Annotated in this window: 48 protein-coding genes and 2 riboswitches (2 of these 50 running past the window's edge); of the genes, 14 read left to right on the top strand and 34 right to left on the bottom strand. The window is 66.4% G+C overall.

The annotated features are described in order from the left end of the window. On the bottom strand, positions 1–177 hold the beginning of the coding sequence (locus IB278_RS21655) for a hypothetical protein (RefSeq protein ID WP_145742307.1). The gene continues 288 nt to the left of window position 1, outside the view; only the first 177 of its 465 coding nucleotides appear in the window; its start codon is at positions 175–177; its stop codon lies off the left edge, out of view. Next, on the bottom strand, positions 174–2,279 hold the full coding sequence (locus IB278_RS21650) for an ATP-dependent helicase (protein WP_145742305.1): 2,106 nt from the start codon (positions 2,277–2,279) through the stop codon (positions 174–176). The genes IB278_RS21655 and IB278_RS21650 overlap by 4 nt, the downstream gene beginning before the upstream one ends. 120 nt (positions 2,280–2,399) lie before the next feature. Between IB278_RS21650 and IB278_RS21645 the strand changes: the two genes are divergently transcribed. Next, entirely contained in the window at positions 2,400–3,413 is a 1,014-nt protein-coding gene (locus tag IB278_RS21645) for an AEC family transporter (RefSeq protein ID WP_145742304.1), read from the top strand. Positions 3,414–3,419: 6 nt separating this feature from the next. On the opposite strand, the gene IB278_RS21640 is transcribed toward IB278_RS21645, so the two are convergent. Further along, positions 3,420–4,076 (bottom strand): hypothetical protein, encoded by a 657-nt coding sequence (locus tag IB278_RS21640; protein WP_145742302.1) that lies wholly within the window; start codon positions 4,074–4,076, stop codon positions 3,420–3,422. A gap of 255 nt (positions 4,077–4,331) precedes the next feature. Here IB278_RS21640 and IB278_RS21635 point away from each other — a divergent pair, with 255 nt between their 5' ends. Further along, the gene (locus IB278_RS21635; RefSeq protein ID WP_012745878.1) at positions 4,332–4,541 is read left to right on the top strand and encodes a hypothetical protein; all 210 of its coding nucleotides are present in this window, start codon (positions 4,332–4,334) and stop codon (positions 4,539–4,541) included. A gap of 30 nt (positions 4,542–4,571) precedes the next feature. Here the strand turns inward: IB278_RS21635 and priA are convergent, their stop codons facing one another. The 3 genes from priA to IB278_RS21620 all read right to left on the bottom strand — a co-directional run bounded on the left by priA (position 4,572) and on the right by IB278_RS21620 (position 9,243). Continuing rightward, a complete protein-coding gene (priA, locus tag IB278_RS21630) occupies positions 4,572–6,686 on the bottom strand; it encodes a primosomal protein N' (RefSeq protein WP_192325365.1) in 2,115 nt (704 codons plus the stop codon). Between the two features lie 475 nt (positions 6,687–7,161). Further along, complete coding sequence (gene hemE / locus IB278_RS21625) at positions 7,162–8,274, bottom strand: uroporphyrinogen decarboxylase (protein ID WP_192325363.1); 1,113 nt, start codon at positions 8,272–8,274, stop codon at positions 7,162–7,164. A gap of 33 nt (positions 8,275–8,307) precedes the next feature. Beyond that, positions 8,308–9,243, bottom strand: a complete 936-nt coding sequence (locus IB278_RS21620; protein WP_192325361.1) for a LysR family transcriptional regulator — start codon at positions 9,241–9,243, stop codon at positions 8,308–8,310. A gap of 77 nt (positions 9,244–9,320) precedes the next feature. Between IB278_RS21620 and IB278_RS21615 the strand changes: the two genes are divergently transcribed. Continuing rightward, on the top strand, positions 9,321–10,040 hold the full coding sequence (locus IB278_RS21615) for an SDR family oxidoreductase (protein ID WP_192325359.1): 720 nt from the start codon (positions 9,321–9,323) through the stop codon (positions 10,038–10,040). A gap of 7 nt (positions 10,041–10,047) precedes the next feature. Here the strand turns inward: IB278_RS21615 and IB278_RS21610 are convergent, their stop codons facing one another. The 4 genes from IB278_RS21610 to IB278_RS21595 all read right to left on the bottom strand — a co-directional run bounded on the left by IB278_RS21610 (position 10,048) and on the right by IB278_RS21595 (position 15,328). Continuing rightward, positions 10,048–11,421 (bottom strand): MFS transporter, encoded by a 1,374-nt coding sequence (locus IB278_RS21610; protein ID WP_192325357.1) that lies wholly within the window; start codon positions 11,419–11,421, stop codon positions 10,048–10,050. Positions 11,422–11,526: 105 nt separating this feature from the next. Next, positions 11,527–12,219: a thioredoxin family protein gene (locus tag IB278_RS21605; RefSeq protein WP_186454149.1), complete on the bottom strand. Its 693-nt coding sequence runs from the start codon at positions 12,217–12,219 to the stop codon at positions 11,527–11,529. 93 nt (positions 12,220–12,312) lie between these two features. Further along, positions 12,313–14,526, bottom strand: coding sequence for a protein-disulfide reductase DsbD family protein (locus IB278_RS21600; RefSeq protein WP_192325355.1), 2,214 nt, complete (start codon positions 14,524–14,526; stop codon positions 12,313–12,315). 52 nt (positions 14,527–14,578) lie between these two features. Beyond that, on the bottom strand, positions 14,579–15,328 hold the full coding sequence (locus IB278_RS21595) for an alanyl-tRNA editing protein (protein ID WP_145742290.1): 750 nt from the start codon (positions 15,326–15,328) through the stop codon (positions 14,579–14,581). Between the two features lie 162 nt (positions 15,329–15,490). Here IB278_RS21595 and IB278_RS21590 point away from each other — a divergent pair, with 162 nt between their 5' ends. Next, on the top strand, positions 15,491–16,846 hold the full coding sequence (locus IB278_RS21590) for a PQQ-dependent sugar dehydrogenase (RefSeq protein WP_192325353.1): 1,356 nt from the start codon (positions 15,491–15,493) through the stop codon (positions 16,844–16,846). Positions 16,847–16,856: 10 nt separating this feature from the next. On the opposite strand, the gene IB278_RS21585 is transcribed toward IB278_RS21590, so the two are convergent. Further along, a complete protein-coding gene (locus IB278_RS21585) occupies positions 16,857–17,426 on the bottom strand; it encodes a GNAT family N-acetyltransferase (RefSeq protein ID WP_192325351.1) in 570 nt (189 codons plus the stop codon). A gap of 14 nt (positions 17,427–17,440) precedes the next feature. Further along, on the bottom strand, positions 17,441–18,451 hold the full coding sequence (locus tag IB278_RS21580; protein WP_192325349.1) for a zinc-binding alcohol dehydrogenase family protein: 1,011 nt from the start codon (positions 18,449–18,451) through the stop codon (positions 17,441–17,443). 97 nt (positions 18,452–18,548) lie between these two features. Between IB278_RS21580 and IB278_RS21575 the strand changes: the two genes are divergently transcribed. After that, positions 18,549–19,466: a LysR family transcriptional regulator gene (locus IB278_RS21575; protein ID WP_145742283.1), complete on the top strand. Its 918-nt coding sequence runs from the start codon at positions 18,549–18,551 to the stop codon at positions 19,464–19,466. Here IB278_RS21575 and IB278_RS21570 read toward each other — a convergent pair. The 5 genes from IB278_RS21570 to pgaA form a co-directional block, all read right to left on the bottom strand. Next, complete coding sequence (locus IB278_RS21570; RefSeq protein ID WP_145742281.1) at positions 19,450–20,247, bottom strand: SDR family oxidoreductase; 798 nt, start codon at positions 20,245–20,247, stop codon at positions 19,450–19,452. The two genes, IB278_RS21575 and IB278_RS21570, sit on opposite strands and share 17 nt — an antisense overlap. Before the next feature lie 82 nt (positions 20,248–20,329). Beyond that, a complete protein-coding gene (locus IB278_RS21565; RefSeq protein ID WP_145742279.1) occupies positions 20,330–20,881 on the bottom strand; it encodes a PgaD family protein in 552 nt (183 codons plus the stop codon). Continuing rightward, the gene (pgaC, locus tag IB278_RS21560; RefSeq protein ID WP_192325347.1) at positions 20,865–22,148 is read right to left on the bottom strand and encodes a poly-beta-1,6-N-acetyl-D-glucosamine synthase; all 1,284 of its coding nucleotides are present in this window, start codon (positions 22,146–22,148) and stop codon (positions 20,865–20,867) included. Before pgaC ends, IB278_RS21565 begins: the two co-directional genes overlap by 17 nt. Continuing rightward, positions 22,145–24,184, bottom strand: a complete 2,040-nt coding sequence (gene pgaB / locus IB278_RS21555; protein WP_192325345.1) for a poly-beta-1,6-N-acetyl-D-glucosamine N-deacetylase PgaB — start codon at positions 24,182–24,184, stop codon at positions 22,145–22,147. Before pgaB ends, pgaC begins: the two co-directional genes overlap by 4 nt. Next, a complete protein-coding gene (gene pgaA / locus IB278_RS21550; protein WP_192325343.1) occupies positions 24,184–26,508 on the bottom strand; it encodes a poly-beta-1,6 N-acetyl-D-glucosamine export porin PgaA in 2,325 nt (774 codons plus the stop codon). The genes pgaB and pgaA overlap by 1 nt, the downstream gene beginning before the upstream one ends. A gap of 340 nt (positions 26,509–26,848) precedes the next feature. Here pgaA and IB278_RS21545 point away from each other — a divergent pair, with 340 nt between their 5' ends. Further along, positions 26,849–27,676, top strand: coding sequence for a creatininase family protein (locus IB278_RS21545; protein ID WP_145742271.1), 828 nt, complete (start codon positions 26,849–26,851; stop codon positions 27,674–27,676). A 3-nt stretch (positions 27,677–27,679) separates the two neighbouring features. Here the strand turns inward: IB278_RS21545 and IB278_RS21540 are convergent, their stop codons facing one another. From IB278_RS21540 to IB278_RS21495, 10 genes are all read right to left on the bottom strand, one after another. Further along, positions 27,680–28,657, bottom strand: a complete 978-nt coding sequence (locus IB278_RS21540; protein WP_192325341.1) for a threonine dehydratase — start codon at positions 28,655–28,657, stop codon at positions 27,680–27,682. A gap of 13 nt (positions 28,658–28,670) precedes the next feature. Further along, a complete protein-coding gene (locus IB278_RS21535) occupies positions 28,671–29,303 on the bottom strand; it encodes a LysE family translocator (RefSeq protein ID WP_192325339.1) in 633 nt (210 codons plus the stop codon). A 1-nt stretch (position 29,304) separates the two neighbouring features. Then, positions 29,305–29,997: a VOC family protein gene (locus IB278_RS21530; RefSeq protein ID WP_192325337.1), complete on the bottom strand. Its 693-nt coding sequence runs from the start codon at positions 29,995–29,997 to the stop codon at positions 29,305–29,307. Between the two features lie 11 nt (positions 29,998–30,008). Continuing rightward, positions 30,009–30,935 (bottom strand): PhzF family phenazine biosynthesis protein, encoded by a 927-nt coding sequence (locus tag IB278_RS21525; RefSeq protein ID WP_186454146.1) that lies wholly within the window; start codon positions 30,933–30,935, stop codon positions 30,009–30,011. Positions 30,936–30,940: 5 nt separating this feature from the next. Continuing rightward, positions 30,941–31,582 carry a glutathione S-transferase family protein gene (locus IB278_RS21520; protein ID WP_145742261.1) on the bottom strand — a complete coding sequence of 214 codons (642 nt, stop codon included), beginning with the start codon at positions 31,580–31,582 and terminating at the stop codon, positions 30,941–30,943. Between the two features lie 7 nt (positions 31,583–31,589). Next, entirely contained in the window at positions 31,590–32,261 is a 672-nt protein-coding gene (locus tag IB278_RS21515; RefSeq protein ID WP_192325335.1) for a LysE family translocator, read from the bottom strand. 24 nt (positions 32,262–32,285) lie between these two features. After that, the gene (locus IB278_RS21510; RefSeq protein ID WP_192325333.1) at positions 32,286–32,918 is read right to left on the bottom strand and encodes a DJ-1/PfpI family protein; all 633 of its coding nucleotides are present in this window, start codon (positions 32,916–32,918) and stop codon (positions 32,286–32,288) included. A 23-nt stretch (positions 32,919–32,941) separates the two neighbouring features. Beyond that, the gene (locus IB278_RS21505) at positions 32,942–34,144 is read right to left on the bottom strand and encodes a PLP-dependent aminotransferase family protein (protein WP_145742255.1); all 1,203 of its coding nucleotides are present in this window, start codon (positions 34,142–34,144) and stop codon (positions 32,942–32,944) included. Between the two features lie 31 nt (positions 34,145–34,175). After that, positions 34,176–35,132: a DMT family transporter gene (locus tag IB278_RS21500; RefSeq protein ID WP_192325331.1), complete on the bottom strand. Its 957-nt coding sequence runs from the start codon at positions 35,130–35,132 to the stop codon at positions 34,176–34,178. 61 nt (positions 35,133–35,193) lie between these two features. Further along, positions 35,194–35,793 (bottom strand): LysE family translocator, encoded by a 600-nt coding sequence (locus IB278_RS21495; RefSeq protein WP_145742251.1) that lies wholly within the window; start codon positions 35,791–35,793, stop codon positions 35,194–35,196. A gap of 103 nt (positions 35,794–35,896) precedes the next feature. On the opposite strand from IB278_RS21495, the gene IB278_RS21490 reads away from it, so the two are divergent. The 3 genes from IB278_RS21490 to IB278_RS21480 all read left to right on the top strand — a co-directional run bounded on the left by IB278_RS21490 (position 35,897) and on the right by IB278_RS21480 (position 39,472). Beyond that, entirely contained in the window at positions 35,897–37,312 is a 1,416-nt protein-coding gene (locus IB278_RS21490) for a PLP-dependent aminotransferase family protein (RefSeq protein WP_145742249.1), read from the top strand. Positions 37,313–37,402: 90 nt separating this feature from the next. Continuing rightward, positions 37,403–38,146: a PhaM family polyhydroxyalkanoate granule multifunctional regulatory protein gene (locus IB278_RS21485; protein ID WP_192325329.1), complete on the top strand. Its 744-nt coding sequence runs from the start codon at positions 37,403–37,405 to the stop codon at positions 38,144–38,146. A gap of 45 nt (positions 38,147–38,191) precedes the next feature. Next, positions 38,192–39,472, top strand: coding sequence for an FIST N-terminal domain-containing protein (locus tag IB278_RS21480; protein WP_145742245.1), 1,281 nt, complete (start codon positions 38,192–38,194; stop codon positions 39,470–39,472). Between the two features lie 18 nt (positions 39,473–39,490). Here the strand turns inward: IB278_RS21480 and IB278_RS21475 are convergent, their stop codons facing one another. Then, positions 39,491–40,792: a D-amino acid dehydrogenase gene (locus IB278_RS21475; protein WP_192325327.1), complete on the bottom strand. Its 1,302-nt coding sequence runs from the start codon at positions 40,790–40,792 to the stop codon at positions 39,491–39,493. Between the two features lie 91 nt (positions 40,793–40,883). Next, positions 40,884–40,990, bottom strand: a riboswitch (glycine riboswitch). Between the two features lie 46 nt (positions 40,991–41,036). Further along, a riboswitch (glycine riboswitch) is annotated at positions 41,037–41,123 on the bottom strand. A 93-nt stretch (positions 41,124–41,216) separates the two neighbouring features. On the opposite strand from IB278_RS21475, the gene rfbB reads away from it, so the two are divergent. From rfbB to IB278_RS21450, 5 genes are all read left to right on the top strand, one after another. After that, complete coding sequence (gene rfbB / locus IB278_RS21470) at positions 41,217–42,299, top strand: dTDP-glucose 4,6-dehydratase (protein WP_192325325.1); 1,083 nt, start codon at positions 41,217–41,219, stop codon at positions 42,297–42,299. Further along, a complete protein-coding gene (rfbD, locus tag IB278_RS21465; protein ID WP_192325323.1) occupies positions 42,296–43,186 on the top strand; it encodes a dTDP-4-dehydrorhamnose reductase in 891 nt (296 codons plus the stop codon). Before rfbB ends, rfbD begins: the two co-directional genes overlap by 4 nt. A gap of 44 nt (positions 43,187–43,230) precedes the next feature. Further along, complete coding sequence (gene rfbA / locus IB278_RS21460) at positions 43,231–44,133, top strand: glucose-1-phosphate thymidylyltransferase RfbA (protein WP_192325321.1); 903 nt, start codon at positions 43,231–43,233, stop codon at positions 44,131–44,133. Next, positions 44,130–44,678: a dTDP-4-dehydrorhamnose 3,5-epimerase gene (gene rfbC, locus IB278_RS21455; RefSeq protein ID WP_192325319.1), complete on the top strand. Its 549-nt coding sequence runs from the start codon at positions 44,130–44,132 to the stop codon at positions 44,676–44,678. Before rfbA ends, rfbC begins: the two co-directional genes overlap by 4 nt. A 362-nt stretch (positions 44,679–45,040) precedes the next feature. Then, entirely contained in the window at positions 45,041–49,111 is a 4,071-nt protein-coding gene (locus IB278_RS21450) for a glycosyltransferase (RefSeq protein ID WP_192325317.1), read from the top strand. 290 nt (positions 49,112–49,401) lie between these two features. Here the strand turns inward: IB278_RS21450 and IB278_RS21445 are convergent, their stop codons facing one another. The 6 genes from IB278_RS21445 to IB278_RS21410 form a co-directional block, all read right to left on the bottom strand. Next, positions 49,402–50,283, bottom strand: a complete 882-nt coding sequence (locus IB278_RS21445) for a glycosyltransferase (RefSeq protein WP_192325315.1) — start codon at positions 50,281–50,283, stop codon at positions 49,402–49,404. A 3-nt stretch (positions 50,284–50,286) separates the two neighbouring features. Beyond that, a complete protein-coding gene (locus tag IB278_RS21435; protein WP_318646693.1) occupies positions 50,287–53,535 on the bottom strand; it encodes a rhamnan synthesis F family protein in 3,249 nt (1,082 codons plus the stop codon). A gap of 267 nt (positions 53,536–53,802) precedes the next feature. After that, complete coding sequence (locus IB278_RS21425; protein ID WP_192325313.1) at positions 53,803–54,669, bottom strand: GDP-mannose 4,6-dehydratase; 867 nt, start codon at positions 54,667–54,669, stop codon at positions 53,803–53,805. Beyond that, complete coding sequence (gmd, locus tag IB278_RS21420) at positions 54,666–55,703, bottom strand: GDP-mannose 4,6-dehydratase (RefSeq protein ID WP_192325311.1); 1,038 nt, start codon at positions 55,701–55,703, stop codon at positions 54,666–54,668. Before gmd ends, IB278_RS21425 begins: the two co-directional genes overlap by 4 nt. 148 nt (positions 55,704–55,851) lie before the next feature. Next, complete coding sequence (locus tag IB278_RS21415) at positions 55,852–56,598, bottom strand: ABC transporter ATP-binding protein (protein ID WP_018903750.1); 747 nt, start codon at positions 56,596–56,598, stop codon at positions 55,852–55,854. Between the two features lie 3 nt (positions 56,599–56,601). Then, on the bottom strand, positions 56,602–56,714 hold the final stretch of the coding sequence (locus IB278_RS21410) for an ABC transporter permease (RefSeq protein ID WP_192325309.1). The gene runs 691 nt beyond the window's last position; 113 of the gene's 804 nt are visible here — the last part of the coding sequence; its start codon lies off the right edge, out of view; its stop codon occupies positions 56,602–56,604.

Genomic DNA, 56,714 nt, shown 5'->3' with positions numbered 1-56,714 from the left:
CTGCACCGTGGCCGCGGCGGGAGCGCCGTCGAAGCGCGCCTCCCAGCGGCCGTAGAGCGACTGCAGCGGCAGCTCGCGCGCATCGGCGGGGCAGCCGGCGCCGCCGCCCTGCGTTGCCGTGGCACAGCCCGTGGCGGCAAGAAGAACGGCGAGGAAGGCGGGCAGCAGCCTCTTCATGGTGCCGCCGCGGCCGCGGCCTTGGCGGCCGCGCTGTCCTGTGCCTTGCGCGCGAACTCGGCGCGCAGCGCCTTGAGCTTCTCGCGCGGGTCTTCGCGGGTGGTGGTCTTGTCCAGGCCCATCTCGGCGATGAAGCGGCTCGGGACGCAGGGCACCATCTCGCGGCCCTGCTTGCGCTTCTTGGTCCAGCTCACGGCCAGGCTGCGCTGCGCGCGCGTGATGCCTACGTACATCAGGCGGCGCTCTTCCTGCAGCCGCTGCAGCGTGTCGTCGCTCACCTGGAGCTGGCGGCCGTTGTCGTCCTCGAGCTTGAAGGGCAGCAGGCCCTCGGTCACGCCGATCAGCATCACGTGCGGCCATTCGAGGCCCTTGGAGGCATGCAGCGTGGACAGCGTGACCACGTTCTGGTCCTGCTCGCGCTCGCTGATGGTCGACAGCAGCGAGATGGTCTGCGCCACCTCGAGCAGGCTCTTGCGCTCAGTCTCGATGTTGCTGTCGGCGCCCGAGGCATCGTCGAGGGTGCCGCCGGCGCGCTGCGACATCCAGTCGACGAACTCCATCACGTTGGTCCAGCGCGCGGCCGCGGCCTGTTCGCTGTCCTCGCCGTCGTAGAGATGCTTCTCGTAGTCGATCTCCTTGAGCCAGTCGAGCATGAAGGTGCGCGAGTCTTCCGCGCCCATGGTGCGGCGCGCGCGGTATTCGAGGTCGTTGATGTAGCGGCCGAACTCGTGGATGCCCTCGAGCGTGCGCTTGGGCATCACGCTCGGCAGCGACGGGCTGAACAGCGCCTCGAACAGGCTCAGCTTGTACTGGCTGGCAAAGGTGCCCAGGCTCGCGAGCGTGGTGTGGCCGATGCCGCGCTTGGGCGTGGTGATGGCGCGCAGGAACGCCGGGTCGTCGTCGTTGTTGACCCAGAGGCGGAACCAGCCGCACAGGTCCTTGATCTCGGCGCGGTCGAAGAAGCTCTGGCCGCCCGACACCTTGTAGGGAATCTGCGCCTTGCGCAGCGCCTGCTCGAACACGCGTGCCTGGTGGTTGGCGCGGTAGAGGATGGCGAAGTCGCGGAACTCCTTGTACTGCTTGCCCTGCACGGCGGTGTCGCCCGCGCGCAGGCTGATGATGCGCGCCACCGCGCGCTCGGCCTCGTGCGCCTCGGAGTCGGCATCGACCACGCGCACCGGCTCGCCTTCGCCGAGCTCGGAGAACAGCGTCTTCGGAAACAGCTTGGGATTGGGGCCGATCACGTTGTTGGCCGCGCGCAGGATCGCGCTGGTCGAGCGGTAGTTCTGCTCGAGCTTGATGACCTTCAGGTTGGGATAATCGACCGGCAGCTTGCGCAGGTTGTCCAGCGTGGCGCCGCGCCAGCCGTAGATCGACTGGTCGTCGTCGCCCACCGCGGTGAAGCGCCCGCGCTCGCCGGCCAGCGCCTTCAGCACCTCGTATTGCGTGGCGTTGGTGTCCTGGTATTCGTCCACCAGGATGTGGCCCAGCGCGGCCTGCCACTTGGCGCGCACTTCGTCGAAGTCGCGCAGCAGCTTGAGCGGCATGCCGATCAGGTCATCGAAGTCGACGCTCTGGTAGGCCGTGAGCCGCTCTTCGTAGCGCGCCATGATGCGCGCGGTGATGCGCTCGTTGTCGTCCACCGCGGCCGCCTCGGCCTGCGCGGCGTTCAGGCCCATGTTCTTCCACTTGCTGATGGTCCACTGCCAGATGCGCGCGGTGGCGGTGTCGGTGGTGCCGCCCGCGTCCTTGAGGATCTTGGTGACGTCGTCGCTGTCCAGGATGCTGAAGGCCGGCTTCAGGCCGAGCACGGCGCCGTCCTCGCGCATCATGCGCACGCCCAGCGCGTGGAAGGTGCAGATCACCACATGCTTCGCCTCGCGCCCGATCAGTCCCTTGGCGCGCTCGCGCATTTCGCTCGCGGCCTTGTTGGTGAAGGTGATGGCCGCAATGCGCTTGGGCTCGAGCCCGGCCTGGATCAGCCGGCCGATCTTGTGCGTGATGACGCGCGTCTTGCCCGAGCCCGCGCCCGCCAGCACCAGGCAGGGGCCGTGCAGGTAGTTGACAGCTTCTTGTTGCGCGAGATTGAGACCGGAGGACATGGGGAGTGGGGACGGAAGGCCGCGAAGGAACGGCTGGCGCAAAGCGCGCAATGATACGGGGCGCATGTTTCCGGGAAGGCCGCCAGAGTTCACGATGCGGGACGCGGCGACAATCAGCGCGTGCTGCCTGTATTTCTCGTAACTTTTCCTTTCTTCGCGCTGATCGCGGCCGGCTACGGCGCCGCGCGCGCCCGGATCCTGCCGCTGGACGCGATTCCGGGCCTCAACACCTTCGTGCTGTACTTCGCGCTGCCGTGCATGCTGCTGCGCTTTGGCGCGGGCACGCCGATCGGGCAGCTGCTCGATGGCAGCGTGGCGCTGGTCTGGGGCCTGAGCGCGCTGGCCGTGGTGGCGGGCGTGGTCGTTTTCACCCGCAACGCACGCATCGGCTGGAACGACGGCGCCTTCGGCGCACTTGTCGCGGCCTTTCCGAACACCGGCTTCATGGGCGTGCCGCTGCTGGTGGCACTGCTGGGCGCGCAGGCTGCGGGGCCGATGATCATCACCATCGCGTTCGACCTGGTCGTGACTTCTTCGCTGTGCATTGCGCTGTCGCGCCTGGACGGCGCCGGCGGGCCGCATGGGCCGCGGCTGGCCGCGCGCCAGGCGCTGCGCGGCGTGCTGGTCAATCCGATGCCGTGGTCGATCCTGCTGGGCGTGCTGCTCTCGGCGGCGCACTGGCGCCTGCCGGGGCCGGTGGAGCGCACCATCGCCATGCTGGCCGACGCGGCTTCGCCGGTGGCGCTGTTCACCATCGGCGCGGTGCTGGCGCGCTCGGCGCTGCTCGCGCGCGAGCATGGCGCCAGCGCGGCGGTGGCAGCCGCCATGGGCACGAAGTCGGCGGTGCCTTCCAGGGCGCCGCTGGCCGACGTGCTGCCGGTGGTGGCGGTCAAGCTGCTCGTGCATCCGGTGCTGGTCTGGGTGCTGGGGCAGGGGGCCATGGCCCTGGGCCTGCCGCTGTCTTCTTCGGCGCTGATGGTGATCGTGCTGGTGGCGGCGCTGCCGAGCGCGAGCAACGTCTCGATGCTGGCCGAGCGCTTCGGGGCCGACAACGGCCGCATCGCGCGCATCATCCTGTGGACGACGGTGGCGACCTTCTTCAGCTTTCCGTTCGCGGTCGGCGTGCTGCGCTGAGCGGCCTCAGGGCGTCAGCACGCCCAGCTTGAAAGGATCGGCATCGGACAGGCGCTCGCACTTGGAGAAGTCGCGGCCCTGGGTGCCGTCGCAATAGAACGCGTTGTAGATGCGGCCGAACAGCGTCGGGCTGGCTGTGAAGAGCACGCCGTGCTCGGGCTGCCAGTTGTCCCTGGAGTTCTCCCTGGGTGTCCCGGCGGCGCGGGTTTCCGTGGGCTGGACGGGCGCGGCCGCCGCAATGGGCGTGAATTCCGCCAGCGTCTTGTGGGCTTCCTCGCCGCGCCAGCGCACCGCCAGCTCGGCGGCCGTGGGCCTTGCCGCCACCGGCAGCAGCACGCCGTTCACCTGCAGGCCGTAGCCGAAGCGATGCGCCTTGCCGGCCAGGAAGGCATAGGCGCAGGCGGCCATGCACTGGCCGCGGATCTCGGTATCCACGCCGCTCGCGCGGATGGCGTCGGCAAAGGCGCCGGCCGCCTCGGCGGTGCCGCCGAACGAATCCTCGAACACCACGGTGCGCACGGTGCCCCTGCCCAGGTGCTCGGTGAAGGTCTTGATGGCGCTGCCGTCGAGCATGCCCGACACCACGAGACGGCTGCCCTGCAGGTCGAGTTCGGCCGCCGGGCATGCACATGCAAGGCATGCAAACAGGAAAACCGCAACCACAGCAGATGAAGGCAGTTTCACGACAGACGACCCCGAGGACCAGCGCGCTTTGCTTGAGGTGCGCCGCCGGAACGGGCGTCGCACAGCGACAGCTTGTGCAGCGCGCGGGGGCGCAGTCAACGGTTTTTTCAGAATATTTCCGCTGCCGAGTAACGGCCGTAAGGCATAGCTACTGCTACTACTTCAGATGAATACTTGAGTTTGCATAATGCCTGCTAGAGTGTTAACAAACCAATGTTTGAATGGGGCAGCACGATGGCAATACTTATTCGTATCCTGCTGTGGCTGGCCTGGGTTGCCGGCGTGAGCTGGTCCTGGCATGCCGACATGCTCGGCGCCGGCACTTCGCTTGCGCTGGGTGCCCTGAGCCTGGTGGTGTTTGCATGGCCCGCCAGCAGCGCGCGGCGCCGCAGCACCGAATTGCGCTACGTCGACGTCGGCAAGGAGCCTGCAGGCCTGTACTGAGTGTCGCGGCCGGGGCCTGCGAGGCAGGCCCTAGATGCTGTGCGGGTCGACATCGACCAGCCAGCGGATCACGCCCTTGCCTTCGGGCGTGCGCCTGAGGGCGTGCAGCAGCGGCTGCCACTGCGCCAGCAGGCGCTGCAAGGCGGCACGCGAGGGGCTTTCGATCAGCATCTGCGCCCTTTCCACGTTGGCCACGCGCTGGATCGCCAGCGGCACCGCGGGGTAGCGCACCACCCGGTCGGCGCCTTCCAGCGCCTCGGCGGCGGCGCTGGCTGCGTTCAGGAACGCCTGCGCGGCTTCCTGGGTGCGCGCATCGGCCCGCAACAGCGCCTGGAAGGCAAAGGGCGGCATGCCGGCGGCAGCGCGCTCCTCGAGCTGCTGCCGCGCGAAGGCCGTGTAGTCGTGCTTGCGGAGCGCGGAAAAAAGCGGATGCTGCGCGTGGTGGGTCTGGATCCACATCTCGGCCGTGGCGCCCTGCGCCGCCAGGTAGGCGGCGTCGCGGCCCGCGCGGCCGGCCGACTGCATCAGCAGGCTGAACAGGCGCTCGGGCGCACGGAAGTCGCTTGAGAACAGCGCGCCGTCGGGGTTCACCGCCGCCACCAGCGTGATGCGCCGGAAGTCGTGCCCCTTGGCGATCATCTGCGTGCCCACCAGCACGTCGACCTCGCCCGAATGCACGGCCGCGAGCTGCGACTCGAGCGCGCCCTGCTTCCTGGTGCTGTCGGCATCGATGCGCGCAATCCTGACGGGCCCGGGCACCGCGCTGCCGTCGGGCCGCCTCACCGCGGCGAACAGTTCCGCGAGGTGTTCTTCGAGCCGCTCGGTGCCGCGGCCCACGGGCGCGATGTCGGGGTTGCCGCAGGACGGGCAGGCGCGCGGCACGCGCTCGGTGAAGCCGCAGTGGTGGCAGCGCAGCGTGCGGTCGATCTTGTGGAACACGCGGTAGGCGCTGCAGTGCGGGCATTCGCTTTTCCAGCCGCAGTCGGCGCAGGCCAGCACCGGCGCATAGCCGCGGCGGTTCAGGAACACCATGCTCTGCTCGCCGCGCCCGATGCGCTGGCCGATGGCGTCGAGCAGCGCGCTCGAGATCACGGTCCTGGGCGGCTGCAGGTTCATGTCGACCAGCCGCACCGTGGGCAGCTCCCCGGCGCCGATGCGCGACGGCATGGCCAGCCGCACATAGCGCCCGCCCGGGTCCTCGCCCTCGGCGGGGCGGCTTTGGTGCCAGCTTTCGAGCGAGGGCGTGGCCGAGCCGAGGATGACTTTCGCGCCCTCGCGCTGGCCGCGCCAGACGGCGAGGTCGCGCGCCGAATACCGCGCGCCTTCCTGCTGCTTGTAGCTCGGGTCGTGTTCTTCGTCGACCACCACGAGCTTCAGGCCCGGCATCGACGCGAACACCGCCATGCGCGTGCCCAGCACGATGCGCGCCGCGCCGCTGTGCGCCGCGAGCCAGCTTGCGAGCCGCTGCGGGTTGGTCATGCCGCTGTGCAGCGACACCACCGCGTCGTCGCCGAAGCGCGCCTTGAAGCGAGCTTCGAGCTGCGGCGTCAGGTTGATCTCGGGCACCATCACCAGCGCCTGCGCGCCGGGGTCGGCCGCGAGCAGGTCGGCCACGCAGCGCAGGTAGACCTCGGTCTTGCCGCTGCCGGTGCTGCCGACCAGCAGGAAGGTGCCGGCCTCGCCCGCCTCGATGCGGGCCAGCGCGGCGGTCTGCTCCGCGCTCAGCGCGACCGGGTGCGCGGCCTCGGCCGTCTCGGCCACGGGGCCGGCCACCGTCTTGCGCTTGAGCCGGCGCGCCAGCTGCGTTCCGCTCAGGTCGCGCAGCTGCGGCGGCAGCGCGGCCAGGGCGATCTCGCCGATCGAACGCTGGTAGTAGCGCGCGGCAAAGGCCACGAGGTCGCGCCAGGCCTCGCCGAGCGGGGCCAGCGCGTCCAGCGCGGCGCCCACGGGCTTCAGCGCCATGTCGGGCTCGGCATTGTCGAGCGGGACCGGCGGATTCCAGACCACGCCCAGCACCTCGCGCCGGCCCAGCGGCACCCGCACCAGCGTGCCGGGCACGAGGGGGATCGGGCTGGCATAGCTCAGCAGGTCGCCGAGCGCCGCATGGGCGGGCGTCTGCACCGCGATGTCGAGCCGCCAGGCCATTGCGGCCGGCCCGCTTGCCGCCGCCGGCGCGGAGCCGGCCGCCGGCGCTGCGGCTGTTTCGGAGGCAGGGTCGACGGTGGGAATGGGCGTCCTTGTTGGCAAGGTTTGTTAATGCGACTTTGAGCAAGATCGCTTAAGTCGTTGATTTTCCAGCGCTTTGGGAGCCATCCAGAGTTTCTGTGGATAACTTTGTTGACAACCGGGCTCGACACGCCGGCGAGCCTTGAAAATCAAGCCTCCGGCTGGATTGCCCTCAAAAAAAGCAAAGTTCAATTTCTATATAAATCAACAACTTAGCGTCGCTACTGGTTTAGGAGCAAAGAGGGGAGACCTACAGATAATCTTGCGCAGTGCAACACGTGTTTTGTGCATAAGTCGGTGTTCCTACACCGTTTTTATGCTTGACAAACGCCAGGAAATCGATTTTTGGGGCCGCGGCCGCGTCCCTGCGCGGCGGGCGGCTCGTTTACCGTTTTTAACCTTTGCGCAGGGCGCGCGATTGTGCATGCACCGCTTGCACCAGCGCCGCCACATGGTCCGGCGGCGTGAACTGGCTGATGCCGTGGCCCAGGTTGAAGATGTGGGTCGGGCCCTTGGAAGCGGCATCGGCATGCGGCTTGCCGAAGGCCCGCAGCACCTTCGCCACCTCGGCCTCGACCTGCGCGGGCGGCGCGAACAGCACGTTGGGGTCGATGTTGCCCTGCAGGGCCTTGGCCTTGGCATCCGAGCCTTCGCCGACCAGCCGGCGCGCGGCCGAGAGGTTCACGGTCCAGTCGACGCCGAGCACTTCGCAATCGAGTTCGCGCATGGCCTCGAGCCAGAGGCCGCCGCCCTTGGTGAAGACGATGCGCGGCACCGGCTGGCCGTCGGCGCCGTTGCGCTTGAGGCCGGCCAGCACGCGCGCCGTGTAGGCGAGGCTGAATTCCTGGAACGCGCCGTCGGCCAGCACGCCGCCCCAGCTGTCGAACACCATCACGGCCTGCGCGCCCGCGTCGATCTGCGCATTGAGGTAGGCGGCCACCGAATCGGCATTGACCGCGAGCAGGCGGTGCAGCAGGTCGGGACGCGCGTAGAGCATGCTTTTCACGAGGCGGTAGTCGCTCGAGCCCGCGCCTTCGACCATGTAGCAGGCCAGCGTCCAGGGGCTGCCCGAAAAGCCGATCAGCGGCACGCGGCCGGCCAGCGCCTTGCGGATCGACGCGACGGCGTCGAACACGTAGCGCAGCCTGGCCATGTCGGGCACCTCGAGCGCCGCAACGGCCGCTTCATCCTGCACCGGGCGCGCGAAACGCGGGCCTTCGCCGGCCTCGAACGACAGGCCCAGCCCCATCGCGTCGGGCACGGTGAGGATGTCGGAGAACAAAATGGCCGCGTCGAGCGGATAGCGCGCGAGCGGCTGCAGCGTGACTTCGGTGGCGTAGTCGACGTTGGTCGCCAGCCCCATGAAGCTGCCGGCCCTGGCGCGCGTGGCCACGTACTCGGGCAGGTAGCGTCCGGCCTGGCGCATGAGCCAGACGGGCGTGTGGTCGGTGGCCTGGCGCCAGCAGGCCCGCAGGAAAGTGTCGTTTTGCAAGGGGGCGAAAGGCATCCCCCGATTGTCGCAGGCGCCCGCGCCCGCGCCTCAGGCAAAAGCCTTGCCGCCGAAGGTCCCGGTCAGCAGGCCGATCAGCCATTGCAGGCCGGGATCGGCGTCGCGCACCGAAGGCCACATCGCCGACACCGCGTAGCCGGGGCTGTCGAAAGGCAGCGGACTCACCGCGAGCCCGAGCGCGTCGCGCCAGCTGCCGGCTGCGAAGGTCGGCACTGTGGTGATCGCGGCCATCTGCCGCACGATGAAGGGGCTGGTCGCGAAATTGCGGCTCGAGAACACGACCCTGCGCGTGAGCCCCTTCCGCTGCAACAGTTCGTCGACCAGTCCGCTCAGGTCGGCGCCGAAGGACGTGAGCAGATGCGGGTGGCTGAGGTATTCCTTCAGCGTCAGGTGCTTGCCGCGCGCCTTGACGAGCGCGGGGTTGTACACGCACACGAAATTCCAGTCGAACAGCGCGCGCTGCCGGTGCCAGGCCGCGCATTCGGTGAACACGCCCAGCGCAAGTTCGATCTCGGCCGCATCGAGCAGGTCGCGCGCCGTGGTGCGGTCCGCCGCCCGTGCGATCAGCCGGATGCCCGGCGCCTCGGCCGACAGCCGTTGCATGAGCGGTGGCATCAGCGCGATCTCGAGCGCATCGCTCAGGCCGATGCGGAACACCCGCTCGGCCGTTGCGGGATCGAAGGCGGGTTTCGAATGCAGCGCCTGCTGCAGCGACAGCAGCAGCGGCTCGATCGCACGCGACAGTTCGATCGCGCGCGGCGTGGGCGTCATGCCGTGCGAGGTGCGCACGAACAGTTCATCGCCAAAGGCCGCACGAAGGCGCTTGAGTGCACCGCTCAGGGCCGGCTGCCCGAGGAACAGGCGGTTGGCTGCGCGGGTGACGCTGCGCTCCTGAAGCAGTGCATGGAACACCAGCAGCAGGTTCAGGTCGAGCCGCCTGAAATCACTTTGATTGATGTTGTTCATGATTCCAAACGATTGGAATGATAAGCCTGCGATCCCTACGCTGAAGTCCTTGCAAAACATCTTGTGAAGGATCTGACATGGCTTTGGAACACCAGACAGTGGCGGTGATCGGCGGCTCCTCGGGCGTGGGGCTGGAAACCGTGCGGCGGCTCGCGGCGGCCGGCGCGCGCGTCTTCGCGGCGGGGCGCGACAGGGAGAAGGTGCGGCAAGCCACCAGCGGCCTGGGCGGCAGCGTGAGCGCGCATGCGTTCGATGCCTGCGATCGGGGGGCACTCGATGCGTTCTTCGAGACCACGGGGCCCATCGACCATCTGGTGCTCACGCTCAGCGGCGGCGAGGGCGCGGGCGAGTTCGCGCAGCTCGACCTGTCATCGCTGCGGCGCGGCTTCGAGGCCAAATTCTGGCCGCAGCTCGAAGCCGCGCAGGCCGGCCTCAAGGTGCTGCGAAAGGGCGGCAGCATCACTTTCGTGACGGCGATCTCGGCGCGCAACGCATTGCCCGGCACGTCGGGGCTCGCCGCCATCAACGGGGCGCTGGAGGCCATGGTCGGCAGCCTCGCGCGCGAGCTCGGGCCGAGCCGCGTGAATGCGGTGTCGCCGGGGCTGGTCGATACGCCCTGGTGGAACCGCATGCCTGCTGCAGCCAAGGACGAGCTGTTCCGCCAGCAGGTCGAGCTGCTGCCCGTCGGCCGCGTCGGCCAGCCGCAGGACGTTGCGCATGCGATCGAGTTCCTGATCGGAAACGGCTACACCACGGGCACGGTCATCGAGTGCGATGGCGGCCTGCGGCTGGTCTGAAAAGAACTCAGACCAACGGTACGCGCTGCGCATCCTCCGGGTTCACGTTGCGCCGGTAAAGCATCAACGTCGCCACCAGCCCGCAGGCGGCGGCGGCCGTCATCCACAGGCCCGGCGCGCCCTTGTCGCCGGTCATCTCGATCAGCCCGGTGGCGATGGCCGGCGTGAAACCGCCGAACAGCGCCGTCGCGAGGCTGTACGCGAGCGAGAAGCCTGCAGTGCGCACATTGACCGGCATCACCTCGGTGAGCGCCACCACCATCGCGCCGTTGTAGCTCGCGTAGAGGAACGACAGCCAGAGCTCCACCTCCAGCATGCGAGCGAAGCTCGGCGCGCCGACCAGCCACTTGAGCGATGGGTACGCGGTGAGGATGGTCAGCACCGTGAACAGGATCAGCAGCGGCCTGCGGCCCACGCGGTCGGACAGTGCGCCCATGACCGGCAGCCAGATGAAGTTGGAGATGGCCACGCACAGCGTGACGACCAGCGCGTCGGTCGTGCTCAGGTGCAGCACCGACTTGCCGAAGGTGGGCGTGTAGACCGTGATCAGGTAGAACGACACGGTGGTCATCGACACCAGCATCATCCCGGCCACGACGAGGCCCCAGTTGGCCACCATCGACTGGAAGATCTCGCGCGCATCGGGCCGGTGCTTGCGCGCCATGAACTCCTCGGTCTCCTGCAGCGATCGGCGGATGATGAACAGCACCGGCACGATCAGGCAGCCGACGAAGAACGGAATGCGCCAGTAGAAGTCGCCGATCTCCTGCGAGGTGAAGGTCACGTTGAGCCAGTAGCCGAGCGCGGCCGCCACGATGATCGCCACCTGCTGGCTGGCCGACTGCCAGCTCACGTAGAAGCCCTTGCGCCCCGGCGTGGCCATCTCCGACAGATAGACCGAAACGCCGCCCAGCTCCACGCCGGCCGAGAAGCCCTGCAGCAGCCGCCCGACCAGCACCAGCAGCGGCGCCGCGAAGCCGATGGTGGCGTAGGCCGGCACGCAGGCGATGAGCAGCGTGCCCACTGCCATCAGCGCGAGCGTGGCGATCAGGCCCTTGCGGCGGCCCACGCGGTCGACGTACGCGCCGAGGAAGATCGCGCCCAGCGGCCGCATCAGGAAGCCCGCGCCGAAGGTCATGAAGGTCAGCATCAGCGAGGCGAATTCGTTGCCCGCCGGGAAGAAGGCCTTCGAGATCTGCGTGGCGTAGAAGCCGAACAGGAAGAAGTCGAACATCTCCATGAAATTGCCGCCCGTCACGCGCAGCACGGTGGCGAATTTCGAGGAGGAGGAGGAAGAAGAGGCGCTGAAAGAAGCGGTGCCTGAAGCGGCGCGGTCGGCGGCCGCGGCCGATGGTTGCGCGGCGGATTGCGCAGGATTCATCTCGTTGTCCCCTTGGGCGGTGTCGTTCACCCGAGGGTAGGCCGGGGTTCCCGACCACCGCCTGACCGCGCGAGTCAGGTACCTGTCACTGCCCGTGGGGCGTCGTCAGCTCTTGTACTTCACCGAGCAGCCGTAGGGCCGCGTCGAGGCCGTCGAGATCGGCTTGCCGCCGAAGGCTTCGCCGAGCGCCTGGTTCACGTAGTTGGTCGCGCTCTTGATGTCGTCCGGCCGCGCCGAGGCGATGCTGTCGATGCCGCCGGCATACACCAGCATGCCCTTGGGATCGATGATGAAGATGTGCGGCGTGGTGCGCGCGCCGTAGGCTTGGCCGATCACGCCGTCCTCGTCCATCAGCACCGCGGTGGGCGCGGCCTTCTGCGACTTCATCCAGGCGTCGAGCGCGGCGGGCTGCAGGTAGTCGCTGGCCGCGCGCTCGGTGGAATTGACCGACAGCCAGACCACGCCCTGGGCGGTGGCGGCCTTCTGCGTGGCGGGCATGTTGCCGCTGTTGTAGTGCTTGCGCACGAAGGGGCAGCCCGGGTTGGTCCACTCGAGCACCACGAACTTGCCGGCAAAGTCGGACAGCTTGTGCTTGGCGCCGCTGGTGTCCACCGCAACGAAGTCGGGCGCCTGCTGGCCCACGGCGGGCGCGGCAAAGGCATGGTTGCCCATCAGGAAGGTGGCGCCCAGCGCCACGGCGGCCGCCACCACGGCGCGGCGCGAGGCGCGGCTGAGGGCCGCGCGGGCGTGGCGCGCGGCACGAATGGAACGCGAGTCGGACGATGGCGAAAGTGTCATGGCCAGCTGGAACTCCAAAAGAAAAAACGAACAACGGCGACAGCTTAGGCCGCTTTGCTCATGTGGATGTGACAACCCATGTCACGCCGGGGGTCAAAGCGCGGCGAGCGCGGCGCGCACCTCGTCCTTGCCCAGGATCTCGGTCAGCACGACCGGCGCCTTGCCGGGCGCCTGCAGCACATACAGCGGCACGCCGCTGCGTCCGAGCGCGGTCAAGGCGGCGGTGATGGCGGGGTCACGGCGCGTCCAGTCGGCGCGCAGCATCGCGACCTTCCTGCGGTCGAAATCGGCCAGCACCTCGGCATCCGCCAGGGTGGCCTTCTTGTTGTACTGGCAGGTCACGCACCAGGCGGCCGTGAAGTCGATGAACACCGGCTGCCCGGCGCCCGTGAGCTCGGCCACGCGCTCGGCCGACCAGGGCTGCCAGCGCTGCCCCGCGGTGGCCGCCATCTTGGCCGGCTCCACCGTCTGCAGCACGTTGCGTCCGATGGCCGCGGCCAGCACCGCTGTGAAAGCGACCATCAGCGTGGCGATCACCAGCCGCGTGCGGCCGCGCAGCGTCAGTGCCCAGACGATGGCGGCCATGCACACCAGCAGCGCGAGCAGCGTGCCCGCGCCGTCGATGCCGCTTTGCTGGCCCAGCACCCAGACCAGCCAGGCCACGGTGGCGAACATCGGGAACGCCAGCAGCCGGCGCAGCGTGTTCATCCAGGGGCCGGGCCTGGGCAGCAGCAGCGCCACGGCCGGGATGAAGCCCGCGACCAGGTACGGCAGCGCCAGGCCCAGGCCCAGCGCGGCGAACAGCAGCAGCGCCTGGGTGGCCGGAAGCCCGATGGCAAAGCCGAGCGAAACGCCCATGAACGGCGCCGTGCAGGGCGAGGCGATCACCACCGCCAGCACGCCCGAGAGAAAGTCGTTGGCAATGGGATGCCGGGCCTGCGCCGAGCACAGCGACAGGGGCGCCGCGCGGCCGAACTCGAACATGCCCGCCAGGTTGAGCCCGATCAGCGTGAACAGCGCCGCCAGCGCCGCCACCACGGCCGGCGATTGCAGCTGGAAGCCCCAACCCAGCTGAGCGCCGGCCGCGCGCAGCGCCAGCATGGCCCCGCCCAGCGCGAGCACCGAGAGCATCACGCCGGCGGTGTAGGCCAGGCCTGCGGTGCGGTGCGCGCGGTGGTTGCCGGCCTGCCGCGCGAAGCCCAGCACCTTGATCGCGAGGATCGGGAAGACGCAGGGCATGAGGTTCAGCAGCAGTCCACCGAGCAGGGCGCCGAGCAGCGCGGCCATCAGCGTGACCGTGGGTTGCGGCGGCAGTTCCGCAGAGGTCGATGAAGGAGCGGCGGCCGCATTGGCGGCAAGGGCCGCCTGCAGCGCGGGCGACACCTCCGCGCGCGGCGCAGCAGCGGCCGGCCAGCTGCCGCTGACGGGTGCCTCGACGCGCCAGGCCATGGGCTGGCCCGGCTGCCGGTCGGATTCGGCCAGCGCCACCACCAGCGGCAGGGTCGTCGGGCTGGCGCTGCGCTGGTCGGCCAGCGGCAGCGTGGCGGTCCAGGTGCCGCCTTGCCAGCTTTGCGTCCAGTCCTTGCCGGATTCGGCGGCAGTACGGATCAGCTCGGGCGTTTCGGGGAAGAAGCCCAGGGTCTTGCCGTGGATCGAGGCGGGCAGGCCTTCCAGCCGCACCTGCAGCGTGTTGCCGCTGACCTCGACGGCGCCCGGCTTGCCCAGCGGCTGCGGCTGCGCGGCCTGCGCCGCGTCGAACTCGGCCTTGTGCAGCGCGGTGGAGCCCTGCAGCGGCAGCGCCAGGGTGAATTCGCCTTCCTCGGGAATGCATTCCTTGCGGCACACCAGCCAGCTGGCCTTGAGCCGGACGTCGAGCGCCGATGCGCCGGCGCCCAGCGCCAGCGGCGGCTTGAAGTTGCTCGACACCTCGAGCGGCACCGGCAGCAGCACCGTGCCTTCGTAGCCGTAGTTGGCGAGGTTGCCGACCGGGATCTTGCGCGGCACCGGCCAGGCGATCTCGCCGGCCGCCACGCCGCTCGGCAGCGTCCAGTTCAGCTCGGTGGGCAGGCCCGAATCGCCGGCGTTCTTCCAGTAGGTGTGCCACTCGGGCTGGTGGGTGATCTGCAGCCCGACCCAGACCGGTGCGCCCGGCGCAACGCCCTCGGGCGCATGCGCCACCAGTTCGGCGCGCACGTGGGGGGTGGTGACCACCGCGCCCGGTTTTGATGCCAATTGGGCCGCAGCCGGCATGCAGGCTGCGGCGGCTGCTACCAGAAACGTAGCGATGTGAAAACGGGAAAAGATCATGCCGTCAGTCGGAGCAGGGGAGCGGTGCGAAGTTCCGGTCGATTGCGCGGGCTCAGGCGGCCCAGCCCAGCACCACGCGGCGGCTGTTGGCGCTCTTTTTCTCGATCTTGGTGACCATCACCGCGCCGATCTCGGCGGTGTTCGCAACATGCGTGCCGCCGCAGGGCTGGAAGTCGATCTGCGCCTCGCCTTCGCCGCCGATGCGGATGGTGCGCACCGTGCCCGTACCGCGCGGCGGCTGCACGCTCATGCTCTTGACCAGCGCGGGATTCGCGTCGAGCTCCTCGTCGGTGATGGCGCCCACGATCAGCGGATGCGCGGCTTCCACCAGCCGCGCGAGGCCGGCCGTCAGCGCTTCCTTGTCGAGCGGATCGGTCATGTGGAAGTCGATGCGCGCGTAGTCGGGCGTGATCGAGCAGCCGTTCACCGGCACCGGCACCAGGTGGCACAGCAGGTGGCTCGCGGTGTGGAAGCGCATCAGCCGGTGGCGGCGCTCCCAGTCGAGGCGCGCGGTCACTGCGGCGCCGGGTTCGAGCGCGGCCAGCAGTTCGGCCTGGCCCGGCGCGGGCACATGGACGACTTCCTGCGTGGGCTGGCCTTCCTCGTTCTTCGCCTTGCGGGTGTCGGCAATGACGATTTCGCGGCCGTCGGCCAGTGCCAGCACGCCGGTGTCGCCGGCCTGCCCGCCCCCCAGCGGATAGAACACCGTGCGGTCCAGCACGATGCCGGTATCGTCGATGCGCAGGATGCGGGCTTCGCAGGTGCGCAGGTAGGCGTCGGCGCGGAACAGGTCGTCGGTCATGCGGCCGATGGTAGCGGCGATGCGTGAATGGGGTGCGCCCACGCCCAAAAGCGCCCATGGCCGACAGCCCATGCGGGCACCGTCCTCATGATTTGCCGAAGAAACGGCGATGAAACGCCGAAAGAAAGGCGGCCCCTGCGCCGCAGCAACCAAGGAGCGCGAATGAAGATACCGAGCATCGCCATTTCCCCGCTGGCGGCGATGGCCGCCGTGGCTGCAGCGCTGGCGCTGGCCGGCTGCGGCGAAACCGCCAAGCTGGCGCCTGAGGCCACCATCGGGCCGCGCCCGCAACTGGCCGAACCCCACAAGACGCTGATTCCCACCGTCAACGTGGCTGCGGCGGTCGGCTGGACCGACACGGCCGCCCCCAAGCCCGCCCCGGGCCTGCGCGTGAACGCGCTGGCACGCGGGCTGGACCATCCGCGCTGGGTCTACACGCTGCCCAACGGCGACGTGCTGGTGGCCGAAAGCAACAAGCCGCCCAAGCCCGAAGGCAGCGACGGCGCCGGCGGCCTGATGGGCAAGATCCGCAACTGGGTCATGGGCAAGGTCATGGGCCGCGCCGGGGCCAACGTGCCCAGCGCCAACCGGATCACGCTGCTGCGCGATGCCGACGGAGACGGCGCGGCCGAGGTGCGGCAGGTGTTCCTGTCGAACCTGAGCTCGCCGTTCGGCATGGCGCTGGTGGGCAACGAACTGTTCATCGCCAACGCGGACGCGCTCGTCAAGCTGCCCTACACCGAGGGCCAGACCACGATCGGCGCAACGCCCACCGTCGTCACGCCGCTACCCGCGGGCATCAACCACCACTGGACCAAGAACGTGATCGCCAATCCCGAGGGCACCAAGCTCTACGTCACGGTCGGCTCCAACAGCAACATCGGCGAAAACGGGATGGCCGCCGAAGAAGGCCGCGCCGCCATCTGGGAAGTGGACGTGAAGAGCGGCCAGAAACGCCTGTTCGCGGGCGGCCTGCGCAACCCCAACGGCATGGCCTGGCACCCGGAGACCAAGGCGCTGTGGACCGTGGTCAATGAGCGCGACGAGATCGGCAGCGACCTGGTGCCCGACTACCTGACCTCGGTGAAGGACGGCGCCTTCTATGGCTGGCCCTGGAGCTACTACGGCAGCAAGGTGGATGCGCGCGTCACGCCGCAGAACCCCGAAATGGTGGCCAAGGCCATCGCGCCGGACTATGCGCTCGGCGCCCACGTCGCGGCGCTGGGCCTGGTGTTTTCGGACGGCCGCGGCATGCCGCCCCAGTTCGCGAGCGGCGCCTTCATCGGCGAGCATGGCTCCTGGAACCGCAAGCCGAAGTCGGGCTACAAGGTGGTGTTCGTGCCGTTCGCCGGCGGCAAGCCGAGCGGGCCGCCGGTCGACGTGCTGACCGGCTTCCTCTCGGCCGACGAAAAGGCGCACGGCCGCCCGGTGGGCGTGGCGCTCGACAAGAGCGGCGCGCTGCTGGTGGCCGACGACGTGGGCAACGTGGTCTGGCGCGTCTCGGCGCAGGCGAAGTAGCGCGCGGCCTTCATCGTTGTTGCGGCCGCGCGATGCGATAGAGCCGGTGCCGCCGCAACGCATGCCCCTCGGGCACGGCCGGGTGATCGAAGGCGCCCTCCAGGTCCTCGCGCATGCCCAGGCGCTCCATCACCGCCGCCGAGCGAAGATTGCCGAGCGCCGTGAACGCCACGATCTCTTCGAATCCCAGCCGCTCGAAACCCACCTGCAAGGCGGCGCGCGCGGCCTCGGTCGCCAGCCCCTGGCCCCACCATTGGCGGGCGAAGCGCCAACCGATCTCGACGCAGGGCGAAAAGGGCAGCGCGGCCAGCGGCACGTTGAGGCCCGTGAAGCCGGCGAACTCGCCCGATGCCTTGTGCTCCACGGCCCAGAGGCCCCAGCCCTGCTCAGCGATGCGGGCGCTGATGCGCGCGGCCAGCGCATCGCTGTCGGCCCGCGTGGGCACCGGCAGCAGGAATTCCATCACCTGCGGATCGGCCGCGAGCGCGGCAAATGGCGCGAGATCGCTCTCGCGCCATTGCCGCAGCCGAAGGCGCGGGGTTTCGAATTCGATCGGGGGCTGGATGATGCTTTCGGCCATGCGGCCGATTGTGCTCAGAACCCCGCGAGCACCACCTTGCCCTGCGCCTTGCCGCTCTCGATCAGCGCATGCGCCTTCCTGAGGTTGGCGGCGTTGATGGTTCCGAAGCTGGCGTTCGCGGTGGTGCGGATGCGCCCCGCATCGACCAGCGCCGCCACCTCGGCCAGCAGCGCGCCCTGCTCGGCGATGTCCGGCGTTTCGAAGCGCGAGCGCGCGAACATCATTTCCCAGTGCAGCGAGATGCACTTGGTCTTGAGCGGCATGGCGTCGAGCGCCGGCAGGTCGTCGATCACCGCGAGCTGGCCCTGGGGCTTCAGGCTTTCGATGATCTGCGCATAGTGCTGGCCGGTCTGCGTGAGGCTCGCGACCATGTCGACCTCGCCGATGCCCGCGGCCTGGAGTTCGGCCGCGAGCGGCTTCGAGTGGTCGATGACCGCGTGGGCGCCGAGCGCGAGGCACCAGGCCCGCGTCTCGGCGCGCGAGGCCGTGGCCACCACGCGCAATTGCGTGAGCTGGCGCGCGAGCTGGATCAGGATCGAGCCCACGCCGCCGGCCCCGCCGGTGACCAGCAGCGTCTGGCCCGCGCCGCCGTTCTTCGGCACCTGGAGGCGGTCGAACAGCAACTCGTAGGCGGTGATGGTGGTCAGCGGCAGCGCCGCGGCCTGCGCATCGTCGAGGCTCGTGGGCGCGAGCGCCGCGATGCGCTCGTCCACCGCATGCAGTTCCGAATTGGCACCGGGCCGCACGATCGAGCCGGCGTAGTACACGCGGTCACCCACCTTGAAGTTCTTCACGCCGGCGCCGACGGCCTCGACCGTGCCCGCGGCATCCCAGCCCAGCACCTTGGCCTGGCCGGCTTCGGGCGCCATGTTCCTGCGCACCTTGGTGTCGACCGGGTTGACCGAAATGGCCTTCACGCGCACCAGCAGGTCGCGCGGGCCGGCCACGGGGGCGGGCAATTCGATGTCCTGCAGCGACTCGGGGTTGTCGATGGGCAGGGGCTGGTAGTAGCCGATGGCTTTCATGGGGAGGACCTTTCCTTGTGTGTTTCCCGGACGATGGCTCGACTGTAGGATGGCAACCAAGAATTGATAAGACCGACTCGATGAGCAACACTTTCAAATGAAGATTGAAAATCTCTCGGACCTCCAGGTGCTGGTGCAGACCGCGCGCGGCGGCACGCTCACGGCCGCGGCCCATGCGTTGGGCATGACGCCGGCGGCGGCCAGCGCCACGCTCAAGCGGCTGGAAACGCAGCTCGGCGCCCGGCTCTTCGAGCGCTCGACCCGCGCCATGCGCCTGACCTCGCAGGGCCAGACGCTGCTCGACTACGCCGTACGCGCCTTCGAGCTGCTCGCCGAAGGCGAGTCGCTGGTCACGGCCGAGCGCGGCGAGCTGGTCGGCACCTTGCGCGTGGCCGCCCCCTCGGACCTCACGCGCAGCACGCTGCTGCCCTGGTTCGACGAGTTCCTGGCGCTGCATCCGGGCGTGCAGCTGTCGCTGTCCGTCGGCGACCGGCTGCTTGACGTGACGCGCGACGAGGTCGACGTGGCGCTGCGCTACGGCGCGCTGGCCGATTCGCGGCTGGTGGCGCGGCCGTTCGCGCTGACCCATCCGCTGCTCACCGCATCGCCAGACTATCTGCGCCGCCACCCCGCGCCGAAGACGCCGCAGGACCTCGTGCATCACAACTGCCTCACCTTCGACCGCGGCGGGCGCCGCCATCGCACCTGGCGCTTCGCGCAGAACGGGCAGTGGACCGAAGTGCGCGTGAAGGGCGACCGCAGCGTGGACGACGCCTCGCTTGCGCGCGAGTGGGCGGTGGCCGGCCGCGGCATCACGTTGAAGTCCGCGCTCGACGTGCGCAACGACATCAGCACCGGCCGGCTGGTGCACCTGCTGCCCGAATGGGACACCGAGCCGTACCCGCTGCACGCGCTGCTGCCGAGCGGGCGCTTCGTGCCCGCGCGCGTGCGGGCGCTGGTGGATTTCCTGGCGCTGAAGTTCGAGGCGCTGACGGCCGTCAGATCATCGGCGTGACCGCGCCGTCCATCGCGACGATCGCGCCCGTCACATAGCTTGCCCTCGGCGAGGCCAGGAACACGACCGTGTTGGCAATTTCCTGCGGCGTGGCGATGCGCCCGAGCGGCAGGCGCGCCGTGGCGCGCTGCAGTGCCTCGTCGCTGCCGATGCCCTGCAGCTTCGCGTCCGCCTTCAGGCCTTCCTGCAGCCGCTCGGTCAGCGTGAGGCCGGGGTTCACCGCGTTCACGCGCACGCCCTTGGCCGCATAGGCCGCGGCCATGCCGGCGCTCACCAGCATCAGCGCCGCATTGGCCGCGCCGCCGGCCATGTGCACCGGGCTCGCCACCTTGCCGCCCTGGCCGATCACGTTGACGATCGCGCCGCGGCCGCGCCGGCCCATGCGCTTGACCACCGGATCGATCATGTGGATGTAGGTGAAGTACTTGGCATCCATCGCGTCGTGCCAGGCGGCGGCATCCAGCTCGTCGGGCGGCGTGCGGCGCGCGGCGCCGGCCGAATTGACCAGCACGTCGACCGGGCCGAAGGCCTGCTCGGCCGCATCGAGCGCGGCCACGGCGCTGGCCGGATCCTTGAGGTCGGCCGCATGCACCGAGACCCGGCCCCCGGCCTGCGCGAACGCTTCGGCCAGCGTCTTGCGGCCCCGCTCCAGGTTCTGCAGGTCGCGCGACACGAGGCTCACGCGCGCGCCCTCCTGCAGGAAACCCAGCGCGCAGGCCAGGCCGATGCCCTTGCTGCCGCCGGTGATGAGAACGTGCTGGTCCTGGAGCTGGAGATCCATTGAAAAGTCCTTGAAGGGTTGCTGCGAACCCGGGCGATTGAATCACCGACGCGAAACCCCTGCAGCGATGCGGCCGTACCGGTCAGCGCGCGGCGGCGGCCGTTTGCAGCGCGGACTCCGGCAGGCCGCGGGCCGCGTCCTCGGCATGGCGCAGCTGACCGTCGCGGTCGTGGTGCACCAGCAATTGGCGGGCGCGCTGCCAGGTGGACAGGCGCGCCGGCGGCACCGCGATGTAGGAGGCCAGCGCGAACAGCGACGACTGCTCCTGGTCCGGCGGCGTCTCGCGCAACTGCTGCAGCCGGCGGAACGGCGCCATCAGCAGCATCGAGACCAGGATCACGCCGATCACGGTGGCATAGAGGCCCAGCAGGTGCAGCACCTCGGGCTGCGAGCGAGCGCCGAGCACGTAGGGCCATGCGTACCAGACCGCGCAGAACCAGATCGCCACCGTGACGGCCGGGCGCAGCACGCGCAGCCACAGGTACATGGCCAGCGTGCGCCGCGGCGAGCGGCCACTGCCGAAGGCGCGCAGCGAAATGCGCGCGGCATCGATGATCGGCTCTTCTCCTTTGGGCTGGCCCCAGGAGCGGCGCCGTACCGGCGGCGGGGTGTGGGATTCAGGGTGGTGGTGCATCGGAAACTCCTCGGTCAGGGCTCGTCCACACCGCACGCTTGCCGCGGCGGCGCATCAGGGCTTTGGGAAGGGCGATGACGGTGGCCGCCATCGTGATGGTCCAGAAAGCGATCGGGTACCAGATCGTTCCGGCGAAATAGCGCAACAGGTCGCGGTCGTAGCGGCGATCGATCCACAGGCTCAGCAGCATCTGCAGGATGCAGGTCATGGCCAGCAGCGTGCCCTGCCAGTGCGGCAGCAGCGCCGAATGCCAAGCCGACGCCGCGGGCAGCCACGGCCGCAGGAAGCCGATGACAAGCACCAGCGCCATCGCATAAGCCCACACCACGCTGACCATGTACTCCGCATAGATCAGCCACATGCGCCATTGCCGCGGCCGCAGGATGCGCGTGGTGTAGCGCAGCATGGTCTGGATGCCGCCGACGGCCCAGCGCAGGCGCTGCTTCCAGAGGCCGCGCAAGGTCTCGGGCATGAGGATCCAGCACAGCGCGCGCGGCTCGAAGCGCAGCTGCCAGCCGCCGAGCTGGAGCTTCCAGCTCATGTCGATGTCCTCGGTGAGCACGTCGGGGCTCCAGAAGCCCACGTCGATCACGGCGCGGCGGCGGAACATCGCGATCACGCCCGACACCGTGAACAGCGTGCCCACCAGCTGCTGCGAGCGCTTGATGAGCCCGATGATCGAGGAGAACTCGCCCACCTGCATGCGCCCGAGCAGCGTGGTGCGGGTGCGGATGCGCGGATTGCCGGTCACGGCGCCGATGCGCTCGGACTCCAGCATCGGGTTCAGCATCCAGGCAATGGCGTTGGCGTCCACCAGCGCATCGCCGTCGATGCCCAGGATGTACTCGCCGCGCGCGAGCTGGCAGGCGGTGTTCAGGCCCACGGCCTTGCCCTGGTTGCTGGCGTTGTGGATCACGCGCAGGCGGCTGTATTCCTGCGTCATCGCGTCGAGCAGCTCGCCCGTGCCGTCGGTGCTGCCGTCGTTGACCGCGATCACCTCGAAGTTCGGATAGCGCGTGCGCATCAGCTGCTCGATCACTTCGCGCAGGTGGGGCGCCTCGTTGAAGCAGGGCACCACCACCGTCACCAGGGGGCGCGACGCAAGCAGGTCCAGCGGATCGATTTCGACGTCGCGTCGGCGTTCGAACACCCAGGCATGCGACAGCCCGCCCGCCATCCAGACATAGGCCATGAAGAAGGGGTAGTAGAAGACGAAGCCGAACAGCAGCGGTGGCAGCGCCTCGGACAGGGCGTGGAAGGTGGTCATGGCGAGCGGCCCTCTTCGGGTGGCGGCGCCAGGGCGGGCAGCGCGCGCGGCAGCAGCGCGCGCACCGAGATCGCGCGGCGCACCACCTCGAGCGAGGGCTGGTTGGCGAGGAAGTCGTCGGGGTAGTAGCCCAGGTGCCGCACGCCCATGCGGTGCAGCAGCGTCCACTGGCGCGCGAGTTCCTCGTCCGGCACGGGGCGGCCGGTGCGCCAGTCGCGCGCCTGCAGTTCGAAGACGGTGCCGTCCAGGCCGCGCGGCGTGCCGGCCGCGCGGCGCGCAAGGCGTGCGAGCCAGGCCTGCGCATCGGCCTTGTGCTCCATGCGCGGCATGGCCATCAGCGCCACGTAGTCGTAGGCCGCGAGCGCAGCTTCGTAGTCCTGCGCGAACCATTGTTCCGCCGCGGGTTCGAGCACCGGCCGCGCATAGAGATTGCGCGCGGTTTCCAGCCCGGGCCGCCAGGCGCCCGCGCGCGCGGCGAGCTCCTGGGTGAATGCCGTCAGGTACCGCGTCTTGGCACGGGTCCAGCGCGCCATCAGGGCCGGGTCGGCGCGGATGGCCGCCACGTCGGCCGGCAATCCCCAGCGGCCGTATTCGGCGAGCGCGGGCGGGCTGGCGTCTTCGTCGTCCGACAGCATCGCGTCGTCGTGGAACAGCAGCCCCTCGAAGAAGGCATGGCGCCCGAGGTCTTCGTAGATGCCGCCGACCAGCGCGCGCACTTCGGGGTCGAAGGGCGACAGCCGGTGGTAGCGGTCCGCGGGTGTGCCACCGTCCGCGGTGCGTACCGTATGCGCCGCGAGCGGGTTCGACGCCGGCAGGCGAAACGCCATCACCGGCATCCAGGCATAGACCTTCACGCCGGTGCGGCTACGCAGCTGCCAGGCCGCGCGGCCGAAGAGGTCGGCGCGCATCGGCAGCTGGCGGTTCGGAAAATAGAGCGCATCGGCCACACCGTCGCCATCGGGATCGGCATAGGCCTGCAGGAACACGGCGCGCGGACGTATGGCCGCGACGCGGTCGAGCAGGGCCGAGAGATTGCGCTCCTGCTGTGCCGGATCGGGGTCGTAGACGTAGTCCAGGTCGACGTGCATCACGCGGTTGACCGGCCGCAGCTCGCCGCCCACGGGGCTGCTCAGCAGCCGGGCGTATTCGGGTGCCTCGTTGTCGTAGGCCACCAATGCGCGGCGAACCTGCGAGAGCGGCACCGAGGCCGTGTTCGGCCCGTCGTCGAGCGTGAAGGTGACAGGCATCCCCGCGCGCTCGGCGGCCTTCAATGCCGCGCTGTTGTAGGCGCCGTAGGGCCACACCATCGCGCGCACCCTGGCGCCGGTGCGGGCCTCGATGATGCCGCGGCTGCGGCGCAGGTCGGATTCGATGCGCTGCACGTAGGCGTCGTCGTCCTCGTAGCGGCCCGTGGCCGGGTCGTAGTGGTGCGTGGCGGCGGACGGCAGCATGTTGCCTTGCGGATTGGCCTGCACGCCGTTGTGCATGGCATGGCTGTGGCTCGCCAGCTCGACCAGGCCGGAGCGCGCCATTTCGGCGGCCTCGCTCCAGCGCAGGAAGTCGCCGCGCGGCGCGGGCTTGTCGCCGTAGGGAACGCTTGCGCCCTCCGGCACGTCGAGCCAGCTGGTCACCAGCGCCAGCAGCGCGGGATAGCCGAAGCGCTTGAGCAGCGGGAAGACCTTGGTGTAGGCGCTGCGGTAGCCATCGTCGAAGGTCAGCAGCACGGGCTTGGGGGGCAGCGGCCGGCCGCCGGCGCGCGCATCGATCGCCTGCTGCAGGCTGATGGGGTGGTAGCCGTTGTGCCGCAGCCAGGCGAACACCTCGGCCAGCGTGCGCTCGTCGATGGCGGTGCCATCGGGCGAACTCTCGAAGCTCGCGCGCACGTTGCTGCGCACGTCGTGGAAGGAGAGCACGCGAAAGCTCAGGCCGTCGTCGGTATCGGCGGGCGGCAGCGGCTGGGCCGCGCCGGGCAGCGCGAGCGCCAGCAGCAGCCAGGCCATGGCCGCGCGCAGCAGGGTGGTCAGGTTGGTTCGCATCAGGGCAGGGGCATCGAAAGATTCAGGAAGACGCTGCGCTGCCGTTCGCGCACGCCGTCATAGGGATGGCTGGAGATACCCAGCCCGTAGCGCAGGGTCAGCTTCGGCCCCAGGTTCCACCTGTGCTCGTAGCGCACGCTCCACAGCGGGCCAGTGCCGAAGCCGGCCTGGCGATAGCTGCCGCCGCCGATCTCCACGGCCTGGAAGAACTGCCTGTCGTCGCTTTTCCAGTGGAGCCATTGCGCGCGCACGGTGAGCAGGGCGCTGGCATCGCGGGGCGGGTTGAAGTACGCGGCCTCCTGCTGCCGGCCGCGGCTGGCGCCGGCGCCGAGCCGGGTCTCGAGCTGGAAGCGCGGCGTGCTGACCCAGCGTTCGCGCCAGGTGAAGTCGAGGCCGTTGCGCAGGTTGCCATCGCTGAAGTCGAGCCGCTGCCATTGCAGCTCGAAGCGGCGCGACTCGTCGACCACGTAGTTCACGCCCAGGCCGGTGTCGCGCGCGCCGATGCGTGCAATGCGTGCCTTCCAGGGCAGTTCCTTGCTGTCGCCGTCGAAGGTGGCCGAGAGCCGCCATGCGTCCCCGGCGCGGTAGTCGACGCGTGCGGCTGCGCTGGTGCGATAGGGCCCGGTGTTCGAATGCTGCACGGCGCCCTCGGCCAGCCAGCGGCCGCGCTGCCAGGCGAGTCCGATGCCGCCGCGCGCCCAGTTTCCGTTGCCGTCCGAAGTGTCTGCGCGGCCCAGCACCTGGTCGTAGAAGATGCGCCATTCGTCGTCGATCAGCCCCGAGCTGAGCCGGCTCGCAACGCGCCATTCGCGGTTCGCGATGGCGGCGCCGCCGGAGGCTGCCTCGGCATCGAGATCGAGCCGCGGGCCGGTGGCTGCGCGCCGCTTGCGGGCCAGGTCGCGCACCTGGGCGGTGTCGGGTGCGTCGGCCTCGAGCGATTCGGCGCGGCGGCGGGCCTCGCGGAATTCGCCGGCATCGAGCAGCGCCTCGACATGGCCGGCGCGTGCGCCGATGTCGTGCGGGTGGTCGGCGGCCAGTGCTTCATAGCGCGCGAGCGACGCTTCGGGGTGGTCGCGCAGCCGTTCGGCCAGGCCTGCGCCGGCCGCGAACTCGGCGTTGAGAGGCGCTTCGCCGGTCAGCAGCGCGAAGCGCCGCTGCGCGAGTGCATGCCGGTCGCCGTAGAGCAGCAGCATGGCGCGCATGCTGTTCGCTTCGGTGTACTCGCCATTCGGCAGGCCCGCTTCCGGCGCGAGGCGCAGCGTGGCGGGCGTGGCGCCTTCGATGCGCGCGAGCAATGCATCGGCGTCCTCGAAGCGGCCGGTATCGAGGTAGGCGTAGGCCAGTCCCTGGTAGATCGGATCAGCCGCCGGCAGTGCCGGGCCGCTGCCGGCCACAGCCGCCTCGAACAGCGGCACCGCATCGACCGAGCGGCGTTCCTGCGCGAAGGCGCGGGCCGCGGCGCCGAGCGCATAGGGCGGCAGGGTCGATCCGTCGGCGCGCAGTGCCTCGAACAGCGCAATGGCGTCGGCCGGGCGGCCGCGCTCGACCAGCGCCAGCAGCCGATCGGACTGCAGCTGCAGGCGAACGGAGCGCCACGCATCGGCATCGGCAGGGTCGGCGTGCAGTGCCGATGCATCGAGCCGGGCCAGCGCGATCTGCTGCTGCGCCAGCACCTTGTCGAGCGCGGCCACGCGCGCCGTGCCGATGCGCTCGTCGCGCTCCAGCACGGCCCAGCGCAGTTGCTGTGCGAGCGCCTGCTGTTGCAGCGTGGACAAGACCAGCGCCGTGAAGGTGCCGGGATTCGCGCGCTCCGCTGCTTCGGCCTCCTCGAAGGCCGCAGATGCGGCGCCGCTCGACGCCAGCAGCAGTTCGGCTTCGCGCTGCGCATCGCGCGAAGCCGGCAGGCGGGCGCGCCAGACGGCGATGGCCTCGCCCTGCAGCGCGAGGTCCTGCGTACGGCGCGCTGCCAGGGCCAGCGGGCCGAGCGCGTAGTCGTGCAAGCTGGCAGGCGGCCCCTGCCGGCCCAGGGCCGCGGCATCGGCGAACCGGCCGTCTGCAGCAGCGATCGCCACGGCGTCGGAAATGATGCGTTGCCGCTCGGCATGGCCCGGTGCTGCCGCCAGCCATGTTCTCAACTGCTGCAGCGCCTGCAGCGGCGCGATGCGATTCGCGCGATAGGCGTCAATCAATGCATCGTGTTGCTGCGGCGTATAGGAGGCCGCAGCGTGATCGGCCGCCGCGGGCGAGGCGATGGCAACCGGGGCCGCCGGTGCGGCGGAGGCGCCGAACGCCAGCAGGCAGACGACCGGAGGCAGCTTCCGCAAAGCCTGTGTGAGGTATCGAGGCCATGGGTCGGCCGGCGCCGCATTGCGTCCAGCCACGACCGTGCCTCCATCGTTCTTGTGGATTGACACTCTGCTCCCTTTGATAGCACTCCTGCACGGCGAATCGCCGTTCAGGGCAGAACTTCTCGAAGCCACGAAAGCTGTATTGAAAAGTTCCTAGAAAGTGACTCTATGGGAGTTTGTTAACAAACTACTCACAAGCGATGAAAGATGTGACCAGAGCGTGAACTGATTCGCAGATCAAGGGGCATCGAGGCTTCCACGTGCGCTTCGCACGGGCCATCTGGGCGCCGGCAGCGCCTCAGCCTAAGATCGCGAGATGCACGCACAACCGGCCTCCCTGCCCCGCTTCTGGTCCCAGCTCACCACGCGCGATTTCGCGGCGCTCGACGCGGCTGCCACGGTCGCGGTGCTGCCCCTCGGCGCCACCGAGCAGCACGGGCCCCATCTGCCGCTGGGCGTGGACACGGTGCTGGCCGACGGCATCGTGGCTGCGGCGCTGCCGCTGCTGCCGGCCGCGCTGCCGGTGCTGTTCCTGCCGACGCAGCAGATCGGCCTGAGCCCCGAGCACGCGCGCTTCGCGGGCACGCTCACGCTGTCGGCCGAGACCTTGATCCGCATGTGGAAGGAGATCGGCGCCGGCGTGGCGCATGCCGGCGTGAAGAAGCTGGTGCTGTTCAATGCGCACGGCGGCCACGTGGGCGCGATGGACATCGTGGCGCGCGAGCTGCGCGCGGCGCACGGCCTCATCGTCTACAGCGTGAGCTGGTTCAACCTGCCGCTGGGCGATGCGGGCGCGCAGTTCGGCGCCCACGAACACCGCTTCGGCGTGCATGCGGGCGAGATCGAGACCTCGATGATGCTGGCCCTGGCGCCGCAGCAGGTGCGCATGGGCGAGGCGAAGAATTTCCGCTCGACCTCCGAGCAGCGTGCGGCCGGCTACGCGATTCTCGGCAACGGCAAGAGCGCCAAGCTCGGCTGGGCCATGGAGGATTACAACGCGCAGGGCGCAGCGGGCAACGCCGCCGCCGCGACGGCGCCGCGCGGGCAGGCTGTTGTCGATGCGGCTGCGGAGCAGCTCGCACTGTTGCTGGCGGAGGTGTCTCGGCTGCCGCTGGATACGGCCCGTACGGGGCCGCTGCCGTAGCGTTCAGGCCGCCGCGTCAACGCCCCCCAGCACCTCGGCAAACATGCCGGAATCGACATTGCCGCCGCTCAGGCAGATGCCCACCGTCTTCCCGCGCCAGCGCTCCTGCTGCTGGAGCGCGCCCGCCAGTGCCGCGGCGCCTGCGCCTTCGGCCACGTTGTGCGTGTCGCTGAAGAGAATGCGCATGGCTTCGGCCACTTCGTCGTCGGTGACGGTGATCACGTCGTCGGCCTCGCGCAGGATCACCTCCAGCGATTCGGGCACCGGCGTGCGGCAGGCCATGCCGTCGGCCAGCCGCGTGCCGGCCGGCGACTCGACGGGCCGGCCCGCGCGGAACGAATCGCGGTACGCCGTGGCATGCGCCGACACCACGCCGATGAGCCGGGTCGGTGCGCCGCAGTGCGCCCGCGCGGCGGCCGCGGCTGCGAAGCCGGAGCCCAGCCCGATCGGGATGAACAGCACGTCGGGCGGCGCATCTTTCAGTGCGCTGAAGAATTCGACATACGCCGTCGACACGCCGCGCACCAGCTCGCGGTGGAACGAGGGCACGCGGTGCATGCCGTCGCGCTCCGCAAGCAGGGCCGCATGCTCCGCGGCCGCCTGGAAGTCGTCGCCATGCTCGACCAACTGCACGCCCAGCGCGCGCATCGCGGCGTTCTTCTCGAGCGAGTTGCCATGCGGCACCACGATGGTGGCCGCGAGCCCGTGGCGCCGCGCCGCAAAGCCGACCGACTGCCCGTGGTTGCCGCGCGTGGCGCTGATCGCATGGCGCACGCCGGGTTGCTCGCGCGCCAGCGTCTCGAAATAGGTCAGCCCGCCGCGGATCTTGAAGGCGCCCGCGGGCGTGTGGTTCTCGTGCTTGGCCCACACCGTGCAGCCGAGGCGCTGCGCGAGCAGCGGCCATGCGTACTGCGGCGTGGGCGGCATGGCGGCACCCACGGTGCGCTGCGCGGCTTCGATTTCTTCGCGGCTGAATCTCACGCGCTTTCCTTTTTCACTTGCGTTCCGTCAGCGCCACGCGCACCGCCAGTGCGGCCAGCACGCTGCCCATGACGTAGCGCTGCGCGCGCAGCCAGCCGGCGCTTTGCGAGAGCACGGCCGTGATGCTCGCGGCGCCGAGGATCATCACGGTGTTGACCGCGGCGCTGCTGGCCATCTGCGCGACGCCCAGCTGCATGCTCTGCAGCAGCACCGAGCCGCGCTCCGGATGGATGAACTGCGGAAAGAACGAGAGGTAGAACATCGCGACCTTTGGGTTCAGCAGGTTGGTGAGAAAGCCCATGCGAAACAGCTTGCCCGGCGGATCGGCCGGCAGCGCGCGCGGCTCGAAGGGCGCATTGCCGCCGGGCCTGACCGCCTGCCATGCGAGCCACAGCAGGTAGGCCGCGCCGGCCAATCGGATGGCGTCGAACGCGAGCGGCACGGCCAGCAGCAGCGCGGTGAGGCCGAGCGCGGCCGCGAACAGGTGCGCAAGAAAAGCCATCATCACGCCGCCGAGCGAAACCAGTCCGGCGCGCCGGCCCTGGATCAGCGTGCGCGACACGCAATAGATCATGTTCGGCCCCGGCGTGAGCGCCAGCAGCAGCGAGGCGAGTGCGAACCAGGCGATTTCGGTCAAGCTCAGCATGTCAGAGTCCTTCGGATTGAAGCGTGACGGGGCCGCGGGGCGTGTCGAGCACGGCCACCAGGTTGGGCGCGCCGGCCTGCACCGCCAGGCCGGCCATGCCGATGGCCGACAGCGCCGCAGAGAGGTCGGCCGCGCGCGGATGCGTGGCCTGCAGCGAGCGCATCGCCAGCCCCGAGGCCGGCATGGCATCGGTGGGATGCACCGGGCCCCACTGGATCAGCGTGGGCAGCGCGCCGTAGAAGAGGCGCTGGCCATCGTCGCGCACCGTGATCTGCCATTCGAGCCGGCCGGCGGGCGTGTCACGCGAGGCTTCGAGCAATTGGCCGCGGTCGATGTGCGCGTGCTCCTCGCGCGCCAGCGCCTGCAGCGCGGCGTGGGCGTCGGGCACGCGCGCGACGAAGTGGACCAGCCGCGGTCCGCGCCGCACAAGCCCGGCCTGCAGCACGGGGTCGTCGAGGTCGAACCAGCGGCGCGTGCCGGGGCGCGAGGGCCGCTTGCCGGGCTCGATCGCGATGATTTCGAGGTAGGCCTGCGGGAACGCCTCGGCCGCGATGTTCAGCAGCCGGTTGTGCGTGCCCATCAGCGGATGTGAGCCACCAGGGCCGGGCGTGACGCCCAGCGTGGCCTCGCACCACGCCACGCCCTCAGCCAGCGAGGCAGCGGCGATCACCAGATGGTCGAGTTGCGCGCGCATGGTGCTTTGCCTTACAGCGTGACCTGGCCGTCGATGCAGGTCACGGCATCGCCGCCGACCCACACCTTGCCGTCGGCGTCGCGCTCGATGTACACGCGCCCGGAACGGCCGAGGCACTGGCCCTGCGCGGCCGTGTAGCGCGCGGGCATGTGGCCGTCGGCAATCAGCCATTCGGCGAGGCTGGCGTTGAGGCTGCCGGTGACCGGGTCTTCCTCCACGCCGATGGGCGCGGCAAAGGCGCGCACTTCGAGGTCGATCTTCGGGCCGTCTTCGTCTCCGGTGGCAACGGCCTTGCCGCCGAAGGCGCGTGCCTCGCGGTTCGAGCGGCCGATCAGCATCGACGAGCCCTGCTCGGCGGGCATGCCCGCCACGCCGGCCTTCACGCCCAGCTCCTTGAGCATGCGGTGGTCGGGCACGAGCCGCAGCACCGTGTCCGCATCGCTCAGCAGCAGGCCGAACCACACCGGGCCGTTGTCGAGCACCTGGGCCGCGACCACCTGCTGCGCCTTCAGGCCCAGCGCGCCCGCCACCTTGGCCAGCAGCGTGGGGCTGGGCGCGCTGCGCTTGAGCGGCGGGGCCGAGAAGGCCAGGCGTTCGCCTTCATGGCGCAGCGGCACCAGGCCGGCCGCGCACTGCTGCACGATCCGGCCCGCCGCCTTGGGCTTGCCGCCGGCCTGCAGCCAGGCGTGACAGCTGCCGATGGTGGGATGGCCGGCAAAGGGCAGCTCGCCGCCGGGCGTGAAGATGCGCACGCGGTAGTCGGCCGTGGGCTGCGTCGGCGGCAGCAGGAAGGTGGTTTCCGACAGGTTGGTCCACTGCGCAAAGCGCTGCATCTCGGCGTCGTCGAGGCCACCGCCGTCGAGCACCACGGCGAGCGGATTGCCGAGGTAGGGCGTGGCGGTGAAGACGTCGACTTGTTTGAACGGGCGGGGTTTCATGTTTTTCATTCGAGCGGGAGATCGAGCACGCCGCGCGTGCCCGGCCGGGAGATCAGTTCGCCATACCAGCGTTCCAGGTTCGGCCAGCTGGGCCGCTGGTACTCGGCCGGCGGCAGGCCGAACCAGCGGTGCGCCTCGCAGCCGATGGGAATGTCGGCCATGGTGAAGCGGTCGCCGGCCATGAAGGGCTGGCGTGCAAGATGCGCATCGAGCATGGCGAACAGCGCCTCGCTCGCATGGACCGAGGCAGCGATCAGCGCCGGGTTGCGCTCGGCCGGCAGCGTGCGCACCCATTGCACGAAGGCGTCGCGGCTCGCGCGGTTGAGGGTGGTCTGCTGCCAGTCCATCCAGCGCTCGGCATCGAAGCGCGCGGGCAGCTCGCTCGGGTAGAACTTGCCATGCGAATGCCTGGCGCAGAGATAGCGCACGATCACGTTCGATTCCCAGAGCGTGACGCGATCGCTGCCTTCGCCGTCGTCGATGGTGGGCACCATCGCGTTCGGGTTGAGCGCCAGGTATTCAGGCGTCTGCACCACGCCGAAGCGGCCGCCGGCCTCGGTGCGTTGGAAGTCGAGCCCGAGTTCCTGCGCGCACCAGACGACCTTGCGCACGTTGATCGAACTGATGCGGCCCCAGATGTTGAGCATGGTGTTTTCAGCTTCCTTGGACAGGTGTGGCGGACAGGGCGGATGGCACGGCGGGACGGTCGAGCAGCAGCAGGCGGATCGCCAGGCCGACCATCACCAGGGCCAGCAGGCCGCGCTGGAACTTTTCAGTCCCCGGGCGCCGCTGCAGCCATCGGCCGACCTGCCCGCTGCAGGCGCCGAGCAGCGTGTTGAACGCGAGCGCGGCTGCCGACAGCATGACGCCGAGCTGCACCAGTTGCAAGGGCACGCTGCCGCGCGCCGGGTCGACGAACTGCGGCAGAAACACCATGAAGAACAGCAGCGCCTTCGGATTGACGAGGTTGTTCAGGAACGCCATGCGCACGATGCGTGCGAAGGCGGACGGCTGCGCACGCGCACCCGTGGGGAGGCCGCCGCCGCTGCGAACGGCCTGCACCGCAAGCCACAGCAGGTACAGCGCGCCCGCGTAGCGCAGCAGGTCGAACGAGGGCGGCCAGGCCGCCACCAGCGCGGTCACGCCGGTGGCGGCGAACAGCGTGTGCACCAGGTCGGCCGACGAAATGCCGAGCGCCGCCGCGAAGCCGCCGCGCGGGCCATGGGCCACGCCGTGCGAGAGCACGAAGGCCATGTTCGGCCCCGGCGACAGGAACAGCGCGAGAACGGCCAGCAGGAAGAGCGCGAGCGTGGCGAGGCTGATCATGATGAGTGTCCTGCAGCGCTTCCCTCAGGCCGCGTCGGCCGTGGCTGCCGCAACCGTGGGGAGATAGGGCGCGATGTTGCGCAGGGCGCGCGCCACGTAGTCTTCCTTCTCGCCCACCGGCGCAACATAGTGCAGCGCGCTCCGTGCGGCCTCGATGCCTTCGCTGCGAGCGATGAGCCAGGCCGCAAGGTAGGGCGCCGACAGGCAGCCACCCGCGGTCGCCACGTTGCCCTTGGCGAAGAAGGGCTGGTTGAGCACCTCGACGCCGGCTTCCTGCACCCAGGGCTTGGTCGTGAGGTCGGTGCAGGCCGGCACCGCGCCCAGCAGGCCCAGCTTGGCCAGCAGCAGCGTGCCGGAGCACTGCGCGCCGATCAGCTGCCGCTTCGCATCGAGGCGGCGCAGCGCGCCCATGATGGCCGGATCGGCCGCGATCTCGCGCGTGCGGATGCCGCTGCCGACGAGCACCGCGCCGGCTTCGGCGGCCGCTTCGAGCGTGGAGCTCGCATGCACGGTGACGCCGTTCATCGAGGTGACCGTGGCGCTGGGCGCAGCCAGCGTCACGCGCCAGCCCGGCCTCTTGATGCGGTTGAGCACGCCGAGCGCGATCAGCGAGTCGAGTTCGTTGAAGCCGTCGAAAGTCAGGATGGCGATGTGCATGGTGGTCTGCCTTGTGCTGCGCCTCAGACGGGCTCGGGCGCGAGCCTGCGTTCGCCCAGCAGCGCCAGTTCTTCGCGCAGCGTCAAGGCCAGCGCGGCGATGGCGGTATCGATTTCCTCGACGCTGGCCGTCACGAACGACAGCCGCAGCGTGCGCGGATCGCCCTGGTCCGCATAGAAGGGCGCACCCGGCACGAAGGCCACGTTGCGCTCCACCGCCTTGGGCAGGAGCGCCACCGTGTCGATGCCCTCGGGCAGGCGCGCCCACAGGAACATGCCGCCCTTGGGCGCGTTGAACTTCACGTCCAGCCCGGCCATCTCGCGCGTGAGCGCGGCCATCATCGCGTCGCGCTGGCGCTTGTAGAGCGCGCGGATGGTCGGCACGTGGCGCTCGAGGAAGTTGTCCTTCATCACGGCCGAGACCATGCGCTGCGTGAAGATCGGCGTGTGCAGGTCGACCGCCTGCTTGGCCTGCAGCAGTTTCGGGAAGATGGCCTTCGGCGCCACCAGGAAGCCCAGGCGCAGGCCCGGTGCGAGCACCTTCGAGAACGAGCCCAGGTAGATGCAGCCTTCGGGGTTGCGCGCGGTCAGCGGTAGCGGCGGGGCTTCGTCGAACCACAGTTCGCCGTAGGGGTTGTCCTCGACGATCGGCAGGCCGGCGGCGGCCGCGGCGGCCGACACGGCGGCGCGGCGCGCCTCGGTCATGGTGCGGCCGGTGGGGTTCTGGAAATTGGGCAGCAGGTAGATGAAGCGCCCATCCTTCGCCTTGGCCACCAGGTCTTCGACGATCACGCCCTCGTCGTCGCTCGCCACGCTCACCGGGTTCGGCTCCATCGGGCCGAAGGCCTGCAGCGCGCCCAGGTAGGTGGGCGTTTCGACCAGCACCTTGCTGCCCGGATCGATGAGCACCTTGGCCACCAGGTCCAGGCCCTGCTGCGAGCCGGTGGTGATGAGCACCTGCGCGGGATCGACGTTCCACGGCAGCATGTCGGCCACGGCCTGGCGCAGCGGCGCATAGCCTTCGCTCGCGGCGTATTGCAGCGCCGCCTGGCCGTCGTTGTGCAGCACCTCGGCGCAGGCGTCGGCAAAGGCCTGGATCGGGAAGGTCTTGGGCGAGGGCAGGCCGCCGGCCAGGCTGATGATGCCGGGGCGCTCGGTGACCTTGAGGATTTCACGCAGCACCGACGGATTCATCTTGGCGGCGCGGGCGGCGAGTTTCCAGTTCATGGGTTCTTCTTTCAGGCGGGGTGGGGTGAGATCAGGATTGTTCGGCATGCGCTGCACGCGGTGAAACGGCAAGAACGGGCTGCGGCTGCGAAAGGCGCTTGCCGAGCACCACCGTGCAGACCACGGCCATGGCAAAGCCCAGCGTGACCACGTCGAGCGGTTCGCCCAGCAGCGGAATGGATGCAAGGATAGAGAGAAAAGGCTGCAGCAGCTGGGTCTGGCTCACGCGCAGCGCGCCGCCCAGGGCCAGGCCGCGGTACCAGGCGAAGAAGCCGATCCACATCGAGAACACGCCCACGTAGACGAAGCCCAGCCAGGCCGACGTGGCGATGGGCTCCGTGGGCCACATGGCCAGCGTGGCGGGCAGCGTCACGGGCAGCGCCATCACGCAGACCCAGCAGATCACGCGCTCCGCGCCGAGCGACGGCGTGACCTGCGCGCCGTAGATGTAGCCGAACGACGCCGCGACCACTGCGCCGACCAGCAGCAGGTCGGCCCATTCGAAGCCGAAGCCATGGCCGCCCTGGCTCGCGCGCAGCACCGAGAACACCACCACCAGCAGGCTGCCCGCGATGGCGCAGAGCCAGAAGCCGAGCCGCGCGCGCTGGTGCAGCACCCAGGCCGCGACCGCCGCGGTCACGAGCGGCAGCAGCGCCGTCACCACTGCCGCGTGGCTGGCCGTGACGACGCGCAAGGCGTAGCCCAGCAGCAGCGGATAGCCGATCACGTTGCCGAGCACCGCCATGCCAAGGGGCTTCCACTGGTGCGGCGCGGGCCGCGGCGAGCGCGTGGCGAGCAGGAAGACCATCGAGAGAATGCCCGCCAATGCGGCGCGACCGAGCGTGACGAACCAGGGCGACAACTGCGGCGCGTCCTGCGTGCCGGTGGCCAGCCGCGTCATCGGTAAGGTGACAGCGAACAGCGCCACCCCGATCACGCCGAGCCACATGCCCAGCGTCTCGTCCTTGAGGGGGAGGCGGCTGCTCATTGGATGACCTCCGTGCTTCGCACTGCGGTGCGAGCTTGCTTGGGGCGGCCCGGCGCGGCGCTCATACGCTCAGCATCCACCAGGCCGTGAGCACCAGCACGAGCCCCATCGCACGGTTGAACCACAGCAGGCGCTTGCCCTTGGAGAGCCATTCGCGCAGCAGCGCGCCGGCCAGCGCATAGGTGAAGTTGCTGATGAAGGCGTAGACCAGCATCACCGGCGCGACGATCGCAAAGCGCCCGATCGCATCGGGCTGCCCCGCGATCCAGCCGGCCACCAGCGTGAGCGCGAGCAACCAGGCCTTGATGTTGACGAACTGCAGCATCACGCCCTGGCCGAAGCCGACGTTCAGGCCGGCGCCGTCCGCGCGGCCGAGCGTGCCGCTGCCGCTCAGCTTGTAGGCCAGCCACAGCAGGTAGCCCACGCCCAGCGCCTTGATGGCCAGGCGCAGCGAAGGCACCGCCACCACCAGCGCGCCGATGCCGGCGGCGCACAGCACCAGCAGCAGCGTCCAGCCGACCGGCACGGCCACCACGAAGCGCATCGCGCGCGGCAGGCCGCCATTGGCCGCCAGGGCGGTGGAAAGCGTGGTGTTGGGACCGGGCGAGAAACTCATCGCCGTGGCCAACACCAGCAGCGCGGTGAATTCTTGCCAGTTCATTGCATACACTCTAAACTTTCACACCATTACAGTTCCGATACAGTTGGTCGAACATATACCAAAACTGTATTGGTCTTTCTTTCGACACAGAAGCCGGGCCCAGATGCTGACACGAACCTCCACCCAGTCGCTCACGGGGCAATTGGCCGACCGGCTGGCCGAACGCATCCGCACCCGGCTGCTGCCGCCCGGCGCGCGCCTGCCCTCGGTGCGCGAATGCGCGCGCCAGCAGGGCGTGAGCCCCTACACGGTGGTGGCCGCCTACGACCAACTGCTGGCGCAGGGCCTGGTCGAGGCGCGCCGCCAGCGCGGCTTCTACGTGCGCGATTCGGCGCCGGCGCAGGAGGGCCGCCCGCCCAATGCGGCGCCCATGGTCGCCCAGATGATGGCCTCGCGCGTGCCGGCCGATGCAAGCTCGCTCATCCGCAGCATGTTCCACCGGCCCAGCGACAAGCCGCAGCCGGGCATGGGCGTGTTCCCGCCCGAATGGATGTCCTCCACCTTCATGCCGACGGCCGTGCGCCGCATGACCAGTACAGCGGCGCTGCAGGAGCTGTCGCTCCAGTACGGCGAACCCTCGGGCGACGCCGCGCTGCGCCGCAGCCTCTCGAACAAGCTCGTGGGCATCAACGTGCCCGCCGCGCCCGACCAGATCGTGACCACGGTGGGCGCCACGCATGCGCTCGACATCGTGAGCCGCACGCTGCTGCGCGCCGGCGATCCGGTGATGGTCGAGGAGCCCGGCTGGGCGCTGGAGTTCGCGCGGCTCGAGGCGCTGGGCATGCGCATCCTGCCGGTGCCGCGCCGCGCCGACGGGCCCGACCTGGAGGTAATGGCGCAGTACTGCCAGCTGCACAACCCCAAGCTCTTCGTCAGCGTGAGCGTGCTGCACAACCCGACCGGCTACAGCCTCACGCCCGGCAGCGCGCACCGCGTGCTCAAGCTCGCCAACGAGCACGACTTCCACATCGTCGAGGACGACACCTACAGCCATCTCGCGCCCGAGCACGCCACGCGGCTCAGCGCCCTCGACGGGCTGCAGCGCACCATCTACGTCAGCGGCTTCGCCAAGATCCTGGCGCCCAATTGGCGCATCGGCTTCCTGGCCGCCTCGCCAGAACTGAAGGAGCGGCTGCTCGAGACCAAGCTGCTGGCCACGCTCACCACGCCCACGCTGTTCGAGCGGGCGCTTTCGTGGTGCATCGACCAGGGGCAGCTGCGGCGGCATGCCGAGCGCATCCGCATCCGGCTCGACGGCGCGCGCGGCCGCGCGGTGAAGCTCGCGATGGCGCACGGTTGCAGCTTCGCGTCGGAGCCGGCGGGCCTGTTCGGCTGGGTCGACACCGGCGTGGACACCGACGCGCTCACCCAGCGCATGCTCGACCAGGGCTACCTGCTCGCGCCGGGCTCGCTGTTCCATGCGCGGCGGCCGCCGAGCACGATGATGCGGATCAATTTCGCGACCTCGCAGGACGCGGCGTTCTGGAAGGTGTTCAGCAAGGTGCGCGCGGAACTCTGACGGCTCGAACGGGCGGGGCTGGCAGGCCCAAAACGGCGGTGCCTTGGAGTAAGCTGGCATCACAAGAAAACCCAACCCGGAGACCTCCGCATGAGCAATGCCAGCCAACCCTTCGACTTCAGCCAATTCGTCCCCGGATTCGATTTTCTGAAGAACCTTGCCGGCGGTGGCGCCGGCGGTTCGGCGGGCGGCGCGGTGCCCGGGTTGCCGAGCCTCGCGAGCTGGGTGGCCCCCACGCTGAGCGTGGAAGAGGTCGACAAGCGCATCCAGGAACTCAAGACGGTGCAGTACTGGCTCGAGCAGAACGGCCACGCGCTCAAGGCCACCATCCAGGCGCTCGAAGTGCAAAAGATGACACTTTCGACCTTGCGCGGCATGAACGTGCGGATGGAAGATATCGCCAGCGCGTTCACCAAGCAGGCGGCCGCCGTGGCGCCTGCCGCTGCTGCGCCGGCACCCGCACCGGCGGCTGCGGCGCCGGCCGAACCGGAAGCCGAGCCCGAAGAAGCCCCGGCGCCTGCGAAGAAAGCGCGCAGCAAGCCGGCTTCAGGCGGTGGTGGCGGCAATGGCGGCGCCGGCGTGATCGATCCGATGCAATGGTGGGGCTCGCTGACTGAGCAGTTCCAGCAGATCGCGAGTTCGGCGCTGCAGGATGCGGCCCAGCTCAAGGTGCCGGCCATGGCCCAGCCGATGGCCGATGCGGTGGGCAAGGCCATGGGCAAGCCGGCGGCGGCTCCCACGGCCTCGAAGCCCGCGGCCAGGAAGGCGGCAGCGCCCGCCGCCGCAAAGAAGGCATCGGCCGCCGCGCGCAAGCGAACGGCCGGCCGGCGCTGACGTCATACACACACATTTCTTGAAGAGAACGGGTTGGCACGCATCATGAAGCTGTTTCCTTCCGGCCATGCCACCCACCCGCAATGGCGCATGGCAGCCGGCCTCGTGCTGGCCCAGTTGCGCGCGCAGATGGCGCTGCCCGACTACGCGGCGTCGCCCACGCTCGGGCTGCTCTACATCACCGACCACTACGCGTCGGATGCGCAGGACATCCTCGACCACCTGAGCGCCGAACTGCCCGAGGTCACCGACTGGTCCGGCACGGTCGGCATCGGCGTCTCGGCCAACAACGCCGAATATTTCGACGAGCCCGGCCTGAGCCTGATGCTCTGCGCATTGCCGAGCGACCAGTACCGCGTGTTCTCCGGCGTGGCGCCGCTGGGCAATTCGGAAATGAGCGGCTTCGAGGCCCATACGGCGCTCGTGCACGCGGACCCCGCCACCCCCGACCTGACCGAACTCATCGGCGAGATGGCGGGCCGCACCAACACCGGCTATCTGTTCGGCGGGCTCTCGTCGGGCCGTGCGGGCGCGCTGCAGTTCGCGGTCGGCGGCAACGGCAACATCCGCGGGCACGGCGCCGCGGGCGGCGTGTTTTCGGGCGGCCTGTCGGGCGTGGTGTTCGGCGAAGGCGTGCGGCTGGTGTCGCGCGTCACCCAGGGCTGCCAGCCGCTGCGCTCGGGCGCGGGGCGCGAGCGCGAGATCACCGAAGCCGACGGCAACCTGCTGCTCAAGCTCGACGGCGAGCCCGCGCTCGACGTGCTGCTGGCCGACCTGCAGGTGTCGCTCGAGCGGCCGCAGGAAGCCATCGACGCCGTGCGCGCCACCCTGGTGGGCCTCGCCGACGCCGGCAGTGACGGCATCCGCCGCACCGGTGACCTGGGGGCCGACGTGCTGGTGCGCCACATCATCGGACTGGATCCCACGCGCCGCGGCATCGCGATTGCCGACGTGGCGGAGGCCGGCATGCGCCTGACCTTCTGCCGCCGCAATGCGCAGGCCGCGCGCGCCGACCTGATGCGCATCTGCGCGGAAATCCGCGAGGAACTCGAGCCCGAGGAGCAGACGCTGGCCACCGCGCGCGCCGTCGCGGCCGGGGAGGCCGAAGCCGCGCCGCATCCGGCGCGCCGCATCGCGGGCGCCGTGTACGTGAGCTGCTCGGGGCGCGGCGGGCCGCATTTCGGCGCGCCGGGCGCCGAGCTGCAGATCGTGCGGCACGCGCTGGGCGACGTGCCGCTGGTCGGCTTCTTCGCCGCGGGCGAAATCGCCCGCCACCATCTTTACGGCTACACCGGCGTGCTGACGGTGTTCACCAGCAAGGACTGAACCCAGCCCTGCCTGTGTTCAGGCCGGTTGCAGCACGCGCGCTGCCGGCGCAGGCAGGCCGGTGAACGCAAAGTCCACCTCGGGCGCGAGCCCGCTCACGATGCGCGCGATCGACTTGCCCGAACCGCAGGCGTGCGTCCAGCCGAGCGTGCCATGGCCGGTGTTCAGGTACAGGTTCGGCAGTTTCGTCTTGCCGATCAGCGGCACGTTGCTCGGTGTCGCGGGGCGCAGGCCGGTCCAGAACTGGGCCTGCGTGGTGTCGCCGGCGCCCGGAAAAAGTTCTTCGACGCGCCGCACGATCGCCTCGCAGCGCACGCGGTTCAGGTCGCGGTCGTAGCCGTTGAGCTCGGCCGTTCCGGCAATGCGCAGGCGGTCGCCCGAGGCCGAGGTGTAGCGCGAGAACACGAGCTTGAACTCGTCATCGGTCAGCGAAACCTGGTGCGCCCTGGAGGCGTCCTTCACCGGCAGCGTCACCGAATAGCCCTTGGCCGGATAGATCGGCAGCCGGATGCCCAGCGGCGCGGCAACGATCGGGCTCAGCGAACCCATCGCGAGCACGAAGGCGTCGCCGCGGATGCGCTGGAAGCGGCCTTCGCTATCGGTGGCTTCGACATGGTCGATGCTGCCGCCGGCCTCGCGCAGCGCCGTGACCGTGTGGCTCATGAGGAACTTCACGCCCGCTGCGGCCGCGCGCTTCGCCAGCTCGCGCGCAAAAAGGTTCGCGTCGCCGGACTCGTCCTCCGCCGTGTAAGTGGCGCCGGCCAGCTTCGGGCGGATGTGGGCGAGGGCGGGCTCGATCTTCACAGCCTCATCGGCCGAGATCACCCGCCGCTCGCAGCCGAGCGCGCGCATCTGTTCGGCCGGCTCCAGGGCGCCGTCGAACTCCTTTTGCGTCGTATAGAAGTGCAGGATGCCCTGCGTGCGCTGGTCGTAATCCAGGCCGGTGTCGCGGCGCAGCTGCTGCAGCACGTCGCGGCTGTAGGTGCCCAGTCGCACGATCTGCTCGATGTTGTGCCGGGTGCGCGCCGGCGTGCATTCGCGCAGGAACTGCAGGCCCCAGAGCCACTGGCGCATGTCGGCGCGGATGCGAAAGAGCAGCGGCGCGTCTTCCTTGCCCAGCCATTGCAGCACCTTGAGCGGAGCGCTCGGGTTGGCCCAGGGCTCGGCATGGCTGACCGAAATCTGCCCGCCGTTGGCAAAGCTGGTTTCGGCGGCCGGCGTGGCCTGCCGGTCGATCACGGTCACCTCGTGGCCGAGTTGCTGGAGGAAGTAAGCCGAAGTCACGCCGAGCAGGCCGGCGCCAAGAACGATCACGCGCATTTCAAGTACCTTTTGAAGATGGGCACTTGAACGGCGGACTTGGTGTGCTACTGATTCAATAGCGAGCAACCGGACGAACGCCGTCCAAGTCGCCGCTCCCCCTGTCCTTGGTACCTGAGAGATTCACCTGTTGCACCTTGCAACGGGTTTGCTCCTTCGGTGCATCGCGCGGGGCGATGGCTCTCCAGACGGCCTGTCAATTGATGCAGTACATGCCACGCAACTCTTTGAAAGAACTTCAAGGTTACGTTCGGCCGACCTGAGCGTTTATGGGAGTTTGCGCCTTCGGTGGAGTAGTCGTAAGTACTACTCGCTCTCCTGCAGTAAACGATTGTAGGCGGAGGCCGCAAAGCCGCCAACCATGAATTTTGACAATTCAGAGCAATGGGATAATTGTCATCGATTCGAAACTTCGGGGAGACTCATGATCCTGGTAACCGGCGGCGCGGGCTTCATCGGCGCCAACTTCGTACTCGACTGGCTGGCGCAGAGCGACGAGCCTGTCGTGAATCTCGACAAACTGACCTACGCCGGCAATCTCGAGACGCTCGCGTCCCTCAAGGGCGACCCGCGGCACATCTTCGCGCAGGGCGACATCGGCGACAGCGCCCTGGTCGATCGCCTGCTGGCCGAGCACAAACCGCGGGCCATTGTGAACTTTGCCGCGGAATCACACGTCGACCGCTCCATCCACGGCCCCGAAGACTTCGTGCAGACCAACGTGCTCGGCACCTTCCGCCTGCTCGAGTCCGTGCGCGGCTACTGGAGCGCGCTGCCGGCCGAACAGAAGGCCGCCTTCCGCTTCCTGCACGTGTCCACCGACGAGGTCTACGGCTCGCTCTCCAAGACCGACCCCGCCTTCACCGAAGACAACAAGTACGAGCCCAACAGCCCCTACTCGGCCAGCAAGGCCGCCAGCGACCACCTCGTGCGCGCCTGGCACCACACCTACGGCCTGCCGGTCGTCACCACCAACTGCTCCAACAACTACGGGCCCTTCCACTTCCCCGAGAAGCTCATCCCGCTGATGATCGTCAACGCGCTGGCCGGCAAGCCCCTGCCCGTGTACGGCGACGGCATGCAGGTGCGCGACTGGCTCTACGTGAAGGACCACTGCAGCGCCATCCGGCGCGTGCTCGAAGCCGGCAAGCTCGGCGAGACCTACAACGTCGGCGGCTGGAACGAGAAGCCCAACATCGAGATCGTCAACACCGTCTGCGCCCTGCTCGACGAACTGCGCCCGCGCGCCGACGGCAAGCCCTACAAGGCGCAGATCAGCTACGTCACCGATCGCCCCGGCCACGACCGGCGCTACGCCATCGACGCGCGCAAGCTCGAACGCGAGCTCGGCTGGAAGCCCGCCGAAACCTTCGACAGCGGCATCCGCAAGACCGTCGAGTGGTACCTTGCCAACGGCGAATGGGTGCGCAACGTGCAAAGCGGCGCCTACCGCGAATGGGTCGAGAAGCAATACGACGCCGCACCCGCGGCCAAGGCTGCGGCATGAAGCTGCTGCTGCTGGGCAAGGGCGGCCAGGTCGGCTGGGAGCTGCAACGCAGCCTCGCACCGCTGGGTGAACTGGTCGCGCTCGATTTCGACAGCACCGACTTCAACGCCGACTTCAGCCGCCCCGAGCAACTGGCCGAAACCGTGCTGAAAGTGCGCCCCGACGTCATCGTCAATGCCGCGGCGCACACCGCCGTCGACAAGGCCGAGAGCGAGCCCGAGTTCGCGCGCAAGCTCAACGCCACCTCGCCCGGCGTGGTGGCCGAGGCCGCGCAGCAGATCGGCGCGCTCATGGTGCACTACTCCACCGACTACGTCTTCGACGGCAGCGGAAGCACGCCCTGGCAGGAAGACGACGCCACCGGTCCGCTCAGCGTGTATGGCCGCACCAAGCTTGAAGGCGAGCAACTGGTGGCCCAGCACTGCGCGAAGCACCTGATCTTTCGCACCAGCTGGGTCTATGCCGCGCGCGGCGGCAACTTTGCCAAGACCATGCTGCGCATCGCCAAGGAGCGCGATCGCCTGACCGTCATCGACGATCAGTTCGGCGCGCCCACCGGCGCCGAGTTGCTGGCCGACGTCACGGCGCACGCCATCCGCGCCACCTTGCAGGACCCGGCGAAGGCCGGCCTATACCACGCCGTCGCCGGTGGCGAGACCACTTGGTGCGGCTATGCGCGCTTCGTGCTCGAACAGGCCAAGGCGGCGGGCGTCGAACTCAAGGCCGGGCCCGCAGAGGTCGATGCCGTTCCCACCAGCGCCTTCCCCACACCCGCAACACGTCCGGCCAACTCGCGCCTGGACACGCACAAGTTGCAGTCCACCTTTGGCCTGGTGCTGCCGCACTGGCAGCAGGGCGTGGCCCGCATGCTGCGCGAGACCCTTTGACAGCAGCGCGAGCGAAGCACGCAAGAAGCGGAGAACACAACACAATGACCACCACGAAGACCACCCAACGCAAAGGCATCATCCTCGCCGGCGGCTCCGGCACACGCCTGCATCCCGCCACGCTCGCGCTCAGCAAGCAACTCCTGCCGGTGTACGACAAGCCGATGATCTATTACCCGCTCAGCACGCTGATGCTCGGCGGCATGCGCGACATCCTGATCATCAGCACGCCGCAGGACACACCGCGCTTCCAGCAACTGCTGGGCGATGGCAGCCAGTGGGGCATTAACCTGCAGTACGCGGTGCAGCCCAGTCCCGATGGTTTGGCGCAGGCCTTCATCATCGGCGACGAGTTCCTGGGCAATGCGCCGAGCGCACTGGTGCTGGGCGACAACATCTTCTACGGCCACGACTTCGCGCACCTGCTGGCCGACGCCGATGCGAAGCCCTCCGGCGCCACCGTGTTCGCCTACCATGTGCACGACCCCGAGCGCTATGGCGTGGTGGCCTTCGATGCGCAGGGCAAGGCCAGCAGCATCGAGGAAAAGCCGTTGAAGCCCAAGAGCAGCTATGCGGTGACTGGCCTGTACTTCTACGACAACCAGGTGGTCGACATTGCCAAGGCCGTGAAGCCCAGCGCGCGCGGCGAGCTGGAGATTACGGCCGTCAACCAGGCCTACCTGGACCGGGACCAGCTCAACGTGCAGATCATGCAGCGCGGCTATGCCTGGCTGGACACCGGCACGCACGAGAGCCTGCTGGAGGCCGCGCAGTTCATCCAGACCCTGGAGCATCGGCAAGGCCTCAAGATTGCGTGTCCGGAAGAGATCGCGTGGCGCAACGGCTACATCGACAGCGAGCAACTGGCCAGGCTTGCCGCGCCGCTGCAGAAGAACGGCTACGGCAAGTACCTGAACCACCTGCTGGCCGAGGAGGTGCGCTCGTGAAGGCCACGCCCACTGCGATTCCCGAAGTGCTGATCATCGAGCCGAAGGTGTTCGGCGATGCGCGCGGCTTCTTCTACGAGAGCTTCAACGGCAAGGCGTTCGATGAGGCCGTGGGACGGCACGTCGAGTTCATGCAGGACAACCATTCGCGCTCGGCCAAGGGGGTGCTGCGGGGGCTGCACTACCAGATCCAGCAGCCGCAGGGCAAGCTGGTGCGCGTGGTGCGCGGTGCGGTGTTCGACGTGGCGGTGGACATCCGCAAGTCGTCGCCGACGTTTGGCAAGTGGGTGGGGGTGGAGCTCAGCGAGGACAACCACAGGCAATTGTGGGTTCCCCCAGGCTTTGCGCACGGCTTTTTGGTGCTGAGCGAGACGGCCGAGTTTTTGTACAAGACCACCGATTACTACGCGCCTGAGTATGAGCGCAGCATTGTCTGGAATGACGCCGTCTTGAACATCCAATGGCCAAGCATCGGGATGGCGCCGAAGTTGTCGGCCAAGGACGAGGCGGGCGCCGTCTTTGCCAGTGCAGAAGTATTTGATTGACCGCCGGGCAAGTCTCTGCGTAGATCAAGCTACTGATTCAGAAGATCTCCGTATTCGCGTGTAGGCGGTGTCAATCGGCCCTTCAACACGGTCGATCGTTAAATGCTCACCCCTTGATGCAGAGCAAGTCAGATCACAGCCAGGGATAGGCTGGCTCGCCCACTTGTTGGCGGCGCCGAACTCTTTTGGCTTCGAACTTGCGTTTCATGGTCGGCGAGAGGCCTCGGAAAACCGTTGCTGGCTTTATCCAACTGATTTTTGCAAGCAATCAGAGGGGGATTCGCTTCTGCAGCATCCGATTCAACCATACGCTTTTTTGCGGGCGACGCTTCGGCTGAGCGGCGCATCAACAAAATTACCATATGGCACGTAGCACACTTGCAACACTCTATTCCATGCATCGGGGCAAGCTCTCGGACAAATGGTCGATCTATATTTCGATCTATGAGCGGCTGTTTTCCGGGCTGGATTGCCCATCTTTGCGGGTCTTGGAAATCGGAGTTCAGAATGGCGGGTCTCTGGAAATCTGGTCTGAATTCTTTTCTCGGGCTGCGCGGATCGTAGGGTGTGACATCAATGAGGCATGCCGGCAACTGATGTATCGCGATCCGCGCATCAGTGTGGTCGTCGGAGACGTCAACACCGACGAGGTGGAGGAGGTCGTCGCAGCGCACTCGCCGAGGTTCGATCTCATCATCGATGACGGTTCGCACCGGTCCGGCGACATCATCCGTTCATTCGCACGCTATTTTCCGCGCCTTGAGGATGACGGCCTGTTCGTTGTTGAGGACCTGCATTGCTCCTATTGGGCCGAATTCGAAGGTGGCCTGTTCGACCCGGCATCCTCGATGGCATTCTTCAAACGCCTTGCCGACGTCATCAATCATGAGCACTGGGGCATTCCCGGTGCGCGAACCACGCTGCTCAAGTCCTTCGCCAGAACGTATGGTGTGGCATTTGACGAGGAACTGCTTGCGCATATCCATGCAGTCGAGTTTCTGAACTCGGTCTGCGTGATCCGAAAAAAAATTCCTGCCGACAACCGCCTCGGTACGCGAGTAATTGCAGGGCAGGAAGCAATTGTTGATGCAGACCCGCTGGCATTGCATGGCTCTGTTTCTCGGCAACCCGATCAATCGGGGAACCCCTGGTCGAAAATCAACCCCCTGCCGGAGGTGGAACTGGCAGCGCTTCGCGTTTCGACGCGAGACCTAGAGGCGAATCTGGAGGCGCGCACCGAGGAACTGCGCGTCGCTCGCAAGACCGCACTCTATGCGGATATTCGATCGAACATTGCGCAGAATCATGCTGACCAATTGAGGGTGCAGTTGAGCAAGAAAGCAGAGGAGACGCGGCAGCTTAGCGAGGAGGTTCAGGCCCTTCGCGCGCACGCGACTGCGCTCGAGGACGTATTGAGCCATCGACAGAGGCAGGTCGATGAAATATTGGGCTCCACGAGTTGGCGTGTCACTAAACCTCTGCGGTGGTTCGGCCTTCAGAAAGGACGGATCGCTCGTGCAGCCAAGCTGTTGCCAGTGCTCTCTCAACGCGCGGGAGGGCTTTCGAACCTGACTCGCCGCGGCATTCAAGTGCTGAGTCAGTCCGGCTTGGGGGGAGTGCGCAACTCCATTCGCGCTGTCGAAACCGAGGAGTTGGTGAAAGCCTCGCCGATGACTGGAGCCCTCAATTCGGCTGGCGATCTATTCGAGGATGTCGCGCGCCAGATCTATGCTGACCAACAGATGGAGCTTACCCGCCAAGAGATTCTTGAGTCCATCAAGGAATTCGAGCATAGGCCTCTGATCTCGGTAATCATGCCAGTCTATAGGACGCCGGTGCAATGGCTGGTCCGCGCCATCGAGTCGCTGCAGGAGCAGTTCTATGACAACTGGGAATTGTGCGCTGTGGACGATTGTTCGCCGACTGCGGACCAACGAGAGATTCTTGAAAAGTATTCAAGGAACGATCCTCGCGTGCGCTACCGTGTGCTTGAGAAGAACGGCGGTATCGCGGCAGCGTCCAACGCCGGCCTAGAGATGGCACAGGGCGGCTTCATTGCATTATTGGATCACGATGATGAGTTGCCGGGAGATGCGCTGTTCTGGATCGTGGATGCCATCAACAGAAATCCGGATGTCGACTTCATCTATACCGATGAATGCAAGATCGACGATACGCCGGAGCGTCGACTTTCCCATTTCATATTCAAGCCGGATTGGTCGCCCGAGATACTGTTTAACTCCATGTTGACCGGACATCTCACGGTCTACAGGAAGGATGCGGTCGATGGACTGGGAGGCTTCCGCAGCCAGTATGACTTCTCGCAAGATTATGACCTCGCCTTGCGGATGGCCGAGGTAGCGAAAAAGATCGTGCACGTCGAGCGGGTGCTCTATCTCTGGCGTTCCATTCCGGGCTCAGCGGCAAGCGGTGGCAAGGACTTTGCGCGTGAGTCCAATATTGCAGCACTTGACGACGCATTGGTCCGGCGTGGGATCCAAGGGAAGGCGATGGCTCTGCCTCACGTCAACTATGTACATGTCGACGTGCCAGCGACCACCAAGGTTTCGGTCGTCATTCCTTCGGATTCCTTCAAGAACCTCAAGCTCGCATTGGATGCGATTTTGGAGAAGACCAACTATTCGAACTACGAAGTGGTTGTCGTTTGCAACGGCCCCCTGGCCGAACAGTTGAAGGGCGAGTTCCGTAGCTCGCCGCACATCGTCTTCCTGCCCTATGACAAGAAGTACAACTTCTCCGACAAGTGCAATGAAGGGGCCCGTGCGGCCAGCGGCGAGATAGTCGTGTTCTACAACGACGATGTATTTCCCGCCCAATCCGACTGGATCCAGAAACTGATTGAGTACCTTTCCATATCGGATGTCGGGGGTGTCTCGCCCAAGTTGCTGCACGAGGACGAGACGATTCAATACGCGGGCATGATTTCGGGGACGCCAGGCCTTTGTGGTACCGCGTACAACAATGTCCCCAGGGAGGCGAACGATTCGTTCCTCTCCATGCACAAATACGTGCGCAACGTGTCCATTCTGTCGGGTGCGTGCTGCGCGCTCAAGGCGGAGGTGTTCTGGCGCATCGGCGGCTTCGACCCGGTCAATACCCCCGACGGCCATTCGGACATGGACCTGAGCTACAAGCTGCTGGATGCAGGGTACCGGTGCGTCTACACGCCGCACGCTGTTCTTTATCACATCGGAAATCACTCCTGGGGTGCAAAGTCCGTCAAATATAAAGCCGATATCTACGTGCTCAAGCGGTGGGGGGCTTACGTTTCCAGAGATCCGAATTTCACGGACTCGATGAAAAAAGTGCTCTATCGCGATTTCCGCTTCGACTACAAGATTTTTGCATCGCACATTGATGCAAATGCCACTTACACGGGGCCGGACGTACTGTTCGTGTCACATGAGCTTTCTCTTACCGGGGCACCTCGCATGCTCCTGTGCGCAGCGGTTGCAGTGTTGCGCAGTGGCGGCTTTCCTGTCGTGGTGGCACCTGCGGATGGCCCGATGCGAAAGGAATTGGAGCAGGCGGGCGCGGTGGTGATAGTGGATCAGTCGCTTTGCGAAGGGCATTTCCTGTTTGAGCGTTTCGCAAGAAACTTCGATGTGGTCGTTGCCAATACGATGGCGGTGAGCGACGTGGTTCGCCAACTCGAAGCCATCGAGAATCTCGATGTGATCTGGTGGTTGCACGAAGGACAGGCGCTCAAAGCCGCATTGGCTGCAGAGCCCGGCATCGACAGTACGCACGTACGGCTGCTTTGTGTCAGCGAGTACGCCCGCAGTTGCCTGCCCGCGGGTTTCCACGCCGAGGTGCTATATAACGGAATCCCGGATCGCAGCGGCGAAATTCAAATAAGATCTCCGGCTGACCGGTGCACCTTTGTACTTGCGGGAACGATCGAACATCGAAAAGGGCAGGATCTGTTCGTCGATGCCATCCTTCTGTTGCCGGAGGACGTGCGCGCTTCCTGCCGGTTCTTGATGACTGGCAAGCTCGCCGAACAGAATATCCCCTTCTGGTCGGAGGTACGCGAACGGATGGAAGCGGCGCCGCAGATTGAATATCTGGGCCTGCTGAACCATGGCGAATTGCTTGACTTGCTCGCTGGTGCGGATGCGGTCGTCTGTTGTTCGCGCGACGAGGCATTTTCTCTTGTGGCCGTCGAAGGAGCGATGCTCTCCAAGCCTTCGATCGTCAGTCCAAATGTCGGCATCGCGGAACTGCTGGAGCACGACAAGTCCTGTCTCTTATTCGAGGCAGAGAGTGCGGTTTCGTTGGCTGAACAATTGCTGGCAGCTTTCGAGAATCGAGCCACGATGCATGAAATCGGCGGTCGGGCGCGCATGGTTTACGAAGAGAAATTCACCATCGACCGGTTCTCGGAAGAGTTTCTTCGACTCCTGAAATAGGGGCACGGATTGAAGATACGCTTCAGCGAAGCGTCGATTGCCCGGCGCACAACATCCGCCCCTACTTGGCAGGCCTGACTGACCAAACCGAGATCGAGCGCCACACCTTAGGCGCTCGTGTCTACTCCGCGCGCGGGCGATCTGCACCGCCGCTACGACTCGTTGCGGGTTTGCTGCACCTGCGACACATCTTCGATGCTTCGACGAAGATGTGTTCAACACCGGAACGGAAATCAGATTTGGCTCAGGTTTGAACTCCCTGAGATCCCCTCGCTATTTACGGTATCAAATCAAATCGACTGATCCATAAATAGCGCGTCCAGCGCACCGCGGATAGTCATGGCGGGCGTGCAGGAATTTAAGCCAAGCTGTGCTTGTACTTCAGGTGCGACCAGAGTCGTTCTGCGCCTTACCTCGATGAGAGCAGAAACACGTTCGTACATGAGCAGACGCTCTTTGCTCAAAACTCCAGTCGTCGGAACCGAGTTGCTGCCATCTGTCTTGAAGTAATAGTCACCGATTACCTTTCCCACGGCTTGAAAGTCGGACGGATACGCTGCGCAAATCTTCAAAAGCAGGTCATAGTCTTCTTCCCAGGTGAGAACAGTATCGAAAGAGAGGACTTGCGGGGGGACGATCGATCGATCGATCAAATATGAGTGTATCGGGCAAAAATTGGCTTGGAAGAGATCCTTCAAGTCATCACCGGCGAATGGCGCGTCGACTTGCTTCGTGAGGCGAATAAATTGCCGGTGTACATCTGCATTTACCACGCGTACGGAGGCGAACGCTATTGCAGAACGACTGGAATTTAGCCGGTCAACGAGCACCGCATATGCCTCTGGGTATAAGACGTCGTCGTAGTCTAAGAAGGCGACGTATTGTCCGGTCGCCGCCTGCAATCCCATGTTCAGAAGTTCCGTTCTCGCATCGCTTGGGATTGCATTATCCCAGTTCCTGAGTGTCAGAGTTGGTGCATTCGGCAAGCGCAGTAGTGGCTCGAGTGCCGCATAAGTCGTAGCTATTTCTGCTTCTGAAAAGCGTTGAACTGCGAGAATGATATTCAGGGGGCGGTGCGTTTGGCCTATCAGAGCGAAAATACAGCGATTCAGCTCATAGATGCGCTTCGCATCATGAAATCGAACGATGCAGTCGATTTGGTTTTCAATCATGGCTTACCAGCGCGGCTGAGCGAAACTAAAGTGGTTGGAGAAATCCGCGTAGGTTCGCCATTCATCGGGGACGATTGCGGGAGACGAGTGAGGTACTGAGAATCCTTGCGCCGTCATTTCGGTATGCAGCCATCGTTCAAAATCAGGCGAGCCCCACTTGCGCGCCAATGTGACACCAGATTCGAGAATCATTCTCAGTGTCGCTGGTTTCAATTCCCGGTTCGTGACAGCATGTAGGAACAGTGCACGCGGACACATCTTCAGGGCATAGCCATTTGCACGTGCGCGCCAAGAGAGATCTACGTCTTCGCAATACATGAAGAAGTCCTCGTCGAATCCTCCGAGGTCATCGAACGCGGATTTCGAGATGGCGAGACATGCTCCAGAAACCCACGGGGTATCCAGAGTGTGTTCGTCGTATGGCTTCGGATGTTCCGACGGAAACTGGAGCGCCTCGACCAGTGCCTTTCCATCTGCCGCCTGCACCATTTGGACAAGCGCCCGTACCGCATCAGGATGAAGTGCGCCATCCGGATTGACGGCGATATAAATGTCGAAGCCGTTTTCAAATGCGGTCCGCATTAAATGATTGTGGCCGCCTCCGAACCCGATGTTGCCGCGACTGGCTAATCGCGTAACGAGATCGGTCGGGCGAACCGATTCGTCAGTGCTTACACCGTTATCCAGCAAGAAAAGGCTTCCCCGCGTGCCTAAGCCAGCCGTCTTCAAAGAAAGTTCTGCGGCACCAACGGCCAACGCTAGTTCTTCGGCCGTATTGTTGTACGTGACGAGACCGATTGCCACGCGTGCATCGGTCTTAACGTCGATGTGCAGCCCAAGAGCACGATTTTGTACGTAGTCGAATAGGCAGCTCGGGGCTTTTTCGACTGGACTTGGTCTGGCTGTACGCTGGCGGACTCTTTGTGGATCAAGTAGACGGAACACACGGTGATTGAAGTATGTCTCCAGCGCTAATTCGTTCGGCACTCCGACAATGCAGGGCGTGTTCTCATGCAAGGAAGGGCGCGCGATCTTGATCCAATCAAAACCCGCGTGCTCGCATGTATGAAAAAATATTCGCTCAATGGCATGCGCGAGGGTCGCATCGGTTTGACTGGACTCAGCGTCGAAATCGTTGGTTTTTAATTTCAGATTAAGTAGCGGCTTCAGCGCCGCGGATCGAGCCCAAAACATTGAGCCCGACGGAAAATCAAGCGGGTCGCGCTCCTTTAGAGAAAAGCCCATTCTTCTCGCAAGATTCTCTGCGTTCGGGAAATTACCACCCCAATTCACCCAGTGACGCATTGGCTCAAAATGCTGAGCCGCGATGATGCCGAGTTTGGGATTTTTTGCAAATGCGTGCAGAACACTTGCCGCGACCTCTGGAGTTCCAAGGAGACTTTCCAGCAAGAAGTGCCGCCATGGCGATAGCACGCTCGCATGTTTTGATCGCTTGCCATGGAGATGGAGTACATAGGCATAACGATCGTAAATGTCACTGAAAGTTACCAGTTTTGGTGCAATATCTCGCCCTCGATTGGGGACCACCCGGACCTCAACGCTGCCCTTTGTCCAGTTCGAGAATGCTTTTTCAATCACCGATGCACGGAAGCTGTCGGTGGTGGAAATATATAAATCGAGACCGACAGGAACATTGTTGAGGTACGAGCGGAATTCACCAGCGAGTTCCTCGTAATGCAGATGAATAATCGCAGCGACGCTTTCGCTATGAAGATCAGGTACCTTGGCAAAGCTGAATGGCACCGAAACGCTGTAATCGATTTCGATGGGGCGTGCGGCTTCGGCGGGAGGTGGCGGGCTTGCCTTAACCGCTTCCCCCGAAGATTCGGATATATCGGCCTCCACTGTCGGATGCCGGTCGTCGAGTAGAGCCAGCGTCTGCCGTCTTGCTGCCAGCCGCTTGAAGAGTTGGCCTGTTATGCTCCAATGAATTGCTTTCATTATCCGACGAGCGGGCGTGCGCAATACTGGCACGCTTTGCAATGCACGCCGCACCGGCAGCGTCATTTTCCAGGTTGTGCTATTGCGTATGGCGACTAGCTCATCGTTCTGATGCGAAAGATGGTTTATAGAGTCGCGCAACGAGACAATGACTGCATCTTTCTCTGTTCCCTCTCTGGCGAGGTGGGCGGTCCGGTCAGACAGTGCTTGAACGCGGCGTTGCTCGTGAATTACCATTTCAGCGAGCAAGGATCTCAAGTTTTCCGCGGGTTGTGCCTTTTCGTGGGATTTCGCCTGCTCGACCGCACGATGCAAAGCCGCAGCCTCTGCTTCAGCATTCGCTTTGATTTTTGCTAATTCCTCGTTGAGGGCGGCGATTGCCGCTTCAAGCTCTAAAGCTCGCGCTTGCGCGGCGTGCAGTGCCGAGTTGTCCGCGAGCGCATTGATCTTGTAGCGTTCTATCGCAGATCGAATCTCCTGAATCTGAGGATCCCAATCCGAAATGCGAGCCAGCATTTGTGCGGCACTGGGGCTGACGTCTGCACCTTCCTCGAGCATCTGCGCAATGGCCGCGGCCCTCGCCATCAGCTGCCGACGAGGGGTTAGTAAGCCACCGAGGCTCGAATATACCGAGCGAATCTGATCGACTTCGGAGCCGTCGGCCGCAAACAGCGCTTTCAATCTTTCCGGAATGTCACCCAACGCCAGCACTCCCAGTCCATTACCATGATTGAACTGGAAGGCGGGATGTTTACCTGACAATTCTTCGAAGAACTTCCAGACACCAAAATCGCGCTCTCGGACATTGGTATCATGAAATAAGACGATTGCATTTTTCGTCAGCTTAGGCCGCCATGACTCATAGTCCTGCTTGACATCGTCGTAGAAATGGCGGCCGTCGATGTGAATAAGATCTATCGACTCGTCGGTGAAGTATTTCGCTGCTTCAAAAAAAGTGGCTCGGTTCAGCCGTGAGAAGCCCGCGTACCGCTGATTGGTTGCAAGGACAGCTTCATAGACAGAGTTATCATAAAATCCCGCATGCTCGTCGCCCTGCCATGTGTCAACAGCATATGCAGCCGTCCCAATGCCGAGATACTCTATCGCTTGGCAAAATGCAAAGTAGGAATATCCGTAGTGACTTCCTAATTCGACGAATCTCTTTGGTCGAAGGGCATCCGTTAGCCAAAATGCGAACGGTGCGTGCTCAATCCATGCGGATTGGCAAAAATAACGAGGGACCCAAAAAGACGATGGAGAAAGTGACTCAATTGTTGTTTTCGATAGCATTGCGCATTTTTTCCAAAATTTTCCTTTTGTCCTGAAATGTAATCGTGCGTCACAATCTCATGTACATCAACTATTATATTTGTGATCCAGCGCTCGATCGAACTTCAGCCGTGATGTAATTCCGGGATCGGTGTCGAATGAACCGCGCTTGCAGGCCGAGATCGCGCGCTGTGGGTTGATTGCGGGTGTGACAACGTCAAGAGAGACTGGGCGACGAAACTCTTGTGGAGAGGCTTGACTCGCCGGTCACGCGAATGAAGGTGAAGGCTAGTCGTGCTTGGGAAGCAACATGCGCCCCAACGTTTCTTCTAGCGTGGGTTCATTCAAGATAGCTCCTCGCCTTGACAGGAGAGCGTGGAGCTTCTCTGTGTCGCCGCACAGACGGTGCACCTCGTTCGCCCTGACGAATGCTGGATTGGTCTCGATGCGCAGGTTGTGCGAGGTCATCCGCGCAAAAGTCTCGATGATTCGGCGCAGCGCATACGGCCGACCGGAGCAGATGTTGTAGGTTTCACCCGGTTCTCCGTGCGCGAGCAGCAGCAGGTAGGCATCACAGACCATCTGCACATCGTTGAACTCGCGTTCGACATCCAGATTGCCCAACTCAATCGAAGGCGCACGCGCAGCAAAGTGCGCGGCAAGTTTGGGAATCAGAAAGTGGGCGTCCTGTCCCGGCCCGGTGTAGTTGAAGGGACGCGCGACGATCAGGTTCAACCGCTCGTTGTAGGTTCTCGCCATGAACTCCATGGCCAGCTTGCTCATGCCATAGTGGTTGATCGGCGCTGGGCTCTGGCTCTCGCTGATGGGGGATTGGGCTGTATTGCCGTAGACGTTGGCGCTGCTGGCCAGGAGAACACGGGCAGGCCTGGCGGGCAGTTGCAACAGTGCATCTAGCAGATGGGTGGTCCCGACCACGTTGACTGCGTAGAACGCTGCTTCGTTGGCGTGCCCCACAAAACTGATGGCTGCCAGATGCACCACGGCGTCGGGTGCAAGCGCCCGCACTTCCTGGTGCAGGGCCTCGCGATGCGTCAGGTCGGACTGAAGTGCAATGACGGCGTGGCCAGCCGCAACAGCTCGCTTGGCAAATACCTGACCAGTGAATCCTTCGGCGCCGGTCAGCAATATCCTCAAAACGACACGCCCTGGGCGTTTCGGCGAAGGTCTGCCTCCACCATCAGCTGACACAATTGTTCGAGCGTGGTGGCGGGTTCCCAACCCAGCTTGGCCTTGGCCTTGGCGGGATTGCCGATCAGAAGCTCCACTTCGGCCGGGCGATAGAACGCTGGATTGATGCGCATCACAGTCTTGCCGGTGGCCGTGTCGACCGCGGACTCCGAATCGCCGGTACCTCTGAATTCGACGGCCATGCCGGCGCTCTTGAACGCCATGGCAACGAACTCGCGCACGGTCTCCGTGCGATTCGTTGCGAGCACGTAGGTATCGGGTTCTTCTGCCTGCAGCATGCGCCACATGCCCTCGACGTATTCCTTCGCAAAACCCCAGTCGCGCTTGGCATCGAGATTGCCGAGTTCCAGCACCTCCAGCTTGCCGAGCTTGATCTTTGCAACGCCGTCGGTGATCTTCCGGGTGACGAACTCCCGGCCACGCAGCGGGCTTTCATGATTGAAGAGGATGCCGCTGCAGCCGAAGATGTCATAGCTCTCGCGGTAGTTGATCGTCATCCAGTGGGCGTAGAGCTTTGCAACGCCATAGGGGCTGCGCGGATAGAAGGGCGTTTCCTCGGTCTGCGGGATGGCCTGGACCTTGCCGAACATCTCGGATGTCGAGGCCTGATAGAAGCGGATCTGGGGGTTGACCAGGCGGATGGCTTCCAGCAGATGCAGCGTACCCAGGCCGGTGATCTGCGCGGTGGCGATGGGCTGATTGAAGCTGACGCCGACGAAGCTCTGGGCCGCGAGGTTGTAGACCTCGTCCGGCGCTGCGTCGCGGATCAGCGTGATCGAGCTGCCAAGGTCGGTAAGGTCGTATTCGACCAGATGAAGATCGGGGTTGTGCTGGATTCCAAGCTCTTCAATGCGCCAGAAGTTCACCGAACTGGTGCGGCGGTAGGCGCCATAGACAACATAGCTCTTGGCGAGCAGGAGCTCTGCCAGATAGGCGCCGTCTTGCCCGGTGATGCCCGTAACAACAGCATGCTTCTTCATGAAACCCTCTCTCTTTGTTCAGGGAAAGCGCACAACTTTGCACGTCGGATGCCTGTACGTACTGCAGACGCTTGAATTCTGCCTTGGAAGAGAGAGATTGGACACACGGGCCGGAGCCTGCCGGCCAAGGCGCCAGCGTCGCAGGCTTCTAAGGCCGATCGTCCAGCTCCGTTGCGTCGGCCAGCACGGAAAGCTCGGCGGGCTCGAGCCGCCCATGGCTCAGCTTGACCACCATGTTGCACTCCTTCGCGATCAACGCTGGCGAGTGCGAGGCGAGGACCAGGATACCCGACTTGGAAACCACGTCCCGCATGCGCTTTTCCGCTTTTTCGGTGAAGTCGGCATCGCCCACCGAGAGCCATTCGTCCATGAGGAGAATGTCCGCTTCGACGCTGGTGGAAATCGAGAAGGCGAGTCGCATCATCATCCCAGTGGAGTAGGTGCGAACGGGCATGTTCACGTACTGCCCGAGACCGCTGAATTCGCAGATCTCCGGAATCCGTGCGTCGATTTCCTTTTTGCTCAGGCCCATGACGAGTCCACGCAGCATGATGTTCTCGATGCCGGTCGCATCGGCCTCAATGCCGAGCGACGGATCGATCAGGCTCGATACCGTACCCTCGCGCTTGAATTCGCCGGCAGAAGGCTCATAGACGCCGGCCAGCGTGCGCAGCAGGGTCGATTTGCCCGCGCCGTTGTGTCCGATCAGTCCCAGGCGGTCTCCGCTCTTCAACTCGAGGTTGATATCGCTCAGTGCCTGCACGACGGTGACGCCGGTCTCCTTGCCAAACCTGCCGCCGGTGACGGACGCCGCAAGTGTTTTCTTCAATGACGCTGCACCAGCGCCATAGATCGGAAAGTTGACGGCAACGTTTTTGAGTGAAATGGAAGCCATGTATCAGAGCCAATAGACAACGCGTCGACGGTATCTGGAGAACAAGATTGCGGAGCCGATGAGAGTCAAGGCTGACCACCCCAGGATGCCGAGCCAGCTGTGCGCAGCGGCAACTC

This window comes from Variovorax sp. VRV01, assembly GCF_014852545.1.
In the GTDB taxonomy this organism is placed as follows: domain Bacteria; phylum Pseudomonadota; class Gammaproteobacteria; order Burkholderiales; family Burkholderiaceae_C; genus Variovorax; species Variovorax beijingensis_A.
Note: the sequence above shows the minus strand (reverse complement) of the source record. Positions and strands in the feature narration are given on the sequence as shown.

What these genes read in the sequence shown, in the direction of transcription:
- IB278_RS21650 (WP_145742305.1), bottom strand. Translation starts at nt 2,279, where the DNA reads ATGTCCTCCGGTCTCAATCTCGCGCAACAAGAAGCTGTCAACTACCTG.
- IB278_RS21635 (WP_012745878.1), top strand. Translation starts at nt 4,332, where the DNA reads ATGGCAATACTTATTCGTATCCTGCTGTGGCTGGCCTGGGTTGCCGGC.
- priA (WP_192325365.1), bottom strand. Translation starts at nt 6,686, where the DNA reads ATGGCCTGGCGGCTCGACATCGCGGTGCAGACGCCCGCCCATGCGGCG.
- hemE (WP_192325363.1), bottom strand. Translation starts at nt 8,274, where the DNA reads ATGCCTTTCGCCCCCTTGCAAAACGACACTTTCCTGCGGGCCTGCTGG.
- IB278_RS21620 (WP_192325361.1), bottom strand. Translation starts at nt 9,243, where the DNA reads ATGAACAACATCAATCAAAGTGATTTCAGGCGGCTCGACCTGAACCTG.
- IB278_RS21615 (WP_192325359.1), top strand. Translation starts at nt 9,321, where the DNA reads ATGGCTTTGGAACACCAGACAGTGGCGGTGATCGGCGGCTCCTCGGGC.
- IB278_RS21610 (WP_192325357.1), bottom strand. Translation starts at nt 11,421, where the DNA reads ATGAATCCTGCGCAATCCGCCGCGCAACCATCGGCCGCGGCCGCCGAC.
- IB278_RS21605 (WP_186454149.1), bottom strand. Translation starts at nt 12,219, where the DNA reads ATGACACTTTCGCCATCGTCCGACTCGCGTTCCATTCGTGCCGCGCGC.
- IB278_RS21600 (WP_192325355.1), bottom strand. Translation starts at nt 14,526, where the DNA reads ATGATCTTTTCCCGTTTTCACATCGCTACGTTTCTGGTAGCAGCCGCC.
- IB278_RS21595 (WP_145742290.1), bottom strand. Translation starts at nt 15,328, where the DNA reads ATGACCGACGACCTGTTCCGCGCCGACGCCTACCTGCGCACCTGCGAA.
- IB278_RS21590 (WP_192325353.1), top strand. Translation starts at nt 15,491, where the DNA reads ATGAAGATACCGAGCATCGCCATTTCCCCGCTGGCGGCGATGGCCGCC.
- IB278_RS21585 (WP_192325351.1), bottom strand. Translation starts at nt 17,426, where the DNA reads ATGGCCGAAAGCATCATCCAGCCCCCGATCGAATTCGAAACCCCGCGC.
- IB278_RS21580 (WP_192325349.1), bottom strand. Translation starts at nt 18,451, where the DNA reads ATGAAAGCCATCGGCTACTACCAGCCCCTGCCCATCGACAACCCCGAG.
- IB278_RS21575 (WP_145742283.1), top strand. Translation starts at nt 18,549, where the DNA reads ATGAAGATTGAAAATCTCTCGGACCTCCAGGTGCTGGTGCAGACCGCG.
- IB278_RS21570 (WP_145742281.1), bottom strand. Translation starts at nt 20,247, where the DNA reads ATGGATCTCCAGCTCCAGGACCAGCACGTTCTCATCACCGGCGGCAGC.
- IB278_RS21565 (WP_145742279.1), bottom strand. Translation starts at nt 20,881, where the DNA reads ATGCACCACCACCCTGAATCCCACACCCCGCCGCCGGTACGGCGCCGC.
- pgaC (WP_192325347.1), bottom strand. Translation starts at nt 22,148, where the DNA reads ATGACCACCTTCCACGCCCTGTCCGAGGCGCTGCCACCGCTGCTGTTC.
- pgaB (WP_192325345.1), bottom strand. Translation starts at nt 24,184, where the DNA reads ATGCGAACCAACCTGACCACCCTGCTGCGCGCGGCCATGGCCTGGCTG.
- IB278_RS21545 (WP_145742271.1), top strand. Translation starts at nt 26,849, where the DNA reads ATGCACGCACAACCGGCCTCCCTGCCCCGCTTCTGGTCCCAGCTCACC.
- IB278_RS21535 (WP_192325339.1), bottom strand. Translation starts at nt 29,303, where the DNA reads ATGCTGAGCTTGACCGAAATCGCCTGGTTCGCACTCGCCTCGCTGCTG.
- IB278_RS21530 (WP_192325337.1), bottom strand. Translation starts at nt 29,997, where the DNA reads ATGCGCGCGCAACTCGACCATCTGGTGATCGCCGCTGCCTCGCTGGCT.
- IB278_RS21525 (WP_186454146.1), bottom strand. Translation starts at nt 30,935, where the DNA reads ATGAAACCCCGCCCGTTCAAACAAGTCGACGTCTTCACCGCCACGCCC.
- IB278_RS21520 (WP_145742261.1), bottom strand. Translation starts at nt 31,582, where the DNA reads ATGCTCAACATCTGGGGCCGCATCAGTTCGATCAACGTGCGCAAGGTC.
- IB278_RS21515 (WP_192325335.1), bottom strand. Translation starts at nt 32,261, where the DNA reads ATGATCAGCCTCGCCACGCTCGCGCTCTTCCTGCTGGCCGTTCTCGCG.
- IB278_RS21510 (WP_192325333.1), bottom strand. Translation starts at nt 32,918, where the DNA reads ATGCACATCGCCATCCTGACTTTCGACGGCTTCAACGAACTCGACTCG.
- IB278_RS21505 (WP_145742255.1), bottom strand. Translation starts at nt 34,144, where the DNA reads ATGAACTGGAAACTCGCCGCCCGCGCCGCCAAGATGAATCCGTCGGTG.
- IB278_RS21500 (WP_192325331.1), bottom strand. Translation starts at nt 35,132, where the DNA reads ATGAGCAGCCGCCTCCCCCTCAAGGACGAGACGCTGGGCATGTGGCTC.
- IB278_RS21495 (WP_145742251.1), bottom strand. Translation starts at nt 35,793, where the DNA reads ATGAACTGGCAAGAATTCACCGCGCTGCTGGTGTTGGCCACGGCGATG.
- IB278_RS21490 (WP_145742249.1), top strand. Translation starts at nt 35,897, where the DNA reads ATGCTGACACGAACCTCCACCCAGTCGCTCACGGGGCAATTGGCCGAC.
- IB278_RS21485 (WP_192325329.1), top strand. Translation starts at nt 37,403, where the DNA reads ATGAGCAATGCCAGCCAACCCTTCGACTTCAGCCAATTCGTCCCCGGA.
- IB278_RS21480 (WP_145742245.1), top strand. Translation starts at nt 38,192, where the DNA reads ATGAAGCTGTTTCCTTCCGGCCATGCCACCCACCCGCAATGGCGCATG.
- IB278_RS21475 (WP_192325327.1), bottom strand. Translation starts at nt 40,792, where the DNA reads ATGCGCGTGATCGTTCTTGGCGCCGGCCTGCTCGGCGTGACTTCGGCT.
- rfbB (WP_192325325.1), top strand. Translation starts at nt 41,217, where the DNA reads ATGATCCTGGTAACCGGCGGCGCGGGCTTCATCGGCGCCAACTTCGTA.
- rfbD (WP_192325323.1), top strand. Translation starts at nt 42,296, where the DNA reads ATGAAGCTGCTGCTGCTGGGCAAGGGCGGCCAGGTCGGCTGGGAGCTG.
- rfbA (WP_192325321.1), top strand. Translation starts at nt 43,231, where the DNA reads ATGACCACCACGAAGACCACCCAACGCAAAGGCATCATCCTCGCCGGC.
- IB278_RS21450 (WP_192325317.1), top strand. Translation starts at nt 45,041, where the DNA reads ATGGCACGTAGCACACTTGCAACACTCTATTCCATGCATCGGGGCAAG.
- IB278_RS21445 (WP_192325315.1), bottom strand. Translation starts at nt 50,283, where the DNA reads ATGATTGAAAACCAAATCGACTGCATCGTTCGATTTCATGATGCGAAG.
- IB278_RS21435 (WP_318646693.1), bottom strand. Translation starts at nt 53,535, where the DNA reads ATGCTATCGAAAACAACAATTGAGTCACTTTCTCCATCGTCTTTTTGG.
- gmd (WP_192325311.1), bottom strand. Translation starts at nt 55,703, where the DNA reads ATGAAGAAGCATGCTGTTGTTACGGGCATCACCGGGCAAGACGGCGCC.
- IB278_RS21415 (WP_018903750.1), bottom strand. Translation starts at nt 56,598, where the DNA reads ATGGCTTCCATTTCACTCAAAAACGTTGCCGTCAACTTTCCGATCTAT.